The organism is Streptacidiphilus melanogenes (genome assembly GCF_000787835.1).
Lineage (GTDB): Bacteria > Actinomycetota > Actinomycetes > Streptomycetales > Streptomycetaceae > Streptacidiphilus > Streptacidiphilus melanogenes.
Window position 1 is genome coordinate 155,632 of record NZ_BBPP01000003.1, and the last position, 56,528, is coordinate 212,159.

At 71.9% G+C, this 56,528-nt stretch carries 50 protein-coding genes and 3 pseudogenes (1 of these 53 running past the window's edge); 37 read left to right on the top strand and 16 right to left on the bottom strand.

Translation table 11 applies throughout. The features are described 5' to 3' along the window. Positions 1-36: 36 nt before the first annotated feature. Complete coding sequence (locus TR49_RS04585; RefSeq protein WP_042377377.1) at positions 37-948, top strand: S41 family peptidase; 912 nt, start codon at positions 37-39, stop codon at positions 946-948. A 57-nt stretch (positions 949-1,005) separates the two neighbouring features. Here TR49_RS04585 and TR49_RS04590 read toward each other — a convergent pair whose 3' ends face one another. Further along, on the bottom strand, positions 1,006-1,905 hold the full coding sequence (locus tag TR49_RS04590) for a protein-glutamine glutaminase family protein (protein ID WP_152627061.1): 900 nt from the start codon (positions 1,903-1,905) through the stop codon (positions 1,006-1,008). A gap of 327 nt (positions 1,906-2,232) precedes the next feature. On the opposite strand from TR49_RS04590, the gene TR49_RS04595 reads away from it, so the two are divergent. The 5 genes from TR49_RS04595 (at position 2,233) to TR49_RS04610 (ending at position 9,174) form a co-directional block, all read left to right on the top strand. After that, positions 2,233-2,628, top strand: coding sequence for a DUF3099 domain-containing protein (locus TR49_RS04595; protein WP_042377794.1), 396 nt, complete (start codon positions 2,233-2,235; stop codon positions 2,626-2,628). Positions 2,629-2,750: 122 nt separating this feature from the next. Further along, positions 2,751-3,620, top strand: coding sequence for an LLM class F420-dependent oxidoreductase (locus TR49_RS04600; RefSeq protein WP_042377381.1), 870 nt, complete (start codon positions 2,751-2,753; stop codon positions 3,618-3,620). 585 nt (positions 3,621-4,205) lie between these two features. After that, positions 4,206-6,887, top strand: coding sequence for a class III lanthionine synthetase LanKC (lanKC, locus tag TR49_RS04605; protein WP_042377383.1), 2,682 nt, complete (start codon positions 4,206-4,208; stop codon positions 6,885-6,887). Between the two features lie 88 nt (positions 6,888-6,975). Further along, on the top strand, positions 6,976-7,116 hold the full coding sequence (locus TR49_RS42420) for a SapB/AmfS family lanthipeptide (RefSeq protein ID WP_152627062.1): 141 nt from the start codon (positions 6,976-6,978) through the stop codon (positions 7,114-7,116). A gap of 168 nt (positions 7,117-7,284) precedes the next feature. After that, the gene (locus TR49_RS04610; protein ID WP_236653220.1) at positions 7,285-9,174 is read left to right on the top strand and encodes an ABC transporter ATP-binding protein; all 1,890 of its coding nucleotides are present in this window, start codon (positions 7,285-7,287) and stop codon (positions 9,172-9,174) included. Between the two features lie 77 nt (positions 9,175-9,251). Here the strand turns inward: TR49_RS04610 and TR49_RS04615 are convergent, their stop codons facing one another. Continuing rightward, positions 9,252-9,728 carry a hypothetical protein gene (locus TR49_RS04615; protein ID WP_042377797.1) on the bottom strand — a complete coding sequence of 159 codons (477 nt, stop codon included), beginning with the start codon at positions 9,726-9,728 and terminating at the stop codon, positions 9,252-9,254. Positions 9,729-9,791: 63 nt separating this feature from the next. On the opposite strand from TR49_RS04615, the gene TR49_RS04620 reads away from it, so the two are divergent. Next, complete coding sequence (locus TR49_RS04620; RefSeq protein WP_042377385.1) at positions 9,792-10,766, top strand: helix-turn-helix transcriptional regulator; 975 nt, start codon at positions 9,792-9,794, stop codon at positions 10,764-10,766. Further along, the gene (locus tag TR49_RS04625; protein ID WP_236653221.1) at positions 10,763-11,383 is read left to right on the top strand and encodes a hypothetical protein; all 621 of its coding nucleotides are present in this window, start codon (positions 10,763-10,765) and stop codon (positions 11,381-11,383) included. Before TR49_RS04620 ends, TR49_RS04625 begins: the two co-directional genes overlap by 4 nt. Here TR49_RS04625 and gcvH read toward each other — a convergent pair. Next, entirely contained in the window at positions 11,340-11,720 is a 381-nt protein-coding gene (gene gcvH / locus TR49_RS04630) for a glycine cleavage system protein GcvH (protein ID WP_042377387.1), read from the bottom strand. The two genes, TR49_RS04625 and gcvH, sit on opposite strands and share 44 nt — an antisense overlap. Positions 11,721-12,142: 422 nt before the next feature. Between gcvH and TR49_RS04635 the strand changes: the two genes are divergently transcribed. From TR49_RS04635 to TR49_RS04650, 4 genes are all read left to right on the top strand, one after another. Then, positions 12,143-13,648 (top strand): LCP family protein, encoded by a 1,506-nt coding sequence (locus tag TR49_RS04635; RefSeq protein WP_042377388.1) that lies wholly within the window; start codon positions 12,143-12,145, stop codon positions 13,646-13,648. 288 nt (positions 13,649-13,936) lie between these two features. Continuing rightward, complete coding sequence (locus TR49_RS04640; RefSeq protein WP_042377801.1) at positions 13,937-15,115, top strand: 4-hydroxybenzoate 3-monooxygenase; 1,179 nt, start codon at positions 13,937-13,939, stop codon at positions 15,113-15,115. Positions 15,116-15,189: 74 nt separating this feature from the next. Continuing rightward, positions 15,190-16,911 (top strand): methyltransferase, encoded by a 1,722-nt coding sequence (locus TR49_RS04645; RefSeq protein ID WP_042377804.1) that lies wholly within the window; start codon positions 15,190-15,192, stop codon positions 16,909-16,911. Positions 16,912-16,914: 3 nt separating this feature from the next. Further along, the gene (locus TR49_RS04650) at positions 16,915-17,094 is read left to right on the top strand and encodes a hypothetical protein (protein ID WP_042377390.1); all 180 of its coding nucleotides are present in this window, start codon (positions 16,915-16,917) and stop codon (positions 17,092-17,094) included. A 78-nt stretch (positions 17,095-17,172) separates the two neighbouring features. On the opposite strand, the gene TR49_RS04655 is transcribed toward TR49_RS04650, so the two are convergent. Continuing rightward, positions 17,173-17,709, bottom strand: a complete 537-nt coding sequence (locus TR49_RS04655; RefSeq protein ID WP_042377392.1) for a GVDTG sorting domain-containing protein — start codon at positions 17,707-17,709, stop codon at positions 17,173-17,175. Between the two features lie 206 nt (positions 17,710-17,915). On the opposite strand from TR49_RS04655, the gene TR49_RS04660 reads away from it, so the two are divergent. Continuing rightward, entirely contained in the window at positions 17,916-18,668 is a 753-nt protein-coding gene (locus tag TR49_RS04660; RefSeq protein ID WP_042377393.1) for an SOS response-associated peptidase, read from the top strand. Between the two features lie 10 nt (positions 18,669-18,678). On the opposite strand, the gene TR49_RS04665 is transcribed toward TR49_RS04660, so the two are convergent. Beyond that, positions 18,679-20,589 carry a S9 family peptidase gene (locus TR49_RS04665; protein ID WP_236653222.1) on the bottom strand — a complete coding sequence of 637 codons (1,911 nt, stop codon included), beginning with the start codon at positions 20,587-20,589 and terminating at the stop codon, positions 18,679-18,681. Between the two features lie 163 nt (positions 20,590-20,752). Here TR49_RS04665 and TR49_RS04670 point away from each other — a divergent pair, with 163 nt between their 5' ends. The 10 genes from TR49_RS04670 to TR49_RS04715 all read left to right on the top strand — a co-directional run bounded on the left by TR49_RS04670 (position 20,753) and on the right by TR49_RS04715 (position 27,574). Beyond that, positions 20,753-21,295, top strand: coding sequence for a DUF4232 domain-containing protein (locus TR49_RS04670; protein ID WP_084724561.1), 543 nt, complete (start codon positions 20,753-20,755; stop codon positions 21,293-21,295). A 219-nt stretch (positions 21,296-21,514) separates the two neighbouring features. Then, positions 21,515-22,306 carry a DUF2127 domain-containing protein gene (locus TR49_RS04675; protein ID WP_042377395.1) on the top strand — a complete coding sequence of 264 codons (792 nt, stop codon included), beginning with the start codon at positions 21,515-21,517 and terminating at the stop codon, positions 22,304-22,306. Between the two features lie 104 nt (positions 22,307-22,410). Next, positions 22,411-23,322: a class A beta-lactamase gene (gene bla, locus TR49_RS04680; RefSeq protein WP_052434014.1), complete on the top strand. Its 912-nt coding sequence runs from the start codon at positions 22,411-22,413 to the stop codon at positions 23,320-23,322. Between the two features lie 226 nt (positions 23,323-23,548). Beyond that, positions 23,549-23,923 (top strand): hypothetical protein, encoded by a 375-nt coding sequence (locus TR49_RS04685; protein WP_042377396.1) that lies wholly within the window; start codon positions 23,549-23,551, stop codon positions 23,921-23,923. 17 nt (positions 23,924-23,940) lie between these two features. Next, positions 23,941-24,465, top strand: a complete 525-nt coding sequence (locus tag TR49_RS04690) for a hypothetical protein (RefSeq protein ID WP_152627063.1) — start codon at positions 23,941-23,943, stop codon at positions 24,463-24,465. A 102-nt stretch (positions 24,466-24,567) separates the two neighbouring features. After that, entirely contained in the window at positions 24,568-24,978 is a 411-nt protein-coding gene (locus tag TR49_RS04695) for an SgcJ/EcaC family oxidoreductase (RefSeq protein WP_042377401.1), read from the top strand. Between the two features lie 147 nt (positions 24,979-25,125). Then, positions 25,126-25,449, top strand: a complete 324-nt coding sequence (locus tag TR49_RS04700) for a hypothetical protein (RefSeq protein ID WP_042377404.1) — start codon at positions 25,126-25,128, stop codon at positions 25,447-25,449. A gap of 225 nt (positions 25,450-25,674) precedes the next feature. Continuing rightward, entirely contained in the window at positions 25,675-26,247 is a 573-nt protein-coding gene (locus TR49_RS42425) for a SigE family RNA polymerase sigma factor (protein WP_268874051.1), read from the top strand. After that, entirely contained in the window at positions 26,244-26,945 is a 702-nt protein-coding gene (locus TR49_RS42430) for a hypothetical protein (RefSeq protein WP_052434015.1), read from the top strand. Before TR49_RS42425 ends, TR49_RS42430 begins: the two co-directional genes overlap by 4 nt. An 83-nt stretch (positions 26,946-27,028) precedes the next feature. Then, on the top strand, positions 27,029-27,574 hold the full coding sequence (locus tag TR49_RS04715) for a hypothetical protein (RefSeq protein WP_042377407.1): 546 nt from the start codon (positions 27,029-27,031) through the stop codon (positions 27,572-27,574). A 58-nt stretch (positions 27,575-27,632) separates the two neighbouring features. Here the strand turns inward: TR49_RS04715 and TR49_RS04720 are convergent, their stop codons facing one another. Further along, the gene (locus tag TR49_RS04720; RefSeq protein ID WP_042377410.1) at positions 27,633-30,227 is read right to left on the bottom strand and encodes a collagenase; all 2,595 of its coding nucleotides are present in this window, start codon (positions 30,225-30,227) and stop codon (positions 27,633-27,635) included. A gap of 175 nt (positions 30,228-30,402) precedes the next feature. Then, complete coding sequence (locus tag TR49_RS04725; RefSeq protein WP_042377413.1) at positions 30,403-31,362, bottom strand: LysR family transcriptional regulator; 960 nt, start codon at positions 31,360-31,362, stop codon at positions 30,403-30,405. A 285-nt stretch (positions 31,363-31,647) separates the two neighbouring features. Here TR49_RS04725 and TR49_RS04730 point away from each other — a divergent pair, with 285 nt between their 5' ends. The 6 genes from TR49_RS04730 (at position 31,648) to TR49_RS04755 (ending at position 39,251) form a co-directional block, all read left to right on the top strand. Beyond that, complete coding sequence (locus TR49_RS04730; RefSeq protein ID WP_042377415.1) at positions 31,648-32,643, top strand: ABC transporter permease; 996 nt, start codon at positions 31,648-31,650, stop codon at positions 32,641-32,643. A gap of 66 nt (positions 32,644-32,709) precedes the next feature. Beyond that, positions 32,710-34,455 carry an ABC transporter substrate-binding protein gene (locus tag TR49_RS04735; protein ID WP_042377417.1) on the top strand — a complete coding sequence of 582 codons (1,746 nt, stop codon included), beginning with the start codon at positions 32,710-32,712 and terminating at the stop codon, positions 34,453-34,455. A 50-nt stretch (positions 34,456-34,505) separates the two neighbouring features. Then, the gene (locus TR49_RS04740; RefSeq protein ID WP_042377420.1) at positions 34,506-35,483 is read left to right on the top strand and encodes an ABC transporter permease; all 978 of its coding nucleotides are present in this window, start codon (positions 34,506-34,508) and stop codon (positions 35,481-35,483) included. A 14-nt stretch (positions 35,484-35,497) separates the two neighbouring features. Beyond that, positions 35,498-36,631, top strand: coding sequence for an ABC transporter ATP-binding protein (locus tag TR49_RS04745; RefSeq protein ID WP_084724593.1), 1,134 nt, complete (start codon positions 35,498-35,500; stop codon positions 36,629-36,631). Continuing rightward, entirely contained in the window at positions 36,628-37,737 is a 1,110-nt protein-coding gene (locus TR49_RS04750; RefSeq protein WP_084724562.1) for an ABC transporter ATP-binding protein, read from the top strand. The genes TR49_RS04745 and TR49_RS04750 overlap by 4 nt, the downstream gene beginning before the upstream one ends. Before the next feature lie 50 nt (positions 37,738-37,787). After that, positions 37,788-39,251, top strand: coding sequence for an aminopeptidase P family protein (locus tag TR49_RS04755; protein WP_042377423.1), 1,464 nt, complete (start codon positions 37,788-37,790; stop codon positions 39,249-39,251). Here the strand turns inward: TR49_RS04755 and TR49_RS43530 are convergent. After that, on the bottom strand, positions 39,248-39,868 hold the full coding sequence (locus TR49_RS43530) for a hypothetical protein (RefSeq protein WP_042377426.1): 621 nt from the start codon (positions 39,866-39,868) through the stop codon (positions 39,248-39,250). The genes TR49_RS04755 and TR49_RS43530 overlap by 4 nt on opposite strands. Before the next feature lie 142 nt (positions 39,869-40,010). On the opposite strand from TR49_RS43530, the gene TR49_RS43535 reads away from it, so the two are divergent. Both TR49_RS43535 and TR49_RS04775 read left to right on the top strand, forming a co-directional pair. Continuing rightward, on the top strand, positions 40,011-40,475 hold the full coding sequence (locus TR49_RS43535) for a DUF1877 family protein (RefSeq protein ID WP_160311533.1): 465 nt from the start codon (positions 40,011-40,013) through the stop codon (positions 40,473-40,475). Between the two features lie 428 nt (positions 40,476-40,903). Continuing rightward, positions 40,904-41,515 (top strand): SMI1/KNR4 family protein, encoded by a 612-nt coding sequence (locus TR49_RS04775; RefSeq protein WP_160311534.1) that lies wholly within the window; start codon positions 40,904-40,906, stop codon positions 41,513-41,515. On the opposite strand, the pseudogene TR49_RS04780 reads toward TR49_RS04775, so the two are convergent. Both TR49_RS04780 and TR49_RS04785 read right to left on the bottom strand, forming a co-directional pair. After that, positions 41,512-41,898, bottom strand: a pseudogene (locus TR49_RS04780) (transposase); the annotation flags it as partial. The gene TR49_RS04775 and the pseudogene TR49_RS04780 overlap by 4 nt on opposite strands. A gap of 347 nt (positions 41,899-42,245) precedes the next feature. Then, positions 42,246-44,348: an alpha-galactosidase gene (locus tag TR49_RS04785; RefSeq protein WP_042377434.1), complete on the bottom strand. Its 2,103-nt coding sequence runs from the start codon at positions 44,346-44,348 to the stop codon at positions 42,246-42,248. A 335-nt stretch (positions 44,349-44,683) separates the two neighbouring features. Here TR49_RS04785 and TR49_RS41085 point away from each other — a divergent pair. Then, positions 44,684-46,162: pseudogene (locus TR49_RS41085) on the top strand (NEW3 domain-containing protein); the annotation flags it as partial. Between the two features lie 708 nt (positions 46,163-46,870). Here the strand turns inward: TR49_RS41085 and TR49_RS04795 are convergent. Further along, complete coding sequence (locus TR49_RS04795; RefSeq protein WP_042377437.1) at positions 46,871-48,346, bottom strand: FAD-dependent monooxygenase; 1,476 nt, start codon at positions 48,344-48,346, stop codon at positions 46,871-46,873. Between the two features lie 254 nt (positions 48,347-48,600). Here TR49_RS04795 and TR49_RS04800 point away from each other — a divergent pair, with 254 nt between their 5' ends. From TR49_RS04800 to TR49_RS04810, 3 genes are all read left to right on the top strand, one after another. Then, positions 48,601-48,822, top strand: a complete 222-nt coding sequence (locus TR49_RS04800) for a hypothetical protein (RefSeq protein ID WP_042377828.1) — start codon at positions 48,601-48,603, stop codon at positions 48,820-48,822. 93 nt (positions 48,823-48,915) lie between these two features. After that, entirely contained in the window at positions 48,916-49,431 is a 516-nt protein-coding gene (locus tag TR49_RS04805) for a protein-tyrosine phosphatase family protein (RefSeq protein WP_042377439.1), read from the top strand. 10 nt (positions 49,432-49,441) lie between these two features. Beyond that, on the top strand, positions 49,442-50,188 hold the full coding sequence (locus tag TR49_RS04810) for a VOC family protein (protein ID WP_042377442.1): 747 nt from the start codon (positions 49,442-49,444) through the stop codon (positions 50,186-50,188). A gap of 111 nt (positions 50,189-50,299) precedes the next feature. Here TR49_RS04810 and TR49_RS04815 read toward each other — a convergent pair whose 3' ends face one another. Further along, positions 50,300-50,503, bottom strand: a complete 204-nt coding sequence (locus TR49_RS04815) for a cold-shock protein (protein ID WP_042377445.1) — start codon at positions 50,501-50,503, stop codon at positions 50,300-50,302. A 255-nt stretch (positions 50,504-50,758) separates the two neighbouring features. Between TR49_RS04815 and TR49_RS04820 the strand changes: the two genes are divergently transcribed. Further along, positions 50,759-51,544 (top strand): class I SAM-dependent methyltransferase, encoded by a 786-nt coding sequence (locus tag TR49_RS04820; protein ID WP_042377447.1) that lies wholly within the window; start codon positions 50,759-50,761, stop codon positions 51,542-51,544. Positions 51,545-51,593: 49 nt separating this feature from the next. Here the strand turns inward: TR49_RS04820 and TR49_RS04825 are convergent, their stop codons facing one another. The 4 genes and pseudogenes from TR49_RS04825 to TR49_RS04840 all read right to left on the bottom strand — a co-directional run. Next, positions 51,594-52,718: a PP2C family protein-serine/threonine phosphatase gene (locus TR49_RS04825; protein WP_042377450.1), complete on the bottom strand. Its 1,125-nt coding sequence runs from the start codon at positions 52,716-52,718 to the stop codon at positions 51,594-51,596. Positions 52,719-52,846: 128 nt separating this feature from the next. Beyond that, positions 52,847-54,082: an arylsulfotransferase family protein gene (locus TR49_RS04830; protein WP_042377453.1), complete on the bottom strand. Its 1,236-nt coding sequence runs from the start codon at positions 54,080-54,082 to the stop codon at positions 52,847-52,849. A 343-nt stretch (positions 54,083-54,425) separates the two neighbouring features. Further along, a complete protein-coding gene (locus TR49_RS04835) occupies positions 54,426-54,812 on the bottom strand; it encodes a nuclear transport factor 2 family protein (RefSeq protein ID WP_042377455.1) in 387 nt (128 codons plus the stop codon). Positions 54,813-55,054: 242 nt separating this feature from the next. Continuing rightward, a pseudogene (locus tag TR49_RS04840) lies at positions 55,055-55,573 on the bottom strand (SMI1/KNR4 family protein); the annotation flags it as partial. A gap of 65 nt (positions 55,574-55,638) precedes the next feature. Here TR49_RS04840 and TR49_RS04845 point away from each other — a divergent pair. Continuing rightward, positions 55,639-56,528 carry the 5' portion of a helix-turn-helix transcriptional regulator gene (locus TR49_RS04845; RefSeq protein WP_042377458.1) on the top strand. 1,906 nt of this gene lie beyond the right edge of the window, so 890 of the gene's 2,796 nt are visible here — the first part of the coding sequence; the start codon lies at positions 55,639-55,641; its stop codon lies beyond the right edge, outside the window.

The window sequence follows — 56,528 nt, forward strand, 5'->3', positions numbered from 1 at the left end:
TTGACGGTCTGACAAGCTGCTGGTCTACTCCCTCCCATGACCGCCACTCCTTCGTCACCTGCGCTGGACACCGTCGTCGTCATCGAGTCCATCGCCGAACTGGTCTGCGAGAACTACGTCTTCCCTGACGTCGCCCGGCAACTCGCGTCCCTGCTGCGGTGCCGGAGTGCCGAGGAGGCCTACCGGACGGAATCCGCCGAGGAGTTGGCCGAGGCAGTCACCGCCGACCTGCGGTCCGTCAACGGCGACCTGCACCTGGCGCTCAAGCACCACGCCGTGCCGGTGCCGCGTGAGCGCGGCACGGCGGTACTCGCCGCGATGCGGAGGGAGTTCGACGCCTCCCTCGGCGGCGTTCCCCGGGTGGAGCTCCTCGACCGCGGCGTCGCGGTCCTGGAGATCGCGCCCAACATGTTCCCGCTGGACTGGGCGGCGCAGCCGCTGGCCGCGGCGCTCTCGTTGGTGGCACCCGCCGACGCCCTCATCCTGGACCTGCGCCGGAACACCGGCGGCGACCCGGACACGGTCGCCTTCGTCTGCGGCTACCTGCTCGACGGCCGGAGACATCTCAACACCATGCTCTCGCGGCAGGGGGAGGTGGCCGAGCAGTCCTGGACGCCTCCGTTCGTGCCGGGTGCCCGCTTCGGCGGCAGCAAGCCGCTCTACCTGCTGACCAGCGGAAAGACCTTCTCGGCGGCCGAGGAACTCGCCTACGACCTGCAGCAGCTCGGCCGCGCCGAGATCGTCGGGGAGCCCACCCGGGGCGGCGCGCACCCGCGCGAGGGCTGGACGGTGCACCCGCACCTGGAGCTCAGCGTGCCGATCGCCCGCGCGGTCAACCCGGTCTCGGGCGCCAACTGGGAGGGCACCGGCGTCCAGCCCGACGTACCGTGCGACGCCGAGGCGGCGCTCGACCGCGCGCTGTCCCTGGCCGTGGCGCGCTTGGCCTAGCTCCGTTCACTTCGTCCCCGCCGGGCGATCACGTGCCGGGCGGGGAAACGTCGGGTGTCAGGCCTGCGGCGTGTACTCCGTGGCGCTGTTGGCGTCCGGGCGGTTGTCCGTGCCGGGCCTTCCGAGGAAGCCCCAGGCGACCTGGTGGACGTTGGTCTCCTTGTCCACCTGGACGTGGTCGGCCCACGTGTCCAGGTCGATCGGGCCGGAACGGGAGAAGACCGGATCGATGACCAGGACTCCGTCCGCGGTCGTCACCGAGGCCGCGACGTGGTGGTTCCACCGGTGGTCCGCGTGCAGTCGGGCTCCCGAGGAGGTGGCCCACTGCTTCGAGAGGTGGTGGGCGGCGATCTCCGGCGCGATCTCGGCGATGGCCAGGCAGATCGCGTGGGCCCGGTCCTCGCAGCCGTCCTGGCCGACCTGACCGCCGGCGCTGCTGAAGGCGGGTGCCAGCTGGGGCCACAGGGTTCGCAGGGTCTTCGCGGTCGGTGGACCCTGGTCCGGGAAGGTCTCCGCGAGGTAGTCGAGCTGTTCCTCCAGTTTCGCCAGGTACTTGGTCCTCGCGTTGCTCTTCGGCCGCTCGCCGACGAGCCTGATGGCCTCGCGCACCGTGGCCGCCGACCGCAGGGGAGCCAGGTTCCGCAGCAGCGAGAGAACCGCGAGCTTGTCCTCGGCCAGACCCTTGACGTGTTCGGGGGCGTCTTCCTCGTCCATCCGCTCCAGCAGCCTGTTCAACCGGACCTGCTCCCGGCCGATGTCCTCCAGGGTCTCCGGCGAGAACTGGTCCTCCGCCCAGTCCTCTTCCTCCTCCGGGGAGGGGGACTGGGCTTCCCGCGCCTGCTTCGGCGGCTCCTGGCCTTCTGGTGATCCGGAGCGCTTGCGCTTGCCGCCCGGCGCCTCCATGCGCTGGATCGCCGCGGTGACGGCCGCGTTGCCCGCGCTCCGCTGCAACGCCAACAGGCCGGAGGGGAGGGCGTCAGGCCGCCCGGAGGCACGCTTCAGCGGGCGGGCCGTTCCCTGCGCGTATGTCTCGTCACGAGCCGACCGGCGCACCTACCGCTCCCTTCGTCCGCATCTCAGCGGGGCGACATCCCATCATCGCCTTCAGCGACAGGGCTCGTCGCTGTCCCCGAGGGCAGACCTTCGGGCAGTCCTCCCCCGGGAGGCGGTGTTTCGTGCTCGGGCTCCGGGGTGCGTGCTCGCCGGGAATGCCGGGTAAAAGAAATCGGAAGAGTAGAGTCCGATTGTCACTCCGTGGGGGCCGCGACGGTGAAGGAGGAGGTCATGCACTTCCATTCCCACACCAACGGGGCGGTGCGCATCACCGCCGCCAGGCCCGGACTGTCCGAGGACATCCGCCACCGGCAGCGCCGCTACGCCCTCACCATGGGCATCCGCACGCTCTGCGTGATCCTGGCCATCGTCCTGTGGCAGGTGGACCGCGTCGCCGCCGTCATCGCCATCGTCGCGGGCGGTGTCCTGCCCTACATCGCCGTCGTGTTCGCCAATGCCGGACACGAGAACGCGGACGAGCCGTTCGACTCGCGTTACACCCCGGAGCCCCCCGTCCAGCAGGGACTCCCGCACGGGCCGGGCCCGTCCGTGCCGCCGCCGCGCGGCGAGAGCGCCGACTGGAGGCGTGGGCCACGGCGGGACGACGGCCCCGGCGACGAGACCTGACCTCCGCCACCGGCAGTCCCGTACGCCCGTTCAGGGGGCGTCCCCCGGTCCTCGGCGCGTGCGCGCCGCGTCGCAGGGGCGGGTGCGCGGGGCGGGCCTAGGGTGAGGCCGGGAGGTGGCGGATGCGGGTCGGTCTGCACGCGCTCGGCATTGGTGACGGAGCCCGTCCTGAGGTGATCCGGGCCGTGGCCACGGCCGCGGAGGCGCAGGGCTTCGCACGGCTCTGGTGCGGCGAGCACGTCGTGCTCGTGGATGCGCCCGCGTCGCGCTACCCCTACTCCGCGGACGGCCGGATCGCCGTGCCGGCCGACGCGGACTGGTTGGATCCGCTGCTCGCCCTGAGCTTCGCGGCGGCCGTCACCAGTCGGATCGAGCTCGCCACGGGTGTGCTCCTGCTGCCCGAGCACAATCCGGTCGTGGTGGCCAAGCAGGCGGCCACGCTCGACGTCCTGTCGGCCGGCCGGTTCAGCCTCGGCGTCGGGGCCGGGTGGTCGGCCGAGGAGTTCGCCGCGCTCGGTGTCCCCTTCTCCGGGCGCGGGCGGCGGACCGACGAGTACCTCGCCGCGATGCGCACCCTGTGGTCCGAGGAGCCGGCCTCGTTCGAGGGGGAGTTCACCCGCTTCGAGGCGATCCGCGTGAACCCGAAGCCGCTGCGCGGGGGCCGGCTGCCGGTCCTGGCCGGCGGCAACAGCGACACCGCTCTGCGCCGCGCGGCCACCGTCGCCGACGGCTGGTACGGGTTCAACGTCCGCGCGGCCGACGTGCCGGGGCGCGTCGCGGTGCTCGTCGAGGAGTGCGCCCGCGCCGGGCGCCGGCTCGACGAGCTCACGGTGGCCGTCGCCCTGAGCGACGGCACGCCGGAGCAACTGCCCGAGCTCGCCGCGGCCGGTGTCACCGAACTCGTCGTCGTCGACGCGCCCCCGGCAGCTCTGGGCGAGGTGGCCGCCTGGGTCGCCGGACTGGCCCGGACGTGGATCCGCGAGGCCAACTGACAAGCCTCCCAAAGGTGTTGTGTGCAGCCCGCGACCGCGTGCTCCGCGGCCGCCGTCGAGGCGTGGGGTTTCCGCCAGATCGCGCGGCGCCGGCGTGGTGACGCACGGTGGGCCTGCCGTTTGGTGGGATGAGATGCGTTGAACGGTGCTTCAGGACATCGGGGCGGGTCGATCCGAACGCCTGTCGGAGGGGGTTCGTATGCGCAGCTTATGGGCTCGACCGGAGCACAGTTCGTCATCGTCCGGCCTTTGCCTCCCGTGGCCTTGCCACCTTTGTGGACATAGGTTCGAGAACGGATGATTCCAGACAATAGACGGTGATTCGCTGGCGTATGCCAAAGGCAAGCCCCTACCGTCCTCTCATGTCCGCAACGCAGGCGGCGGGCACGCTCCCGGGTCCCGCATCCGAACAGGCGGACCCCGCGCCGGAGCGGTCGCTGAACATCCTTCGGTCCACCAGTCCGAGCTGAACCGACCCGTGCGACGACAGTCGCACGAGCCCGGCGCCCACGACGTGCGCCCGGCCGACCGTTCCCTGCGCAGGTCCGCCACCCCCGGACCGGCCCCGAACAGGAGGTACCCGCCGTGGACAACAGGTACGAGGCCTACGCCTACGCCGACCCGCTGTTCTACGACTCACCCGTGCGGTGGGGCGCCGTGGAGGAGTTCGCTGCTGCGGGCAGACCACTGCCGGACGGATGGGAGCGCGTGGACTTCGACGGGTGGACGCTGCTGCGGCCGGCCGGCGTCGCACTGCCGCCCCAGGGCTGGAAGGTGCACGTCTCCGCCTCGCTGGACGACGCCGAGCCGGTGCTCGAACGCGTCCGCGCCTACTGCCTGCAGGCCCGGATCACCTTCAAGTTCCTGCGTGGCCTGCCGATGCTCCAGCTGCAGAACTCCAAGTACGCACCCCGCGGCTCCAGCGGCAAGTTCTGCGCCCTCTACCCGTGCGACGAGGGCGAGTTGGAGCGATGTCTCACCGACCTCGACCAGGCACTGGCCGGTCGCGCCGGGCCCTACATCCTCAGCGACCTCCGGTGGCGGCAGGGCCCGCTCTACCTGCGCTACGGCGGCTTCGTCCCCCGTCACGTCACGGGAGCCGACGGAGAGCGGCGGCTCGCGCTGGAGACACCCGACGGCCGGCTCGTCCCCGATGTGCGAGGGCCGGGATTCTCCGTGCCGTCGTGGGCGCCGATACCGGACTTCGTCGCGGCGGCGATGCGCGAGCGGGCCGCCCGACGGAACGACGCCCTGCCCTACACCGTCGAGCGGGTGCTTCACTTCTCCAACGCCGGAGGCGTCTATCTCGCCCACCGCGACGACGGCACGGAACCGGCCGACCAAGTGGTGCTGAAGGAGGCCCGCCCTTTTGCCGGGCTCGACCAGCGCGGCGAGGACGCCGTCACCAGGCTGCGCCACGAACGCGACATCCTGGAGCGGCTGAGCGGCCTGCCCGGAGTGCCGGTCCTGCACGAGCTGCTGAAGGTGTGGGAACACGAGTTCCTCGTAGAGGAGTTCGTGCCCGGGCTGTCGCTCAACCAGTGGCTCGGCGCGCACTACCCGCTCGTCCGCCCGGGGGCTGACGCCGACGAGGTCGCCGACTACACGCGCCGCGCCCTGGACCTGATCGGCCGGATCGAGGGGACGCTGCAGGAGATCCACGCACGTGGCGTCGTGTTCGGGGACCTGCACCCGCGCAACGTCATCGTCGGGCCCGACGACCGGACCTGCTTCATCGACTTCGAACTCGCCAGCCCTGCAGAATCGTTCGTCCGTCCCGCGCTCGGTGCAGCAGGCTTCACCGCGCCGCTGGGCCGCACCGGAGCGGACCTCGACCACTACGCGGCGGCCGCGCTGCGCCTGTGGATGTTCCTGCCCCTGGCTCAACTCACCGCCCTGGACCCGGGAAAGGCGGCGGAGCTCGCCGACGCCATCGAGGACCGGTTCCCGGTGCCGCCCGGATTCACCGACGACATCCGCCGCCTGCTCGGCCCCGCCGACGGGGACGGCCGGCGACCGCGTCCGCAGATCGGACAGCGCCGCGTGGAGGTCCGGGCGCTGCTCACCGTCCCAGAGGCGGAGTGGCCGCGCCTGCGCGACGCGCTCGCACGCGGAATCGACGCGATGGCGACACCGGACCGCACCGACCGGCTCTTCCCAGGGGACGTCGCCCAGTTCGGTCCCGGCGGCGGGCTCGGCCTGGCGCACGGCGCCGCGGGCGTCCTGTACGCGCTGCACGTCACCGGCGCCGCGATCGACCCCGGGCACGTCGAGTGGCTGGTCCGCGCCTCCCGCACGGCCGAGGCCAGGCCAGGTCTCTACACCGGCGGCCACGGTGTGGCCTACGCGCTCGACCTGCTCGGCGAGCGGCAAGCGGCCCTCGATCTGATGGACCGTCTCAGCAAGGCGGCCGGAGACGGCGACGAGGCGCCGGGCGGCGGGCCTGCCGTCCCGGGGCTGGGCGCAGGCTCTGCCGGTGTCGCACTCACCCTGCTGCACTTCGCCGACGCGGACGGGCCGCACCGGCTCGACCTCGCCGTCCGTCTCGCCTGCCATGCCGCCGACAGCCTCACCACGCCGGACAGCACCGCCCCGGACGGCCCCGCCCCGGGCGGCCCGGGCAGCACCGGCCGACCCCGGACCGGGCTCTTCGTCGGCCGGGCGGGCGTGGCGCTGGCCCTCGTGCGCCTCTTCGAGCACACCGGTGACCCGTCCCTGCTCGACCGCGCCGAGCGGCTGCTGGGGCAGGACCTGGACCGGTGCGCCCTCATGCCGGACGGCACGTTGCAGACCCCGGACGGCACCCGCACCCTGCCGTACTTGGAGACCGGAAGCACCGGAATCGGCCTGGCCCTCGAAGCCCTGCTCACCCACCGCCCCGAGAGCCCGACGGCCGCCCTGCGCCCGCAGATCGTGCTCGCCGCCCAACCCGAGTTCGTCATCCAGTCGGGGCTGTTCAACGGCCGGGCGGGCCTGCTCGGCTACCTCGCCCTCACACAGCGGGCCGACCAGCGAGCCGAACTGCGGGCCGAACTGCGGGCCGACGGGCGGGCTGCGCCGGCCGTCGACCGCCACCGCCGGCTGCTGGCCCTGCACCAGATCTCCTACCACGGCGAACCCGCCTACCCCGGGGACCAGTTGCTGCGACTATCCGCGGATCTGGCCACCGGATCAGCCGGCGTGCTGCTCGCCCTGGGCACCGCCCTGGCCGGAACGCCGTTCCTGCCCTGGACCTCGGCTCCGGCCCGCTCGGCCACCACGGGCTGAGCCGGACACCCCCTCGGGGACGCGCGTTCCGCGCTCCCCCCACCGACTCCCGGCCATCGGGGCCGGGCGAACAGAAGGAGGAACCACCATGTCCATCCTCGACCTGCAGACGATGGAGCTGCCGACGGACGACGCGGCGCCGATCGACGACACGCTCGCCAGCGTCAACAGCACCCTCAGCGTGCTGAACTGCACGAACAGCACGGTCAGCACGATCGCCTGCCTGTGACCCGTCGTCACCCCGCCCGCGCGGCGAGGTGACCTGGGCGGCCGGACCTACCCTCACCTGGGCCGGCCGCCCCCAGGTCCGGGACGGAGACCCTCCGTCCCGGACCTGCCCCGCTGTGCCGACGCGTCCGCCGAGGCCGTGCCCGTGCCCCGTGACCGCGAGGTGTCCGTGACCGACCTGCCCGCGCCCCCCGCCGGACCCTCCCCGCAACCGCAACCGCAACCGCAACCTCAACCGCAATCCCAACCGGGACTGCACGCCCGGCCCGACCCCGACCCCGAGTCCGAGCCCGAGCCCCTCCCGGCGCCGGAACCGGAACCGTTCAGGCTGCTGCGCGAACTCGTCCGACACCCCGGCCGCCTCGGCACCGCCCTGCTCCTCGCCCTGGCCTCGACCGCGGCCTCGCTGGCGCTTCCGTTGCTGGTCCGGCAGGTCATCACCGACTTCGCCGACCACCGCTCCCTGGTCACCGTGGTGTCGCTGCTGGCGATCGCCGCCGTCGCCGGAGCCGCGACACAGGCCGCGTCCGGCTCCCTCATGGCGCGGATCGGCGAGGACCTGGTGTACCGCCTGCGCACCCGGCTCATGGCCCACTGCCTGCGGCTTCCCCTCGCGACCGTCCGGGCGCAGGGCGCAGGCGACGTCACCTCGCGGCTCACCTCCGACGCCGTCTTGCTGCGCCAGACCGTCGACACGGCCGGCCAGCTGCCGCTCTCGGTGCTGACCGTGGCGGCCACCCTGGCCGTGATGGCCTGGATCGACTGGGTGCTGACGGCCGTCACCCTGTGCGCGCTCGGGGCGCTGACCGGGTTGGTGCTGCTGATCGTGCGGCGGATGCGAGCGGGGACGAGCGGCCAGCAGAGCGCCATCGGCCGCGTCGCACAGCGCTTCACCGCCGATCTGGCCGCGCTGTCCACCATCAAGGCGTACCAGGCGGAGGACCTCGCCGCGCGCGCCCTGGCGGAGGAGGCGGACGAGCTGAGGCGGCTCTCGCTGAGGACGGGCACGCTCGGGGCGCTGCTGCCCGCCGCACTGACCCTCGGCAACCAGCTCGCGATGATCGCCGTGATCCTCACCGGCGGCGCCCGGATGGCAGCGGGGGAGCTGCAGGCGGGCTCCTTCGCGGCCTTCCTGCTCTACCTGCTGCAGGCCGTCCCTTCGGTCAACACCCTGGCCACCGCCTTCGGCAGGCTCCAGGCCGGGCTGGCCGCCCGCGACCGCTGCAACGACCTGCTGCGGCTCCCTCCCGAGGCCGACGCCGACCCGCGGTGCGACGCCCCGTCCCCGACACCCGGCTCCGCGTCCGTCGTCTTCACGGACGTCCGCTTCACTCATGCCGGAGCCGACCACCCCGCCCTGCGGGACCTCTCCTTCAGCGCCCCGCGCACCGGCCTGACCGCGGTCGTCGGGCCTTCCGGCGCGGGAAAGAGCACCACGCTGTCGCTGATCGAGGCGTTCGTCCGGCCCCGTTCGGGGACGATCACCCTCCTCGGCCACGACCTGCGCCGCTGGCCGCTGCACGCGCTCAGGTCCCGCATCGCCTACGTGGACCAGGAGTTCACGCTGCTCCAGGCAACCGTTCGGGACAACCTGCAGCTGGGACGGAGCAGCGCGGCGAGCGACGGGCAGCTCGTGGACGCGCTCGACGCCGTCGGGCTGCGCGCCGACATCGCCCGGCTGCCCGCCGGGCTCGACACCCTCCTCGGACGCGGGACCGACCTGTCGGGGGGCCAGCGCCAGCGCATGGCGCTGGCCCGCGCGCTGCTCTCCGAGGCCGACGTCGTGCTGCTGGACGAGCCCACCAGCCAGCTGGACGCCCTCAACGAACTGCGCTTCCGCACGTTGGCCGAGACCCTGGCCCGGAGCCGGGCCGTGATCGTGGTCGCCCACCGTCTCTCCACCGTCCGGCACGCGGACCACGTCGTCCTGATGCACCAGGGCGAGGTGGTCGACGCCGCCGACCACCCGACCCTGATGGCCCGCTGCGGTCTCTACCGCGAGCTCGTCGCCGCCCAGACCACGGCGGAGGCGGGGACGAACCCCGCCGCCGCGCGTTGACGGCCAGGCGGGCGCCGACCCCCGTCCGGCGCCCGCCCGCGCGCCCCCGCCCGCGCATCCCGCCTGCTCGATTCGCGTCAGGCGGCCCGGCGGGTCATGTACATGTGCCAGTTGGTGACCCAGGTCTCGCCGCCGTCCACGGAGAAGGCCTGCTCCCAATGGGCGCCGTTCTCGGTGATCTCCGACCAGACGTAGCGGACCTGCACCTTGCGGCCCTCGTACTTGTCGTCTCCGTGGAAGACGCCGGTGCCGTCCGGCTGGAACCCGCCGACCACCGGCGGAAAGAGCGTGCCGGTGCGCGAGCTCGCCCAGTACAGCGACCACGCGTCGGCCGCCGGGTCGTACAGCCGCAGGGTCATGCCCGCGGAGCCCCTGGTCGGGAACTCGATCTCGTCGAAGCTGGCCCGCCCGTCGAAGTGGGCGGAGGCGTGCGTGACGCCGGGGAACTCCTGCCAGTGGTCCTCGCCCTCGCTCGGGTCCAGGAAGTCCTTGCGCTGACGGTTGACGACGTCGTAGGTGCCGGTGAAGAAGCCGAAGCCGGTGCTGTTGTCCATGCCGAGCACGCTAGGACGGGTCCACTGACATCAACTGTCAGTGGAGTCGGATAGGTTTTCGACATGCGCGCCAGTCGACTCGTCTCCCTGCTGCTCCTGCTGCAGAACCGCGGCCGGATGACCGCCGCCGACCTGGCGGCGGAGCTCGAGGTCTCCGTCCGCACGATCTACCGCGACGTGGAGTCGCTCGCCGCGTCCGGCGTCCCGGTCTACGGCGAGCCGGGCCACGAGGGCGGCTACGCCCTCGTCGACGGGTACCGCACCCGCCTGACCGGGCTCACCGCCCACGAGGCCGAGGCGCTGTTCCTCGCCGGACTGCCCGGCCCGGCGGCCGAGCTGGGTCTCGGCTCGGTCCTGACGGCGGCCGAGCTCAAGCTGGAGGCCGCCCTGCCGCACGAGCTGCGACGCCAGGCCAGGCGCGTCCGCGAGCGCTTCCACCTCGACGCGCCCGGCTGGTACCGCGAGGCCGACGACGTCCCGCACCTGCCCGCCGTCGCGGCGGCGGTGTGGCAGCGGCATGCGGTCCACGTGCGCTACCGGCGCTGGTACGCCCCGGAGATCGTGGAACGCCGCCTCGAGCCCCGCGGCATCGTGCTCAAGGGCGGCCGCTGGTACGTGGTGGCTCACGCCGGCGGCCCGGAGCCCCGCGTCTACCGCATCAGTCAGATCCAGGAACTGCGGTCCCTCGACGAGGAGTTCACCGTCCCCGCCGACTTCGACCTGGCCGGCTACTGGCAGGCCCACGCCCGCCGGCTCCAGGACCGCCTCTGGCAGGGCCGTGCCGAGATACGGATCTCCCCGGCGGGGGTCGAGCGGCTGCGCGAGGCCGCGGCCCAGGCCGTGATCGATGCCGTCGACGCGGGGGAGGAGGAGCGGCCCGGCGGCTGGCGTCGCGCCCTCATCCCGATCGAGAGCACGACGCACGCGGAGGGCGAGCTGCTGCGCCTTGGCCCGCAGGTGGAGGTGCTGAGTCCGCCCGAGCTGCGGGCCCGGATCACCACGGCCGCACGGGCCCTGGCCGAGCTGTACGGCCGATGACGGGGATCTCCGGCTTCGAGCCGTCCTTCCTGGTCGGGGTCGCGGCGGCGCGCCAGGCGCACGGACCCCGCCTGGCGGCGCTCGCCGGCAGGCGGCTGACCGGCTTCGCCGTGGTGCGGTTCGCCGAGGACGAGGACTGGTTCGCCGAGTGCCCGGTGGTCCTGGACTTCGACGGCGTCCAGGTGGAGGTCTGTCACGCGCAGTTCGACCAACTCGCGATCGGCTGGGACGCGATCGACACGGCTGCGGACATCGCGGGCTGGGAGGGGTTCGAGCTCACCCCGCAGTGGTCGCACAGCGACGACCGCCTCGAGCCGTTCGTCGGCCAGGAGCTGCACGAGGTCGCCCTGCTGGAGTGGCGGCCGACAGGACATGACCTGGCCGCCGGAACGGTGGCCGTGGAGTTCGGTTTCCCGGGAGGCCGTCTGCGGATCGTCAACGGCCTCGACGAGAACCGCATCGAGCTCGGTCCGGCCCACCCGGGCTTCGTGCGCCACGAGCTGGGCCCGTCCCAGCGCCGGGCGGCGAGGTTGCGGGCGGCCCCAGGCGGAGGAGGGCCGCCCGGAGGTTCGCTTACTGGCCCGCGCAGTAGGCGTCGTACTTCTCGGCCGTCATGAGGTCGTCCAGCTCCTTGGCGTTGCTGACCTCGATCTTGATCATCCAGGCCGCGTACGGGTCGCTGTTGATCTCCTCCGGCTCTTCGTTGAGATCCACGTTCACGGCGGTCACCTTGCCGCCGACCGGCGCGTACACCTCGGTCACGGCCTTGACCGACTCGACGGTTCCGAACTCCTTGCCCCGGTCGAGCTGGCGGCCGACCTCGGGCAGCTCCACGAAGACGATGTCGCCGAGCTGCTTCTGTGCGAAGTCTGTGATCCCGACCGTCGCGGTCCTGCCCTCCAGCAGCACCCACTCGTGCTCGTTGGTGTACTTCAGGTTCTTGGGAGTTGTCATGCCCGGAATCTCTCAGTCGCGCCGTCGAACCGTTCGGCAATGCGGGCGTGTTGGGGCCACAACCACCCGGAAGGGGGCGTGTGACGAAGAACTGACGATGAGTTTCGATCGAGTGGGACACGAACGCGGGCGTGTTGCGTCGTTAGGGTGAGTGCACCGTAGGGAGCAGTGATGAGGAGGAGACGCGACAGGCAGAGCTCCATGCTCCATTCCACCGCGATCCTGAGTGCCCCTCAGGCGTTCCCGCACAAGGAGTACACCCTCTTATGACGATCCCCGAAGACACCTCGGCTCCCACTGTCCCGACCCCGGGCCGGGCCCCGGGTCAGGCCCCGGGCGGCCTTCCGGGACCGAGAGGGTACGGCGGGGCCCCGAGCCGGAGGCGCAAGCAGAAACCCCGGCGGCGGGGCAGGCGAATAGCCATGGGGGTCAGTGCCTTCGTCGTGCTCGTCGCGGCGGCCGGCTGCGCGTGGATCTACCAGCTCGACAGCAATATCCAGCACAGCAGCCTGGACACCGGGTCCCAGCCGCAGAAGGGCGCCGTCATCCCGGGCGCGCTGAACGTGCTGGTGATCGGCTCCGACACCCGCACCAGCGCGCTGGACACCAGCCTGGGCGGCTCGGACCAGTCCCTGCCGCACGCCGACGTCGAGATGCTGGTGCACGTCTCCGCGGACCACCAGAACGCCACGGTCATGAGCATCCCGCGCGACACCGACCTCGCGATCCCGCCGTGCACGCAGGGCGGCAAGACCCACAGCTTCCCCAGCCACGACCAGATCACCAACAGCCTGAACTACGGCCCCGGATGCACCGTGTCCGCGGTCAACGCCCTCACCGGCGTGCACATCGACCACTTCATGGTCGTGGACTTCTCCGGCGTGGTGAACATGTCCGACGCCGTCCAGGGCGTGCAGGTCTGCGTCTCGCACAACGTCTACGACCCCGGTTCGCACCTGAAGCTGTCCGCCGGCACGCACACCCTCGTCGGCCAGGGCGCCCTCGAGTTCCTCCGCAGCCGGCACGCGTTCGGCGGCGCCAGCGACGTCGACCGCACCGAGGCGCAGCACATCTACCTCAGCGCGCTGATCCACAAGATGAAGAGCGCGAGCACGCTCACCGACCCGTCCAACGTCTTCAGGCTCGCCGAGGCCGCGTCCAAGGCCTTCGCGGTCGACGACGCGCTCGCGGGGGTGACCAGCCTGGTCAGCCTCGCCGACACGCTGGGAAGCATCCCGACCAACCACATCACCTTCGCCACCATGCCGTCCGCGCAGGACCCCTACAACCCGAACGCCTGGCTGGTCCCGGGGCCCGGCGCGCAGCAGCTGTTCAACGCGATCGCCGACGACCAGTCGCTGACCCCCGGCTCCTCCGCGCCCAAGCCGTCGGCGAGCGGCTCGGCCTCCGGCGCGCCCGCGGTGGACCCGGCGAAGGTCGAGGTCCATCTGATCAACGGGACCGGGATCACCGGTCGCGCCGGGGCGGTGCAGAGCGAACTCGCCGGGGCGGGCTACTCCGACACCACGATCGGCACCGGCCCGCTGGTTGGTGCCACGAAGGTGGAGTACTCGACCGGCAAACCGCTCTACAAGGCCGAGGCCGAGCAGGTGGCGAAGGCCCTGGGCCTGCCCTCCTCGTCCCTCACCACGGCCGTCGGCCTGACCACCGTCCACGTGGTGATCGGCCCCGACCTGAAGACCACGGGCGCCTCCGCTCCGGGCGCCAAGCCCACCGCCGACATCGGCCAGGCCACCGCCCAGGCGCACACCGAGAACGCGGGCGCGGCCGTCCAGTGCGCCCAGGCCAGCCCCTTCCCCCTGGGCGGCCTCCCCGCCTCGGCCGCGGCCTTCAGCGGCCTGACCGTCGAGCAGGCGTACGCCAAGGCCACCAAGGAGGGCATCCCGGATTCCGACAGGACCAAGTGACCGGGGGAGCGGCCCGGCCCCGGATCTCCGCGGCCCGGGCCGCCTGCGGACGGTGCCCACCGGGACGGCTGTGAGCTGGGCGATCTCCTGGTAGCCGGTGCACCGGGTGAAGTGGCGCAGCATCAGTGCGACCTGCTTTCGTACATACGGGTGAATTTCGATCATTGCGCAATATTTCGGCACCTATGATCCACTTTCATGTCAGAAAGTCAGAGAGCGCAATTAGCCGGCGACGCGGTGACCGGCGACGGCACCACCAGCGGCATCACCGATGACGGCACTGCGGACGTGGTGATCCTCGGTGCCGGGCCGGCCGGGCTGGTGCTCGGCAACCTCCTGCTGGCGAGCGGGATCGACTGCGTCGTCCTCGAGCGCGCCGACCGCGCGCACGTGCAGACGCGGGCGCGCGCCGGGTACCTCGCGGCGAACACCGTGCGGATCCTGGAGGAGCACGGGCTGGCCGAAGGGCTGCGCCGCGGCGGTGTGCCGCATGCCGTCTGCGAGTTCCGCAGCGGAGACGGCCGGTTCCGGCTGGACTACGGCAGCATCGGCCCCGCGGGGGCCCACACGGTCTATCCGCAGCAGGAGCTGGTGACCGACCTGCTGACGCACTATCTGGACGCGGGCGGCCGCCTGGAGTTCGAGACGGAGGCCGTCGCCGTCCTCGACGCCGACGGCACCCGGCCCTCGGTCGTCGTGCGGACCGCCGACGGCGAAGGGCAAGGGCGGAATGGACGCTGGCGAGGACGGTATGTCGCGGGGTGCGACGGCCGGCACGGGGCTGCGCGGCGTTCGCTGCCGGCGGGCGTGGTCCGCCACCACCGCGACCACGGCGTCACCTGGCTCGGACTGCTCGCCGAAGCGCCGCCGAGCCTCGACGCCGTCGGATACGCGGTGCACCGCCGCGGCTTCGCAGGGCACATGGCCCGCACCTCCGAGGTCACCCGCTACTACCTGCAGATCGAGCGCGGCGGGCCCGCCGACGCGTGGTCCGAACAACGGATCTGGGACGAGCTGGCGCTGCGCATGCGCGCCGCGGACTACGGCCCGCTGCGCCGCGGTCCCATCGTCCAAAGGGCCGTCGTCGACCTGGAGTCCGACGTGCTGGAACCACTGCGCAGGGGTTCGCTGTTCCTGGTCGGCGATGCCGCGAGCCTGCTCAGCCCCTCCGCCGCCAAAGGCGCGAACCTCGCGGTGCTGGAGGCCGAGATCCTCGCGCGCGCCCTGGTCGACGACCTCGCGCACGGGAACCCCGAGGGACTCGACCGCTACTCCGCGCGGTGCCTTGAGCACATCTGGCGCGCCCAGGAGTTCTCCCACTGGATGATCCAGCTCCTGCACAGCCCGCCCGGGCCGGCCGACGGCGAAACGTTGTTCCACGACGCGCTGGCGCGTTCCCGCCTCGAGACGCTGCGGACCTCGCGCACCCACCAGCAGTGGTTCGCCGAAGGCTACGTCGGCGTATGACCTCCGATCGCACCACCCGTACCCGGGTCCGCACCACCACCCCAACCCACGACGAAGACAAGGCCGCCTCCGTGATGACGACGACGACCCCGACCGACACGGCCCGTCTGCGCGCGGCGGTCGACTTCGTCAGGGAGCAGGACACCGCCGCCCTGCTGGCGCTGCTGCTGCCCGGCCTCGACGCCCTGGAGCAGCGGTCGCTCGCGGACCGCTGCCGCTTCTCGCACGCCGCGGTTCTCGTCTTCCCGGCGACGGCGAACGAGCTGGCGTCCCAACTGGCCCGCTGCGGGCTGGATGCGGACACGGCGGCACGGCCGAGCGTCGTCGTGCGCGAGCGGCTCGCGGCCCGGCACGGGCGCAGCCCGGCCCAGCTCGACGTGCGCATCCTGCACCCGGCCGTGGCCGGCCCGCAGGGGGAGCGCCGCTCGGTGGAGGTGTTCGCGCTGACCGTGCCGCCCGGCTCCGAGCTCACGCCGATCGCCGCCCACGAGCGCGCCCGGCAGCACGAAGCGCACCTCGCCTTCGAGGTCGAGCGCCCCGATCCACTGGTGCTGCACGGCATGCGCGCGCTCCTCGCCCGCCACGGCGCGGCCGCCGACGGCGGGGGCTACAACCCCCACGAGGACGGCACCGTGTTCTACTTCACCGCGCCCGCCGACTCCAAGGCCGGATACGGACGCGTGGAGCTCTACGCGCCCGGCGATCACCGCGACGTCCTGGCGGCCCACCTGGACGAACACCGGCTGCTGCAGCCCGCCGAAATGCTCCTGCGCCTGATGACCGGAGCCTGGACCACCCAGGCCCTGGCCGCCTTCGCCGAACTGCGGGCGCCCGACGCCATGGACACCCGGACGGCGACCTCGCCCACCGCGCTGGCGGACGCCGTCGACGCCCAACCCGAGCACCTGGCACGGCTCCTGCGCTACCTGGCCATGCTGGACGTGGTGAGCGAGGGACGCGACGGCTTCCGGCTCACCCCGCTCGGCGCGCTGCTCCGCGCCGACAACCCGGGGTCCGTGCGCCCGCTCGCCCTGATGTACGGCGGCCCGTTCTACCGGTCCTTCGGGGCGCTGGCCCACACCGTGCGCAGCGGCGAGGTGGCCTTCGAGCACCTCCACGGCGAGAACCACTTCGACCACTTCGCCCGCGACCCCGAACTCGCGGAGCTGTTCGACCAGTCGATGGCCGCGAGCTCGCGGATGTTCGAGCCGCTCACCAGGCACCCGGTCGTCACCGCCGCAGCCGAGGCGCCCAGCGCCGCCACCGTGGTCGACGTCGCCGGGGGCAACGGCGAACTCCTCGGCCGCCTGCTGACGGCCCACCCGCGCCTGCGCGGCGTCCTGCTCGAACGGCCGCACGCGGTCGAAGCCGCCCGCCGCTCGCTCGACGCCGCCGGGTGCGGGGCCCGCTGTACCTACCGGGCCGGCGACTTCGCCGACGTGCCGTCGGGCGGCGACGTCTACGTCCTGTCGCGGATCCTCCACGACTGGGACGACGACCGCTGCCGCGAGATCCTGCGTCACTGCGCCCGCGTCATGCACGACGACGCCGATCTCCTCGTCGTCGAGCGCATCCTGCCGGCCGACGGCACACCGTCGCTGGCCACCGCCTGGGACCTCCACATGATGTGCAACGTCGGCGGCCGCGAACGCCGTGCCGACCACTACGCCCGCCTGCTCACCGACGCGGGTCTCGCCCTCGTCGACCACGTCCCGCTGCCGCTCGACGGCAGCGTGCTGCACGCCCGTAGGGCGGTCCCGCGGCCGGGCGGCACGTCGTCTGCCTCCATGCCCTGATCCATGTCCCGGTCCGGGAACAGCCGGGCCTGCGACGACTGGCCCGGCGGCGGAGCTACGCCGATTGCCGCCACGAGCCCTACCTGGCTCGTCCGGGCCGGGCTCGACGTGGTTCTCGAGGAGTTCGTCCCCGAGGGCGACACCGGCCACGTCCTGTTCTGGGCCCGCCGCCCCGAGGGTTGAGACCGCGGCAGCAACAGGGACTCCGCGGCGTACCCGCGTCAAGGCGTGCGGGTACGCCGCGGGGCGTGCGAAAAAGGCTCAGCGGCCGGAGCGGAGCTTGCGGCGGAGGGCCAGGGTGCCGCCGCCGGCCAGGGCGAGCAGGGCGGCGCCAGCGCCGGTCTCGGTGCTGTTGATGCCCTGGGACGTGGAGCCCACGCCGGTCTTGACCGGGCCCAGCGGCGTCGCGGGCGTCGTGGGGGCGGTGCCGGAGGCGACGACGAAGGTCGTGGTCGCCGAGAAGCTGCCGCAGGACGCGGTCACCGTGTAGGTGCCGGAGGGGACGTTCGCGATCGTCGGGAAGCCCTGGAGGGTCGGCCGGTCCGCGGAGGCCTGCAGCGTGGCGGTCGCGGTGAACGCCTTGGACGTCGCGGTCCCGCTGGTGACGCCGGACGCGCAGTTGGACAGTACGACGTCCGCCTGGTCACCGGGCATGAGCGGACCGGAGACCGGCCCGTTGTTGGTCTCCTTCATGACGGTGACCGAGACGTTGGTCTGCGCGTGCGCAGCGGGGGCGAGCGCCCCCAGGGCGAACGCCCCGGACGCGAGAACGCACAGACCTATCCGTGAAGTACGCACTTTCGTTCCTCTTCTGCTGGTGGCTGCGGGACGTCCCCGCGGAGAAGCCACAGTGCGACCCTGTGGCCCGCCCACACCGGGCAGCCACAGATGCTGCTCCAGCGGAGGGGTTTTCCGGCTCAACTGGAGGAATCCGGGGCCGATTCCGTTGGGACCGCGCCCTGCGTCGCGGGCGTGTCCGCCCGGGAGCGTGGCAAGCTGGCGGCATGTGCGGTCGTTATGCGTCGTCCCGGAAGCCCGAGGACCTGGTCGAGGTGTTCCAGGTCGACCGGTGGAACCCGACCGAGGCGCTCGCGCCCTCGTGGAACGTCGCGCCGACCGACGACGTGTGGGCGGTGCTCGAACGGGCGGACCGGGAGACCGGGGAGCTGGGGCGAGAGCTGCGGCCGCTGCGGTGGGGGCTGGTTCCCTCCTGGGCCAAGGACCTGTCGGTCGGGGCGCGGATGATCAACGCCCGGTTGGAGACCGTGCACGAGAAGCCCGCCTACCGGCGGGCCTTCGCCAAACGCCGCTGCCTGCTCCCCGCCGACGGCTTCTACGAGTGGACCGCGGTACCCGCGGCCGAGGGTCGCAAGGCCTACAAGCAGCCCTGGTTCATCACCCCGCAGGACGGGGCGCAGATGGCGATGGCCGGACTGTACGAGTGGTGGCGCGACAGGACCAGGGACGAGGACGACCCGCTGGCCTGGTGGGCGACCTGCACGATCATCACCACCGAGGCCACCGACGCCGCAGGCCGGGTGCACCCGCGCATGCCGCTGGCCATCGCGCCCGCCGACTTCGAGGCCTGGCTCGACCCCGCCCACCAGGACCCGGACGAGCTCCGCGCGCTGCTCACCGAACCCGCCGCCGGCCACCTCGGCGCCCGGCAGGTCTCCCTGGCCGTCAACAACGTCCGCAACAACGGCCCCCACCTGCTCGACCCGCCCGACCAGCCGGCCCCGACCCCGGGCGGGTGAGACCCCTCGGTCAGGCCGCTCCGCCGGCGGAGCGGCCTCGGACGTGGCGCGCGAGGAAGTCCGCGCTGCGGTGTGCGATGTCGAGCTGGTGGTCCCGCCGGGCGACGAGGTGGCCCTCGCCCGGGTAGACGGCCACCTCGTGCGGGACACCGTGCCGGCTGAGCGCGCGGTGAAGGTACAGGGCCTGCGAGAGCGGGACGTTGGTGTCCTGCTCTCCGTGCAGGATGAGGACGGGCGTGGTGATCCTGGAGGCGTACGAGACAGGGCTGACCGCGTCGTGGGGGTGCGGGCCCGGACCCTCCCAGCCGGTGGACCCGCACAGGGCGGCCTCCTGCGCACCGAGCTCGCCGTGCGCGACCTGCAGCCCCCAGTCCGCGATACCGGCGCCGACGATCGCGGCACGGAAGCGGTCGGTACGGGTGACGGCCCAGGCGGCCATGAAACCGCCGTGGCTCCAGCCGCTGATGGACAACCCCTCCGGATCCGCGACGCCCTCGGCGACCAGCACGTCGACCGCGGCCATGATGTCCGTGAACTCGTCCCCGCCGACCGCGGCCGCCACCGTGGCGGCGAAGGCATGGCCGCGTCCCTGGCTGCCGCGCGGGTTGGGCAGCAGGACCGCGTGGCCGTTCGCGGCGAGCCACTGGCCGGACAGGGAGAAGAAGAACTGGAGCCTGTCGGAGTACCGCTCGTAGGGGCCGCCGTGGACCAGGACATGCAGCGGGAAGGGGCCGTCGGCGCGGGTCCGACCGGGAGGGAGGACGAGGAGTCCTTCGAGGTCCAGGCCGTCGGCCGCACGCCAGGCGACGCGCTCCTGGGTGCCCCACGTCACGGCGCGGTAGTGCGGCCGGGTGTCGCTGAGCCGCCGCAGCGGCTCAGCGAGGCCGCCCGCGTACACGTCGACGGGCGCGTGAGCGGTGCTGACGCGCAGCGCGACGACCTCGCCGCTGCGGTCCGCGGTCAGCCCGTCCGCACCGCCCGGGAGGGTGGCGACGCGTTCGAAACGGCCGGAGCCGGGGTCGAGTCGGTACAGGGCGCTGTCGAGGCCCTCGGCGAACAGCGCGAGCGGCGGACCGTCGGCGGTCTGGACGAGCTGTGTCGGGCAGGCGTCCATGCCCTCGGTGAGGTTGCGGTGCAGAGCGGAAGAGCCGTCGGCGTCCGATGCGGGGACGTCCACGGGGGCGTCGAGAACCGCGAGCCCCCCGACCAGGCCGGGAGGGGTGACGGCGAGGTAGGAGACGTGCCAGACGCCGTCGGCGTCCTGCCACCAGGCGGGTGACCCGGCCTCGTACGCGGCGGGTCCGAGATCCGTCGCCGTGCGGGTGCGCAGGTCGACGACGTGCAGGCGTGCGGTCCGCGCTCCCGGCTCCTCGTCCGGCACCGCCCAGCTGACGACGGCGAGGGCCTCGCCGTCGGGGCGTGGTTCGGCGTCGACGACGTGCCGGTCGCCGAGGGCTTCCAGGCGCAGCGGAGCGCCGTCACCGGGTGCGAGCGTCCACAGCCCGTCGCCCGGTCGGGGGACACCCCAGAGGATGACGTCGCTCTCCTGTTCCTCGACGGCTTGCGCGCCGACCAGGACGAGCGTTCCGTCGGGCAGGCAGCGGTGGTCGGTGACCTCGCCGTCCCACCCGGTCTCCGTCGGGTCGCCGCCGTCGACGTCGATCCGTCGGAGCCGGGCGCCCGTCAGGAAGACGACCGCCGAGGAGTCGGCGGTCCACCGCGGGGACCTCACCCGCTCCTTCCCGTCGGTCAGCTGCCTCGGCTGCTGCCCGCCGTCGACGGGCGCCACCCACAGGGCGGTGCCGGTGGGTCCCTCGGGCGCGACCGGCCGGACGACGTACACCACCCACCGTCCGTCCGGCGACATGGCCGGCTGGGTCGGCGAGCAGCCGTCCACCATCAGTTCCGGCGTCAACTCCACTCAGAAATCCCCCTTTTGATTCAGGCGGCGCTTCGGCGCGACCGGCTGCCGAGCCTACTCCTCCGGGTGCCAACCGATTTTTCCTTTCCTTTACAACCCGGGCGCAGGCGGCGTCGTCTCTCCCGCCGATCAGAGTGATCCACTTTCCCTCGGAGAGGACCGCATGAAGCCACAGATGAAGAAGGCGGCGGCTGCCGCCGCGGCGGCGACCGCCTGCGCCACGCTGCTGGTCGGCGCCGGCTCGGGCAGCGCCTTCGCGCAGGGCGCGCACGCGCCGGCCGGATGCTCCACCGCCGACCTCAAGGTCGCCCTGCACCCCGACGACAACCAGGCGGGGGTGGGCAACTTCGGCGAGGATCTGGTCTTCACCAACGCCTCCCGCCAGACCTGCACCGTCTACGGCTACCCGGGGCTGGGGCTGCTGGGCTCGACGCACGGGGCGCTGCCGATCAAGGTCGTCTGGGGGTCCACCTACTTCGTCCACGACCCCGGCCGGCACACCGTCACGCTGCGCCCGGGCCAGTCCGCGTGGGCCGACCTCGCCTGGAACGCACCCTACGGCGTGAAGTCGGTGAAGCCCGCCTACCTGGAGGTCACCCCGCCCAACCAGTGGACGCACGTGACGCTGCGCTTCGCGCCCGGAGCCATCGACGATTCGGCGCTGCACGTCACCGCACTCGCCGCCGGTTCCGCCCCGCGGGTGTGACGACCGGCTGACCTCACCAGGAGGCTGAGGTGCAAGGGCCGTCACGAACGTCGCGCTGCGGCGGCCGTGGCGGCCCCCCGGGCGGGCGTCCTTCAGCCCCCGTCCGCGGGCGACGGTCGGTGGCGACCGGGCGATTTCCGCGCTCCGGGGGCGCCACAGCGCCGCCGACCGGGTAGACGCCCTGAACCCGGGACGCGGACGAAGGGCACGGACCAGACCATGGCGCGGCACCGTTGGAACTTCGAGCTGCTCACCTGCGCTACGAGCGGGCACGTCCTCGTCGCCCCGGCCGACGTCGACGAACGCACCGGTCCGCTGCTCGTCCGCCGGACCGAGGACGGGCTGCGCTGGCAGCGGTGCCTGCGCTGCGACGTGTGGATCCCGACCAGAGCTCCGCGGGATCACGGGGAGACCCCCGGGCCCGGACCGGCTGACATCGTCATCCCCGAACGCGGGCGGGCGCTGCGCGACCGGTACGTGCTGCGGCTGATCGCGCTGGACCGGCTGCTGCACTTCCTGCTGTTGGGCACGGCCGCCGTGGTGGTGTTCGCCTTCACCGCGGACCGGGCCCGTCTGTCCGACCCGTTCTACCGCGTCGTGGACGCGCTGCAGAACGGTGTCGGCGGAGTGGGCGCGCGGCCCGGCACGGGTCTCGCGGGCGAACTGGAGAAGGCCTTCCAGGCGTCGTCCTCGAAGCTGTGGCTCCTCGGTGCGGCCCTTGCCGCCTACGCGCTGCTGGAGGGGGTCGAGGCCGTCGGCCTGTGGCGCGCCCGCCGGTGGGCGGAGTACCTGACGTTCGTCGCCACCACGATCCTGCTGGTCCCCGAGGTGTGGGAGCTGACCGGCCGGGTCACCGTCTTCAAGGTGGTCGCCCTGGTGGTCAACATCGCCGTCGTCGTGTACCTGCTGCACTCCAAGCGCCTGTTCGGTCTTCGCGGCGGGCTGCGCGCGCACCAGCGCGAGCGGCAGCAGGACATGAGCTGGGAGGCCGTGGAGCGCGCCACCCCGTGACGCGGCCGGGCGCCACCCGGGAACCCGGGAACCGGCGCCATGCACGGCCTCGTCCTGATTCGTGGGCGAAGCGTCCTGCGACGACACGAGCGGAGGAAGACCCTGTGGCTGTGTTTCCGAGTCGGCGTGGCATTCTCGCCGGTACGGCGGCGGCTCTCGCCGGCGTCCTGCCCGTGGCGGGAGAGGCCTTCGCGCAGGGCGGCGCGGGCGTCGCCTCCGGCGTCGACGGGCGGCTGCGCGCCCTCGAGCAGGAGCATTCCGCGCGGGTCGGGGTCTTCGCGTACGACTCGGGCACGGGCAGGAGCGTGACGTACCGGGCGGGCGAGCTGTTCCCGATGTGCTCGACCTGGAAGACGCTCGGCGTGGCCGCGGTGCTGCGCGACCTCGACCGCGACGGGGAGTTCCTCGCCAAGGTGATCCACTACACCCGGCAGGACGTGACGGCGTCGGGCTACGCCCCGATCACGGGCCTGCCGCGCAACGTCGCCGACGGCATGACGGTCGGCGACCTGTGCGCGGCCGCGCTGGAGTACAGCGACAACGGGGCGGCGAACCTGCTGCTGCGTCAGCTCGGCGGTCCGCAGGCGGTGACCCGTTTCTGCCGGTCCGTCGGGGACCGGATCACGAGGCTGGACCGCTGGGAGCCGGAGTTGAACTCGGCCGAGCCGGGCAGGGTGACCGACACCTCGACCCCGCGTGCGCTCGGCCTGACCTGTGCGCGTCTCACGCTCGGCGGTGCTCTCGACGCGACCGACCGGAAGCGGCTGACCGGCTGGCTGCTGGCGAACACGACCGGCGCCCACCGCCTGCGCGCGGGGCTGCCCGCGGACTGGGTCGTCGCGGACAAGACCGGCACTGGGGAGTACGGCACGGCCAACGACGTGGGCATCGTCCGACCGCCCGGACGCGGGCCCATCGTGATGGCGGTCCTGTCCACCAAGCACGACTCCGCCGCGGCCGCCGACGAGCCGTTGGTCGCCGGGGTCGCCGCGCTGCTGGCGGCGGCATTCGCGTGACTTGCCTGCACGCGGCTCCGGTTGGCGGCACACTGACCTAGGGCGACGTAGCCGCACAGCCGGCCTGACGACCGCTCAAACATGGTGCGCCGCATGTACGTACGCACATGGCTCGTCTTTTGGCAAGTTCTTCCTGGCATATGCGCCTGGCAAGTAGACTGCTGATCAGGTGATCACCTTGATGCACCGTCACTTGTCCATGATCTGACAGAAATGGGTCGCAAGCATGGCTAGCCTGGACATCGCCCTGAAGAACGCCATGACCATCGAGGGCGCACTCGGCGTCGCGCTCGTCGACTACAACAGCGGCATGGCCCTCGGCACGCTCGGCAGCAGCGCCGAACTGGACCTGAACGTCGCGGCCGCAGGCAACACGGAGGTGGTCCGCGCCAAGCTGCGGACCATGGAGATGCTCAACCTGCACCACGAAGCGATCGAGGACATCCTGATCACCCTGTCGGGGCAGTACCACCTGATCCGCCCGCTCACCCAGAAGGGCAGCGAGGGCCACTTCCTCTACCTCGCGCTCGACCGCCGCCGCGCCAACCTGGCACTCGCCCGGCTGCGGTTGCGCCAGATCGAGGACGAGCTCGCCCTCTGAGCGAAGACCACAGGCTCGTGGGAACCTCCGTAGTGCTGTGGCGGCCCAACACGACGGCGGCCGCCATCCTCTCGATGAGCGACGCCCTGGAGTGCGCCCTGGGCATACCCGGCGCGGTGGGGGCGGTCCTGGGCGACCTGGCCGACGCCGCACCCCTTTTCGGGCAGACCCCTGCCATGCCGGCGGGCTTCGCCCTCGCCTCGGCCGGCTCCGCCCTCGCGTACGCCCGGCGCAGCGTGGGGGACGGGGAGGCGCCGGAAGAGATCATGATCACCGGAGCCGGCTTCTCCATCCTCCAGCAGGTGAGTCTGCTGCCCGACGGGCGGCACGGGTTCGCGCAGGTGACCCTGCTTCGCAAGCACGCCAACCCCGCCCTGGCCCACATGGAGCTGCGCCGCATCCTGGACCACCTGCCCGGGGTGCTGCCGCCGGGCGACCTCCCCCGCCGCTCCCGCCGACCGCAGGGGCTCGCGGCCGGTCCCTCCGACAGTGTCCCGGTCTCCCTCCTGGAACGGGTTCTCGAACGCCTGCGCGCGCTGTGAATCCGGGCGGTGCGGGCGCGATGAGTTTCGACCTCCCCGCCGGTATGTACCTCCGAGTTCGCCGGACGACCCGTGCGAACCGCACCCAAGGGAGAACGTGCGATGTCAGAGAAGCGTGCGGCAGACGAGGCCGCCATCGCGGCCGTCCTGGTCGACTCCTACACGGCATGGGAGGCCGGTGACGCCGGGGCCATGGTCGCCGACTACACCGAGGACGCGACCGCCATCATGACCGGCTCGCTGCGCAACGGCCGCGAGGTGATCCGCCAGAGCATGGCCGCGGCCTTCGCGGGTCCGCTCAAGGGCAGCTCCACCGACAACAAGCGGCTCAGCCTCCGCTTCGTGGGCGCGGACGCCGCGATCGTCGTCAGCGAGTCGGGCATCCTCTTCGCGGGCGAGACCGAGGTCCCGGACGCCAGGAAGGTGAACGCGACCTGGGTTCTCGAGAAGCGTGACGGCCGGTGGCTGATCGCCGCCTACCACAACAGCCCGGTGCTGGCCCCCGGTCACTGATCCCGCCCGACGACGAGCACGCCGCGGCGGTGCTCGTCGTCGGACCGACGTCACCCGGTTGGGCGTCCGAGCTGTTTCGCCGTGCCGAGCGGCGGCTACACCTTCGGGGCGTCGGCTGTACGAGCCCACGAGCAACGAGGAGCAGCTATGTCCGTGTTCATGACGATGGAGGCCGCCGGCGATCCGAAGGCCATGGAGCAGTACGCCGCGGACAACAAGGAGAAGATGCAGACCGTCCTCGCGGCGGCGAAGCGTCACGGCCTCATCGCGCACCGCTTCCACGGCTCCGACGACGGCACCAAGCTGCTGGTGGTGGACGAGTGGCCCGATCGGCAGAGCTTCGAGGCCTTCTTCCAGGAGATGCAGTCCGAGCTCGGGCCGATGTTCGCAGCCGCGCGGGTGACGGCACAGATCGCTCCGACGTTCTGGCGGGAGCTCTCCACCCACGACGCCTACGGTTGGGGCGTCTGATCTCCACCTGAAGGCCCCGGTCCCCGTGCTCGCGCGGGCGGCCGGGGCTTTCGGCTGTGCTGTGCCGGCCGCGACCGCACGGCTTCGCCGGGCGCCCGACCGGATCGGGCGCGTCCTGCGGCGCCCGGAACTCCGACCTCGTTCCCGTGCAACCTCGGCGGCTCCCGCGTGGTGAAGGGAGCGAGAGCCGTCCGCGGTGCGGCTCCGTGGTGATGGGGGCGGCACGTGACGGCTTCGACGGTGACGGTGAGGAACCGGGAGGCGTGGCCGGAGCCGGCGGCGGTCGACTTCGACACCTTCGTCGCGGCGCGGTGGCAGCGGATGACGCGTACCGCGTTCCTGCTCACGGGTGACCACCACGAGGCGGAGGACCTGGTGCAGGACACCCTCGCCAAGGTCTGCCCGCACTGGGCGAGGATCCGGCGGCTGGACGCCCCGGACGCCTACCTGCACCGCGCCATGGTGAACAACAGCTTCAGCCGGCACCGGCGTCGGCGCGCCCGCCAACTGTTGATGCCCTGGGTGCCCGAACCCGCCCAGCCCGCCGGGCCGTCCGCGACGGCGCAGGTGGAGCAGCGCTCGGCGCTGCTCCAGGCGTTGGACGAACTGCCGCCGCGGCAGCGGGCGGTGGTCGTGCTGCGGTACTGGGAGGACCTCAGCGAGCAGCAGGTCGCCGACGTTCTCGGCTGCTCCGTCGGAAACGTCAAGAGCCAGGCCAGCCGAGGCATCGCCAAGCTCCGGGGCCACCGGGCCCTGGCCGGGTACGCGGCGACCGGATCGACGGAGGCACAGCGATGAACCACGAGGACGAGAACCTGCTGCGGCACGCGCTGGAGCGCGAAGCGCTGCGCCACCAGCCGTCCGCCTGGGCGGCCAACGCCACGGCGGTCCGCGACCGGAGTGTCAGGCGGCGTCGCCGCGTCAGGGCCACGGTCGCGGTGGCGCTGGCCGCCTGCGCGAGCGCCGCCGTCGCGGCGGGGGCGGCGCTGGCCGGATCTCCCGGCAGCGCGCTGACGCGGGGCGAGGTCGCCGCGCCGGGGCCTGCGCCGGTGTCGTCGGCTCCCGAGCGGCCGGCGGTGCGGATCGTCCCCGCCGACCAGGACCTGGCTCTCGGACACGATATCTGGATGAAGCTGTCGGACCGTCAGTCATGTGTGGCTCTGGGCCCGTTCGCGACCCGTGCCTACGACTGCAGCAGCGTCACCAACGCGAACCAGCCGCAGGGCACGCTGAGCCTGCGGGTGAACGCCGACCCTTCCGGGACCCTGTACACGCCGCTGTACGTCGGGCCGGGGAACGCGTCCACGATGACGGTCCAGGTCGACGCCACCCTCTATCGCGCCACCGTCGTGAAGCTCGCCGGCCGACCCGGGTACGCGACCGGGTACCTCTGGCTGCCTGCCCGGTCGCAGGCGATGGGGGCCTCGGAACTCACGATCACGGTCCGTGACGCCCAGGGCGACCTCCTGGCCAGCACCACGCCGACGGGTTCGTAGGCCGCGCCCGTCCTTCCCCTTCACCGCTTCACCGCCTGAAGCAGCAGCCGCTGTTCCGCAGTTCCCACCGAAAGGATCCGACCATGGACGCCGCCGCGCGCCGCGCAGCCTCCGTGTCCCTCGCCGTCTGCGCCGCCCTGGCGCTGAGCGCCTGCCACTCGGGCAGCCCCGGCGGTGGCGCGGCTCCCTCCACCGTCGCCACGACCGCCGCCCCGACCGCTTCGACGGCGGAGGGGGCCGCGTCCTCGACGCCCGCCGGGTCCGCGGAGGCCGCGTCCGGCTCCCCGTGCAAGGACCTCGTGGCGACCACCGCCGTCAAGGCCGAGGTCACCCGGGCCTACACGGCCCAGAGCAGGCTGGTCCACATCGAGCCCGTCCCCGGTGGCTTCCTCTACGGCGCGTGCGGGGGCGTCACCTACGCGGCGAGCAGCTTCGAGCCGACGGCCGGTGCGAGCCTGGAGGAGAAGGTCGCCTCGCAGGACGAGGGCAGCGTGCCGAAGTACTTCAGCCTGAACCCCTCCGGGACGTGGAGCTACCTCGGCAGCTCCGGGTTCCCCGCCACGGGCGGCTGCATCGGCGCGATCCCGCGGGCGCTGGCCGCGATCTGGGCCGACTGCCAAGCGCGTTGAGCGCGCGCAGGCCCCCAGCGCGCCAGGGTGGGCGCCGGGGGCCTGCGGTCGGGGAGGATCAGAACTGGGTGCTGACGGTGGCTCCGGAGAAGCCGGTCACCGCGTAGAGGCTGACGTAGCGGTACCCGGCCGTGGTGTTGGTGACGGTCAGGGTCTGGGAGGTGGTGCCGGCGTTGGTGGACGAGGCCGTGTAGGTGCTCGGCGAGGCCCAGTTGTCCGGGTCGTAGTAGAGCGCGGCGGTGCCGGTGCCGCCGGAGCTGGTGACGGTCAGAGTGGAGGTGCCGGCCGGCAGCCAGAGGTAGAAGTAGGCCGTGTTGCCGGCGGTCTCCGACACGTTGGAGCGCGAGCAGTTCTGGCCGAGCGCGTCGGTGCGCGGGTCGGTGCAGGTCGGCAGGGTCGCGGGTGCGGTCACGGTGACCGAGGCCGGGGTGCTGGCGGTCCGGCCGCTGGTGTCGGTGACCGTCAGGTCGACGGTGTAGGTGCCGGACGCCGCGTAGGTGTGCGTCGGGTTCTGCTGGTCGGAGCTGCTGCCGTCGCCGAAGGTCCAGTGCCAGGCGGTGATGCTGCCGCCGCCGGTCTGCACGGAGGTGTCGTGGAGGCTGACCGTGGCGCCGTTGACGGACGAGTCGAACAGCGCCGTCGGGCCCTGGGCGTAGCAGGCGCCGGCCGCGCAGGCGGTGAGCCAGCTGTCGAAGTCGGCGTCGTAGCCGGTGCCGATGCTGTTGTAGACCTGGTACGCGCCCTGGAAGTCACCGGTGCGGAAGTGGCCGAGCATGGCCGCGACCACGTCCGGGTGCTTCTCGAACATGTAGCGGACGGCGAGGTAGCCCCACGGGTAGGTGCGGACCGTGTCCGAGTTGTCGTACGTGTTCTGGAAGATGGTGCTGAGCTTGTAGGTGTGGTTGGCGGCCTCGGCCATCGCCTCGGTGTCGGTGGTGCCGCGGTAGGTGTACGACTCGTACTCCGCGACGCCCTCGATCCACCAGATGTCCGGGACGACCAGCTCGTCGGAGAAGGTGCCCTTCATGTCGTAGATGCCGTCGAGGTAGTGCGTGTACTCGTGGTTGAGGTTCCACACGTTGGCCGGGAAGCCGTCGTTCCACGACTTGCGGTACATCACCGAGACCGGCTGGTCGGTCGGGTCCGTCGCGTCCATCAGGGTCTCGCCACCGTTGTCGGTGTCGTTGCCGAAGATGGCCCAGGAGTAGGTGACGTAGTCCGCCTGGTTGGCGAAGACCGCCAGGTCGATGGTCTTTCCGTACGGGTTGACCGGGCCGCTGTCCTTGACCAGGTTGTGGAAGAAGGTGTCCTCGCCGCGCAGGCTGGTGCAGACGGTGTTCAGCTCCGCCGCGGTGAGGTCCTCGGTCTCGAAGGTGCGGTTGTCGCAGACGAGTTGGTGGGTCAGCACCGCCGAGGTCAGCTTGGCGGGCAGGTTGCAGGTGCCGTAGACCGAGCAGTCGGCGGCGTCGTAGGTGTCGGCGTCGTACGCGGTGTGCACCCAGAGCGGGGCGGTCGTACCGGTGATCGCCGAGGCGCCCAGCACCGCCTGCACCTGCCGTCCCGCCGCCGTCCCGACGGTACCGCCGTCACCCGCGGCGCGGCCCAGGTCGTTGCCCGCGTTCACCACCAGGAAGCCGGCGGTGCCGGAGGCGGCGGCCTTGTACGTGAGCGCGAAGTTGCCCAGGGTGCTGATGATGCTGGGATCGGCCGCGACGGCGTTCACGAAGGCCGGGTTCCAGTTGCCGCGCCACAGCGGCGCGAACAGCACCGCGTTGACGGCGTTGTCCATCCCGGTGACCGAGTCGTCGGCGCTGGTGTAGCCGTTCAGCACCTGCTTGTAGACGTTCAGGTAGTTCGCCTGAAGGTTGGCGCTGTCGGTGAGCACCAGGGCGTCGTAGAGAACCTGCGCGTTGGCCGCGGTCACGTCCTGCCAGTGCGCGCTGCCGAAGAAGGCGTTGAGCGCCGCCTGGTTGGCCGAGGTCAGGGTCGCGTCGTAACTGCCGACGTCGGCAGGGTCGTTGGACTGCACGTACCAGCCGGCCCGCAGGAAGAGCTCCAGCTGCCAGATGCCGGTCGAGTCGTCCCCGGTGTAGTGGGACGCCAGCGCCTGGTAGGCGTTCGCGACGGTGAGCATCTGGGATTCCTTCAGGACCGCGCCGGCGTCGCCGCCGGTGAGGTTGAAGAGCGTGTTGACGCAGTCGGTGGTGGAGCCCTCGACGAACGAGACCAGCGCGCCGCCGGTGCGCGTGGAGAAGTCCGCGGGGGTGCAGCTCGCCGTGTCCGCAGGCGTGTTGTGGCTTCCCTTCGGTCTCACGGCCAGGCTTGCGGCCGGGACCGGGGTCTTCGGCGAGAGCTGGACGGAGGTGCCGGGCGGCAGGGGTCGCTGGGCCTGGGCCAGCTGCGCCGGGGTCAGCGGCTTCGCGGTGGGGGAGAGGGTGTCGGCGGAGGACGGGGCGGCCTTCGCCGGGAGGGTGGCGCCGAGCGGCTTGGGGATGGTCGGGGCCGCGTGCCCGGAGGCGGGCGCCTCGGCAGGTGCCTTCGCGGTCGCCGCCGGGTTGGCGACGGCCGCCGAGGCGGGCAGGAGGAACGTGGCGGTCACGCAGCTCGCGGCGACGCCGGTCGCGAGGGTGCGGAGGGGTATGCGCAGTCGCACAGCCGGCCCTTCTGAGAGAGGGTCAAGTTGCCTGGGGAAGTGGACTTACGGCGCGTTCGGTCCAAGGCTCGGGGGAACGCGAGGTGAAGCGTGCCACCGGAGAAGGGTGAATACAATGTTACAGGTCATATGACATCGACCCTCGGGCCATAACACGGAGCGCGGTCGGTTCCGGTTACGGGCGCGAGCCCCAGTAGGTCCGGGCGGCCCAGGTCTCGAAGTGCGGCGAACCCGTCGTCAACTCCCGGTAGGCCGCGGCCGCGGCCGCGTGCAGGATCTCGACCAGCTCGTCGCCCACCGCCGCGGGTCGCCAGGCGAGCAGGTACCTGGCCCACAGGGGGGTGCCGGTCAGCGCCTTGATGGCGACGGCGGGGTGCGGCCGGGTGGTCGCCTGCACCGTGGAGACGCCCAGGCCGGCCGCGATCATGTCCCGCAGCTCCGCGCGGTCGCCGAAGAACTCGTGGACCGACGCGGGCGCGAACCCCGCGGTCGCGCAGGCGTCGTAGAAGACCCCCGGCCAGCCCGCCCCGTCATCCGGGGTGACGAACCAGGGCTCGTCGGCGAGATCGGCGAGCGCCACCTCGGCGCGGTTCCGCAGCCGGTGGGCGGCGGAGAGGGCGACGAAGGTCGGCTCGGTGACGATGCCCCGGTGCGCGACGGCGTCCGAGTGCCGCAGCTCCATGCCGGGGTAGTCCACTGCGATCGCCGCGTCCAGGCTGCCCTGCTCCAGCTGTTCGACGATGTCCGACGAGCGGTAGACGCTGCTGACGGTGATCCGCAGCTCCGGTAGCCGGCTGCGCATCCGGGTGAGCAGGCCGGGCAGCATCGGGGAGTTGGTCGCGGCGAGCCGCAGCTCCTTGCCGGAGCGGGAGGCGTCCGCCGACGCCATGCGTCCCAGGCAGTCGGCCCTGGCCAGCAGGTCGCGTGCGGCGGCCAGCACCTCCAGGCCGAAGCCGGTGGGCTCCACTCCCGAGGCGGTGCGCTCGAACAGCGGTGCGCCGAGGTGGGCCTCGATCCGGCGCAGCTGGGTGCTGGTGGCGGGCTGCGAGGCGCCGAGCACGATGGCGGCCCGACCCACGCTGCCCGTGTCGGCGATCGTGCACAGCACCCTCAGGTGCCGGAGCTCCAGCTCCACGCGGGCGCCCTCCCCTGTGCGGCGGGCCGGGCCGCCGTCCGAAGCACGTGCCATGGCACACGTTACATGTCAGGTGCTTGCCACCTACGATCGCGCCCGACTGATCCAGCGTCAAGCCTTGGGTTTCTAGATCAAACAGATGCAGTGTCACATCGCATCTTGACGGCTTCGCCCTGGGGGCGACACAGTCTTGCCAAGGCAGAGCAACGTGACATTGCACTGATACTCCTGCTTGCGCCTTCTCCTCCTCGTCTTCCTCTCGTCTTCGTCCCTTGGGGACCCACCATGACCTCGCTCCTCGCGGACCCCCCTGCGCCGGAGGCCGTCGAACCGGCGGCGCTCCAGCCGGGCCGCTCGCCCGCCAGGCTCGCCTGGCGCCGGTTCCGCCGCGACCGCGTCGGCGTCGCCTCCGCCGCGGTGGTCGGCCTGTTCTTCCTGGTCGGCCTCGGCGCACCCGTCATCTCCTGGCTCTACGGCAAGGACCCGTACACCACCTACGGCCAGAACCAGCCGGGGCTGCTCGACGACTTCGGCTACCCGACCGGGCCGATGGGCGGCATCAGCGGCCGGTTCTGGCTCGGCGTCGAACCAGGCCTCGGCCGCGACGTCTTCATGCAGCTGGTCTACGGGATCCGTACCTCGCTGCTGATCTCGCTGGCCGTCGTCCTGCTCGTCACCCTGATCGGCACCCTCGTCGGCATCGTCGCCGGCTATGCGGGCGGAGCGGTCGACTACGCGGTGGGCCGGGTGATCGACGTGATCCTCTGCTTCCCCGCCACGCTGTTCTTCGTCGCGTTCATCCCCGTCGCCCAGGCCGCCTTCGTCAAACCGACCCAGGAGGTGCCCACCTGGCTCCGCGCGGCCACGGTCGTGCTGGTGCTCACGGCCTTCGGCTGGGCCGCCACCGCCCGGCTGGTGCGCGGTCAGGTCCTCTCGCTGCGCGAGCGGGAGTTCGTCCAGTCCGCCCGCGTGATCGGCGTCTCGCCGGCCCGGATCGTCTTTCGGGAACTGCTGCCGAACCTGTGGACGCCGATCCTCATCTCCGCCTCGCTCGCCGTGCCCAGCTACGTCACCACCGAGGCGGCCCTGTCCTTCCTCGGCGCAGGCATGGTCGAGCCCACCCCCGACTGGGGTCGCATGATCCAGCGGGGCGCCCAGGTCTACTCCGCCGACTTCAGCTACATGCTCTTCCCCGGCCTGGCGATGCTGATCTTCGTCCTGGCCTTCAACCTGCTCGGCGACTCCGTGCGCGACGCGCTGGACCCCAAGTCGAACCGCTGAGCCAGCCTTCCAGACCCATAGCTCCCCCGAAGCGCCCACTCCGACTCCGACTCCGAGGACGACCCGATGAACAGACACGCCCTGCGCCTGCTCGCTACGGCCATGGCGGCCGGGACGCTCACCGCCGCCACCGCCTGCTCCGGCAGCAAGACCGACGCGACCAAGCTCGCCGCGACCCCGGTCGTCAAGCAGGCCGTCGCCCTGGGCACCGCCGCCGACTCCACCGGCCCCGACCCCGCCGTCCCCGGCGCCAAGACCGGCGGGACCGTCACCGTGCTCCAGACCACCGACTTCAGCCACATGGACCCGGCCCGGGTCTACTCCGCCCCCAACCAGACCGTGGACCTGCTGCTCACCCGCCAACTGACCAGCTACCAGTACGTCGGTGGCACCACCAAGCTCGTCGGCGACCTCGCGACGAACACCGGCGTCGGCTCGGACGGCGGCCGGACCTGGACCTACACGCTCAAGCAGGGCGTCAAGTACCAGGACGGCTCGCCGATCACCGCCCAGGACGTCAAGTACGGCATCGAGCGCACCTTCGAGGCCTCGCTCAGCGGCGGCCCGAACTACCTCCAGACCTGGCTCACCGGCTCGGCGAACTACTCCAGCGTCTACCCCGGCCCCTGGAACGGCCAGGACCTGCCCGCCATCGAGACCCCCGACGCGCGGACCATCGTCTTCCACCTCAAGAGCCCGCACGCGGACTTCCCCTACGCCGCTGCCATGCAGTCGTACAGCCCCGTCCCCAAGGCGCACGACACCAAGCAGGCCTTCGACATGGAGCCGTTCTCCTCCGGGCCCTACCGGATCGTCAGCCACGACGCCGACAAGTCGCTGGTGCTGGCCCGCAGCGCCGGCTGGGACCCGGCCACCGACCCCGTCCGCCACGCCTACCCCGACCAGTGGAAGTTCGAGTTCGGCGGCCAGAGCCTCGACATCGACCAGCGGCTGATCGCAGCCAACGGCACCGACAGCACCGCGATGACGTTCAACGCGCAGGTCACCGGCGACGTCGCCGAACAGGTGCTGAACACCCCCGCGCTGCGGGCCAGGACCGTCGACCAGGTCTCGCCCTTCAGCACCTACTTCGACATCAACAACCGCCGGATCAAGGACGTCAAGATCCGCCAGGCGCTGCTGATGGCCTTCCCCCGGCAGCAGGTCCGCCAGATCTTCGGAGGCCCGCTCTACGGGGACTACTCCAACACCATCCTCTCCCCGGTCACCAACGGTTTCCAGGCCTACGACCTCTACCACGCGCCCGTCACCGGGGACCCGGCCGCGGCGCGCAAGCTGCTCGCCCAGAGCAGCAACCCCCACCCGACCATCGTCTTCGCCTACGGGAACACCGCGCAGTGGCAGCAGGCCGCGGTCGCCGTCTCCGCGGCACTGGGCCAGGCCGGCTTCCACGTCGTCACCCACGGAATGGACAACAAGGACTACTACGACGAGATCGGCAACGTCGACAACACCTTCGACCTGTACGTCGCCGGGTGGGGACCGGACTGGCCGAGCGCCGACACCGTCATCGCGCCTCTCTTCGACGGCCGCCTCATCGCCCCGGACAGCTCCGACAGCATGCTGTTCGACGACCCGTCGGTGAACGCCGAGATCGACCGGATCAACGCCGAGACCGACCTCGCCCAGCAGAACAAGGACTGGGCCGCCCTCGACAAGAAGATCATGGGAGAGGCTCCGATCATCCCCTGGGTCGACCTGCGCCAGGTCTCGCTCTACGGCCCCGGGCTCGGCGGCGTGCACCTCGGCTTCATCGGCACCGTCTACCCGCTGGACGTCTTCGTCAAGTAACCGGCTCCCACACCACCCGCCTGAACCCCCGCCCAGCCAACGGAGCACACGTGCTGCGCTTCCTGATCCGCCGAACGCTGAGTGCGGCCCTGATCCTCCTCGTCGTCAGCGCCGTCACCTACCTGCTGTTCTTCGCCCTGCCGTCCGACCCCGCACTGCTGGCCTGCGGCAAGCAGTGCACCCCGCAACTGCTGGCCACGATCCGGCACAACATGGGCATCGACGCCCCCGTCCCCGTGCAGTACTGGCACTTCCTCGTCGGCGTCTTCGCCGGCCGGAACTTCGGCGCGGCGTCCTGCCCCGCGCCCTGCCTCGGCTACTCGTTCGTCAACGGCCGGCCCGTGCTGCAGACCCTGCTCAACCGCTTCCCGGCGACCGCATCGGTGGCACTCGGTGCGGCGGTCCTGGTGCTGACCTTCGGCGTCGGCGCCGGGATGATCGCCGCGCTGCGGCGCGGCCGGGCCGCCGACAAGGTGGCCATGGGCCTCGCCCTGGTCGGCGCGTCGATGCAGATCTACTTCTTCGGCATCGTCGTCCGCTACGTCTTCGTCGACCAGCTCGCCTGGCTCCCGCTGCCCGGCTACACCTCCCCGGGTGCTTCGCTGACGGGCTGGGCCGGTGGGATGCTGCTGCCCTGGATCACCCTGGCCGTGGTCAACGTCGCCACCTACGCGCGCTTCACCCGCTCCTCGATGCTGGAGAGCCTGAGCGAGGAGTACGTGCGCGCCGTCCGGGCCAAGGGGCTCGGCCCCTGGGGGGTGTACGTGAAACACGCCTGGCGCGGCGCGATGACCCCGATCGTCACCATGTTCGGCATCGACCTCGGCCTCTTCCTCGGCGGCGCGCTGATCACCGAGACGACCTTCAACATCCCCGGCATCGGCAAGCTCGCGGTGGACTCGGTGGCCGACTCCGACCTGCCCATGATGATGGGCACGGTGCTGGCCGCCTCCACGGCCATGGTGCTCGTCAACATCGCGGTGGACGCCTGCTACGCCGTCATCGACCCACGGGTGCGTGCCCTGTGAACCCGCTGACCCCGGTGAACCCAGCGACCGTCAGCAGCCCCCGCACGGACGACCACGCAGCCGGCGGCGAACCGTTCCTCCAGGTCCGCGACCTCTCCGTGCGCTTCGCCACCGAGGACGGCCCGGTCCAGGCCGTCGACGGGCTCTCCTTCTCTCTGGAGCGCGGCCGGACCCTCGGCATCGTCGGCGAGTCCGGCTCGGGCAAGTCCGTGACCTCCCTGGCCGTGCTCGGCCTGCACGACCGCGCCCGCACGAGCGTCGACGGCAGCATCCGCCTGGAAGGCGCCGAGCTGGTCGGCGCCGACGAGGCGCGGCTGCGCGGCCTGCGGGGGAGCCGGATGGCCATGGTCTTCCAGGACGCGCTGACCGCGCTGTCCCCCTACTACAGCGTCGGCGACCAGATCGCCGAGACCTACCGGCGGCACACCCGGTGCAGCCGCCGGGCGGCGGGGGAGCGGGCGGTGCAGATGCTCTCCCTGGTCGGGATCCCGTCCCCGCAGCGACGGGCGAAGGACTACCCGCACCAGTTCTCCGGCGGCATGCGCCAGCGCGTGATGATCGCCATGGCGCTGTGCTGCGACCCCGACCTGCTGATCGCCGACGAGCCCACCACGGCGCTGGACGTCACCGTCCAGGCGCAGATCCTGGAGCTGCTCGCCGAGGTCCAGCAGGAGTTCCGCACCTCGATCGTGCTGATCACCCACGACCTCGGGGTGATCGCCGGCATCGCCGACGACGTGCTGGTGATGTACGCAGGGCGCAGCGTGGAGCACGGTTCCGTCGCCGAGGTGCTGACCGCGCCGCGGCATCCGTACACCATGGGCCTGCTCGCGTCGGTGCCCCGGCTGAGCAGCGCGGTGGACGTGCCGCTGAAGCCGGTTCCGGGCAGCCCGCCGAGCCTGCTCGCCGTCCCCGGCGGCTGCGCGTTCCACCCGCGCTGCCAGGCACGGGACCTGCTGCCGGACGACCTGTGCAGCAGTCGGCGCCCCGCGCTCGTCGCCGAGGACGCCCGGGACGGCCGGGACGGCGGGGACGGCCATGCTGCCGCCTGTCACCTGGGCACCGCGGAGCGGGTCGCCTTCGCACGCCGCACCGTCGAACCGTCGGAATCGAACGACACCCGTCGGATCCAAGGGACGAACCGATGACCCAGCCCTCCTCCGCTCCGAGCCCGACCGCTTCCAGCGCGACCGCTGCGCACGCGACCGCTGCGCAGGCGCCCGACGCGAGCGAACCTGCGTCAGCAGAACCCCTGTTGCAGGCAGTCGGCCTCACCAAGCACTTCCCGGTGCCCGGCACCGGTCTGTGGCCGGCCCGCCGCGACGCCCGTCCGGTCCTGCGCGCGGTCGACGGCATCGACCTGACCCTGCACACGGGCGAGAGCCTGGGCGTGGTCGGCGAGTCCGGCTGCGGCAAGTCCACCGCCGGGCGGCTGCTCACGCGGCTGCTGGAACCCACCTCCGGCGTGCTCCGCTACCAGGGCGTCGACATCACGCACGCCTCACGCCGGGAGCTGGCGCCGGTCCGGTCGCAGATCCAGATGGTCTTCCAGGACCCGTACGCCTCGCTCAACCCCCGCCAGACCGTGGGCGAGATCGTCTCGACCCCACTTGAGGTCCACCGGATCAACCCGCACGGCGGCCGACGGGCGCGGGTGCTGGAACTGCTGGAGACGGTGGGACTGAGCCCGGAGCACTACAACCGGTTCCCGCACGAGTTCTCCGGCGGCCAGCGCCAGCGCGTCGGCATCGCCCGCGCCCTCGCCCTGGAACCGAAGGTGATCGTGGCCGACGAACCGGTCTCGGCGCTGGACGTCTCCATCCAGGCGCAGGTGGTCAACCTGCTGCAGCGGCTGCGCCGGGACCTGGGCATCGCCTTCGTCTTCATCGCCCACGACCTCGCGGTGGTCCGGCACTTCTCGCAGCGGGTGGCGGTGATGTACCTGGGCAAGGTGGTGGAGACGGCCCCGCGCGACGCGCTGTACCGCGCTCCCCAACACCCGTACACCCAGGCACTGCTGTCGGCGGTCCCGGAACCGGACCCGCCGTCCGGCGAGCGGCTCGACGTCGGCGCCGGGCGGATCCGGCTCACCGGCGATGTGCCCAGCCCGCTCGACCCGCCGTCCGGCTGCCGGTTCCGCACCCGCTGCCCGCGGGCGCAGGACCTGTGCGCACGCGAGGAGCCCCTCCCGCGCACACCGGACGGCGCCGAGCCCGGGCACCTGGCCGCCTGCCACTTCCCCGGCGTGAACTGACGATGCATCAACCAAAGGAGTCAGCGATGGAGCCCGCCAAGGGGCCTGCTATGGAACAAGGAGACGACGCGTCAGGCGGTCGAGGCAGTCACGACCGGGCGATACCGGCCGCGGTGGCCGCGTCCTTCCAGGGCGGATGGGCGGACACGGACCTGAAGCTGCCGCGGGCCTCCGGGGCCGAACACGCCGCCGCGCGGCGTGTCGCGGTGTCCGACCGGTTCCACGGTGAGCGGATCGTCGTCCCGGCCGGCGGGCTCAGAGTCCGCAGCAACGACTTCGACCATCCCTTCCGGCCCCACTCCGCGTTCCTGCACCTCACCGCCGAGCAGGCGGCGGACGCGGTCCCCGACAGCGTCCTGGTCTTCGAGCCCACCGGGCACGGGCACACCGTCGTCCTGTTCACCCGCGACCGCTCGCCGCGCGACGGCGGACCGAACGGCGCGGAGTTCTACAGCGACCGACGCCACGGCGAGTTCTGGATCGGCCGACGACGGACCCTCGCCGAGACCGCCGACGCCCTCGGCCTCGACGTCGCCCCGCGCGACCGCCTGGAGCGGGCCCTTGCCGTCGACACCCCGACGCGGGTGCTGCGCGGCGAGGACGCCGTCGTCGACGCCCTCGTGCCGGCGAACCCGTCGGACGAGGCAGAACTGCGCACCTTCCTCTCGGAGTTGCGGCTCGTCAAGGACGAGTGGGAGATCGCCCAACTGCGCGCGGCCGTGGGCTTCACCGTCGACGGCTTCCACGACGTCGCCCGCGGACTGGGCCGCGCCACCGAGCTCGCCCGCGGCGAGCGCTGGATCGAGGGCACCTTCAACCGGCGCGCCCGGCTGGAGGGTTACGGACTCGGCTTCGAGACGATCGCCGCGGCCGGCGCGCACGCCTGCGTCCTCCACTGGATGCGCAACGACGGACCGGTCCGGGCGGGGGACCTGCTGCTGCTGGACGCAGGCGTCGAGACGGACTCCTGCTACACCGGCGACGTCACCCGGACCATCCCCGTCAGCGGGCGCTTCACCGACGTCCAACGCCGCGTCTACGACCTGGTCTTTGCCGCCCAGTCGGCGGGCATCGCCGCGCTGAGGCCCGGCGCGCGCTTCGGCGCCTTCCACGAGGCCGCGATGCGGGTCATCGCCGAGGGCCTCGACGCCTGGGGTCTGCGACCCAGCAGCGACCCGGCGACCACGCCCGAACCCGACCTGTACCGCCGGTACACCCTCTGCGGCTCGGGTCACATGCTCGGCCTGGACTGCCACGACTGCGCGAACGCCCGGACCGAGAACTACCTGGGCGGCGTGCTCGAACCCGGCCACGTCCTCACCGTCGAACCCGGCCTGTACTTCCAGCCCGACGACCTCACCATCCCGGAGGAGTTGCGCGGCATCGGCGTCCGCATCGAGGACGACTTCGTGATCACCCCCGACGGCGCGGAATGCCTCTCCTCTGGCCTGCCACGCCACGCGGACGAACTCGAGACCTGGACGGCCTCGATGCGCCGGACAGGGCCGGTCTAGGGGCAGATGACCGTGCCGTCGTCCATGTCGAGGAGCACACGGTCCACGTGTCCGGGCCTGGGGGTCACCGTCCAGCGCTGGTAGTCGTGGCCGTTCTCCTCGACGACGGCGTCGTCGAGGTGGAGGGCCTGCACGACCGAGTTCGTGCAGTGCTCCTCGATCCACGGCTTCGGGGCGGTCGGGTGGCGCAGGTCGGTGATGTCCACCTGGGCGGGGTCGCCGACGCTGTCGTGCAGGAGCCTCGGCGCCCCGAGACCGATGCCGACGGCCGCCAGGACGACGAGCATGACGCGGAACAGCCGGGCGGGCCAGGTCACCGCCGCGTCGAAGACCGAGGACCTCCTCGCGTCGAAGTACGGATTGACGCTGCCTGGGCAGGCCTCGTCCAGCCGACGCCGCGCCCGCAGCCGCCACAACGGGATCACCGCCAGGCCCATGGGCAGCATCACGAGTCCTGCGGCGGCCGCGGCGACCCACCGCCGCCGGCTCAACCCCGCCGCGGCCCAGGCCGGCCGGGCGACGGCGAGCACGTCGGCCAGCGCCAGGGCGTTGACCAGCAAGAGGATCGGTGCGGCGGGGACGAGGAGGACCGCGAGGAGGATCAGATGGTCGCTCAAGGGAATCCAGTCGTTGGAAGCTTCGCGGGATCATGCGCAGACGGAGGCCGTTTCCTCAAGACCCCGGGCGCATCGAGTTGATCACGCAGCCCTCCGCCCTCCTGCGTCCGCGGGGCCCGCTCATCGGGCATGCTGGGCGCCCATGGGGATCTCCATGGAATTGATGCGGGTGAGTCCGGAAGCCGCCCAGGCGGCCCTCGCCGGTCAGGCCTGGCCACGCCCGAAGATGCGCGACGACGAGGAGTTCAGGGCCGTCCTGTCGCTGGACAAGGCGTGGAACGCGCTCCAGTGGCTGCTCACCGCCTCTGGCTGCCCGGTCGATCCGGTGATGGGCACGCCGTTCCTGGAAGAGCAGCCCTTCGACTACGCCCCGCCGGGGCTGCTGACCGCCGAAGAGGTCCTCCGCGCTGCGGACTTCCTCGCCGGGCTGGACTTCGACGCTTTGGCGGACTTCGCCGACGAGGACGCGATGGACGAGGACGACGTCTACCCTTCCGGCTACGACCGGCAGCGGGCCGAGGAGCTGCGCAGCCACTACGTCGATCTCCAGCGGTTCTACGAGACCGCGGCAGCTGCCGAGCAGTGCGTGCTCACCACGTTGACCTGACAGCGGACGACGCCCACGGGGCGACCGGGCGCGTGCCGATGCTCCTGGAGCAGGTCGAGCGAGCGGAAGCACCGGAAGCCTGGGACGAGCTGCGGGATCGCCTCTGCCTGCACGGAGAGACCGTCTCCCCGGCCAGCTTGAGGAACGCGTTCCGGTACACGCTCGCGCGGATGCCCGCTCTCCGGGAACCGCGGCTGCGGGCCGTCTACGACCGGGCATGCTGACCCGTCTCAGGGAAGGGAGGCACCCCTTGTCAGCCGGCACGTGGCCGGAGCTCCTGGCCGGCCCCGAGACAGTTGACCGTTACTGACCTTGAAGCCGTGATGTCTGGCCGTGGGATCACCAGCCTGCGCTGGCGATCTCGCCCTTCCAGGGCCTTGTACGCTGTCGCCTCATCCTTGACCGAGAGCGACATCACGGAGGGCAGCATGCCGGACGCCCTGAGCCGGCTCGCGAAGCTGTTTCCGCCTCCTGCTGTGCCGGTGGCTTCTCCTCCGTGGGAGCGGTCCCGGGCAGAGATCGGCTTGGACTTTCCGTCGGACTACCGGGCCTTCGTCGACCTCTACGGTGCAGGTGAGTTCGGCACGCCTGATTCATTGGCCTGTCACGTGCACGCGCCTACCTCGTGTCTTCTCCCCGGAGGGCGCGAGACCGGCTTCAAGGGCTACATCGAGTGGCACGCCTCGGAAATGGACGATCTCTTCGGCTCCGAGCTCGACGAGGAAGACGACACGAAGCCCGCGTACCGAATCTTCCCGGAGCCCGGAGGGCTGCTGATCTGGGGCGAGAACGAGCAGGGCGACCTGTACTTCTGGCTCACCTCGGATGGCCCTCCCGACCAGTGGCCGGTGGTGATGTGGGCGCGCGGGCCCGTGACGACCTACCGGTTCGATATGGGCATGGTCGACGTACTGCTCGGGAGCGCACGAGGCGAGATCCCCAACGTTCGGGCGATGTGCTCCTCACAGCGCCGTTGGACGATGAAGTCCGACTGGAGTCACGACCGACTGAGCATCTCCGCAGGTCCGATGCCCGGCTAGGCGATTGCGGAGCTTGGGGGCGTAGGCGGGGCCAGGCGGAGTCCGGTGCCTGCCAGGCATCCGTCGAGGAGGTCAGGTCGGTACTGCACCTGGCGCAGGCCACCCCGCAGGGCGCGCACCAGGTGGGCGGGATCCGTGAAGGCGATGTTGGCCTGGCAGCGGCGCCGGAGCAGGGACCAGATCCCTTCGACCGGGTTGAGTTGGGGTGCGTAGGGCGGGAGGTAGTGGACGCTGATCCAGTCCTGGGCGTCGATGAACTCGCGCAGGCGGCGGTCGCGGTGGACGTTGAGGTTGTCCCAGACCAGGACGATGGGCTTGCCGAGTTGCTGGTGGGCTGCGATGAGCAGGTCGCGGTAGTCGGTCCAGGCGAAGCTGCGGCGGCCGCCGGCCAGCTGGTGCTCAGATCGGTCCACCTGAGCCCCTACGGCCGAGGCGTGACGTTGCGGGTGGAGCTGCCGGGCTTCCCGGAGCGCGCTCCGACGGAGTGGACCGAGGCGGGCTGCAAGACCGATTCGAGGCCCAGATCGAGTTCTTGGCGGTCGGTGAGGCCCTGCGGATGCGGGGAGTTCCCCACCGCACCGTGGTCGACGTCGAGTTCAGCCCGCTCGTCGGAACCACGAGCGCCGGATCACGGTCACGGTGCGCGGCCCCGGGTTCTCGTCCGCGGCTCGGTTGACCGGGGTCGGCGAGATCCCGCCCCCGCAGGGGGCGGGATCCGGAGTCGGCGGGGTCAGGAGAGCAGGGTCCAGGACTGGGCGGGTGCGGTGGGGTTGGGGGAGGCGGTGACGACGGTGCTGCCCGGGGTGGTGCCGGTGGTGGCGAGGGCGAGGCCGGTGGCGACGTTGGTGACGGTCAGGGCCCCGGTGGCGGTGTTCTGGACGACGCGCCACTCCTGCCAGGGGTTGCCTGCGGAGTAGTTGAGGAGGTAGGCGGAGTCGCCGGGGCTGCTGCCCGCCGCCAGGACGGTGTGGACCTGGGTCGGGGTGTCGCAGTTGTCGCTGATGCGCACGGTCCCGTCCGGGTTGGTGGTGAAGGTCCACTGCTCCGACGTGTGGGTGGGCCACCAGGTGTTGACGTCCGCCACGGACGTCACCGGCGCGCTGCACGTGCCGGACGCCTCCAGGGCCAGGGCGCCGGAGCCGGCGGCGGAGCCGAGGGAGTGGTAGCGGCCGTCGTCGACCACCGTCGCCGGGACGGTGGTGGGCAGCGGGGTCAGCCGGTAGAGCACCGCGCCGTGCGGGGGCACCGAGGCGCTGATCGCGCCGCCGTTCGCGGCGGTGAACTGGCCGGTGGCGCCGGTCCACAGCTCCTTGGCGGAGTAGCCGGGCCCGGTCAGGCCGAGAGCGCCGAGGCCGGTGGTGACGGTCTGGGTGTTGTTCGGGTCCTGGTTGACCAGCAGGACGGCGGTGTCGCCGTTCGCGAGTCGGCGCTGGAGCACGACGGGTGCGGTGCTGGAGTTCGGCGCGCTGCCGACGAGGGTGGCGGGCCTGGCGAGGCTGTCCTGGTCGACGGCGATGACGTCGCGGTTCTCGTAGAGGGCGAGGGCCGAGGCGGACACGCCGGTGGACCAGGAGTAGCCGTCGTAGCTGTGCACCGAGTCCGCGGCGGTGCGGAAGTCCGCACCGGAGATCAGCGGGGCGGCCATCATGGAGAGGATCGAGATCTCGGTCTGCGACTCGGTGTCGGTGAACGGCTTGTGGCAGGAGCAGGTGTCGGTGGTGCCCCAGAGCCCGTACGGGTCCTGCCAGCCGGCGAACATCATGTCCATGTCGTTCCAGCTGCCGGGGCGGACGTTGCCGCGGTACTCCAGCGCGGTCTGCAACTGGCCCTGGTAGAGGACGCCGTCGAGTTCGCTGTCGCGATCGCCGCCGATCCGGCAGAGGTTGGCGACCTGGCCGCACCACACGCCGGTCGGCGCGTAGCCCGGCGACTGGTACGGCGGCGTGCCGGCCGCGACGACGACGGGGTCGGTGCGGGCCGGGTCGTTCGGGTCCTGGAGGTACGGGACGCCGGTGTGGACCGGCTGGGCCGAGACGCTGACGGTGACCCGTGGGCGGCCCTGGGCGGCGGAGGCGGCGTCGAGGGCCTGACGGAAGGTCTGGACGCGCTCGTAGATGGACTGCGTCAGCTCCTTGCCCTCGCCCTGGGTGTAGTAGTCGTGTCCGTCGGGGCCGGTGATGGGCGGGCCGTAGGGGCAGTCGTCGTACTTGACGAAGTCGACGCCCCAGGAGACGAAGTCGCTCGCGTCGGTGGCCTCGTGGCCGAGGCTTCCCGGGTGGCCCTGGCAGGTGGTGTAGGTGTCGGTGGCGTACAGGCCGAACTTCATGCCCTTGCTGTGCGCGTACCAGGCCAGGTACTGGATCCCGTTGACGGTCTGTCCGTCGACCTGCTGCGAGGGGAAGTTGTTCGGGTCCGGGATCAGGTGACCGGAGGTCGGGTCGTTGCCGGTGCCGTCGGTGCCGCTGACCGGGTTGCCCGCGGCGTCGTAGAGCTGGAGGGAGCCGTAGGCGTCCTTGACGATGTCGGTGGTCTGGCCGCTGCGGTGCATCAGCGACCAGCCGTCGTCGATGGTGACGGTGTCGTACCCGGCGGCGGCCAGACCGTTCGCGGACATGAAGTCGATGGTCTGCTTCACCTCCTGCTCGTTGATCGCCGGCCCGAAGCTGTTCCAGGAGTTCCAGCCCATGGGCGGGGTGAGGGCGGTGCCGTTGTCGAGCGCGACGGCCGGGCCGGCGGGGGTCAGCCCGGTGGCGCCGAGGCCGAAGGCCAGGGCCGGCGCGGTGAGGGCGAGGACCAGCACGGTGCGGACGGTTCTGGGCAGGGGTGCTCGCATGCTTGCGGCTCCGAGGGGCGCGAGGGCGGTCGGGTGGGTGGTGCGCCTTGCGCGGTGCAAAACAACACAATCAAACGCCATCCCACTGGGGGCGGCGGGCCGTGACGTGCGCATCAGCGGCGAGGGCGGCCCCCTCGGTCGGCTGATCGTGCTGATGAAAGGTCATCTGTGGTGCAGTGACTTCTGATTGGCAGCGTGGGGAGTGTAATGGCACATGACATACCGCACCAGCCTCTCTGCAAGATTGTGTGTGATATTGACGGATGCTGTTGGTTTTGCTTCTCTGGGCAGGCCGTGAACCACCCCTGACGGACCCTTCGGATCCTGGAGTAGGCATGCGCAAAACATGGGCCGCACTCGTTGCGGCCTCCCTCGCGGCGAGCGCGCTCGCCACGGTCCCGTTGACCGCCGCACCGGCCGCCGCCCTCGGCAACGGCCTGGCGCTCACCCCTCCCATGGGCTGGAACGACTGGAACGCGTTCGGCTGCGACGTCAGCGAGAAGCTCGTCGAGCAGACCGCCGACAAGATCGTTGCCAGCGGCCTGCAAGCCGCGGGATACCAGTACGTCAACATCGACGACTGCTGGATGACCCACGACCGGGACGCCGACGGTGACCTCGTCCCCGACCCCGCCAAGTTCCCCGACGGCATCAAGGGCGTCGCGGACTACGTCCACGCCAAGGGACTCAAGCTCGGCATCTACGAGAGCGCCGGCACCCTCACCTGCGCCGGCTATCCCGGCAGCCTGGGCCACGAGAAGCAGGACGCCGCCACCTTCGCCTCCTGGGGCGTCGACTACCTCAAGTACGACAACTGCTACAACCAGGGCATCCCCTCGCTCCAGCGCTACACCGCCATGCGCGACGCCCTCGCCGCCACCGGCCGCCCGATCGTCTACAGCCTCTGCAACTGGGGCAACGAGTCCGTCCCGTCCTGGGGCGCGGGCGTCGGCAACCTGTGGCGCACCACCGGCGACATCAACGCCTCCTTCGGCTCGATGCTGTCCAACTTCCACCAGAACGTGCAGCTCGCCGCCGACGCCGGGCCCGGCGCCTGGAACGACCCCGACATGCTCGAGGTCGGCAACGGCATGACCCCCACAGAGGACCGCAGCGAGTTCTCCCTGTGGTCGGAGATGGCCGCGCCGCTCGTCTCCGGAACCGACCTGCGCACCGCGAGTGCGGACACCCTCGCCATCTACGGCAACCGCGAGGTGATCACCGTCGACCAGGACCCGCTCGGCCGCCAGGGCCGACCGGTCACCCTCGCCGACGGGCTCGACGTGCTCGCCAAGCCCCTCGCCGACGGCAGCGTCGCGGTGACCCTGTTCAACGAGAACCCCGGCCGCGCCACCGTCTCCACCACGGCCGCGGCCGTCGGTCTGCCCGCCGCCAAGGGCTACGTGCTGCGCGACCTGTGGGCACACCGGAGCACCGCCACCGGCTCCGCCGGCGTCATCGCGGCCTCCGTGCCCGGCCACGGCACCGTGATGTACCGCGTCACCCCGACCGGTCGACCGGGGACCCTCGCCCCCGCGCTCGTCCTGGACACCACCGCGCCGCAGTTCACCGCGGGCGCCTCGGCCACCGTCGAATCGACCTTCACCGACAACGGCGCCAAGGCCGTCACGGACACCCGCCTCGCGCTCTCCGCACCCAGCGGATGGACCGTCAAGCCGCTCACCGCGACCCGGTTCGCCCGCGTCGGCCCCGGCAAGATGGCCATCGCCGCCTTCCGGGTCACCGCACCGGCCACGCCGACCGCGCCGATCGCCCACGTCCAGCTCACCGGAACGGCCACCGCGCGCTGGTCCGGCGGCACGGCCGAGATCGACTCCGCGAACTCCGCCGAAGTGCCCTCGGCCGTCCAGTCGCCGCTGCGCACCTTCACCGACAACACCGCCGTCTTCGGCCAGGCGGGCGACCGCCTCGCGATCGACGGAGCCGGTGCGGACCTGTGGGGCGGCACCGACCAGTACAGCGCCGTCTACCAGCAGGGCGCCGAGCACGACGGCTCCACCACCGTCGTCGAGCTCACCGGCCAGGCCGCGACCAGCGACTGGGCCAAGGCCGGTCTGATCGTCCGCAACGACATGACCGCGCCCGCCAGTTCGCCCGGCTACGTGATCCTGGCCGAGGCCCCCGGCAAGGGCTACGTCCTGCAGTGGGACAGCGACGGCGACGGGCAGTTGGACTCCAACAGCGCCCCGTCCAACCAGGGCAGCGGCACCGCCGTCTATCCGTCCTGGCTCAAGCTGGTCCGCGACGGATCCGTCTTCACCGGCTACTGGTCCACCGACGGAACCAACTGGACCCAGGTCGGCCAGGCCACCGTGCCCGGCGTCGCGGGCACCCAGGACGTCGGCGTGTTCACCAGCTCGCACAGCGACGGCACGAGCGGCGAGGCGGACTTCACCGGCCTCACCCAGAGCTGACGGGCCACCGGCCCGGCGGTTTCCGTGCCGATGGCGGTGGGGCGGCTGCGCTCCACCGCCATCGGACGCGGGGCGGCCCGCAGGGCTTCATCCCCGCCGGGCGGGATCAGGCCCGAACCAGCGGGTCAGTGCCTCGTCGAGCCCCGCACGTGTCCCGTCGCCGACCCACGCGACATGCCCGTCGGGGCGGATCAGGACCGCGGCGGGTGCCTCGACGGCGCCGACCACCGGCAGCTCCCACGCGCCCGCGTACCGCGCGTCGACCGAGCGCACGCGGTTCCGCCAGGAACCGGGCGTCAGGCTGCCTGGCTCACCCAGGTTCAGCAGCACGGCGCGCGCGTCGTGCAGGAGCGGGTAGACCCGCGAGGGGCCGTCCGCGCCCGTCAGGTCGAGGTCCGGCATCCGGCGTCCTACGAGTGGGTGCGCGTCGTCCCCGCCCTCGTCCGCGTGGCGGACGTCGAGGCCGAGATGCAGGCAGGCCAGCCTGACCCGGGCCGCGTCGACCGACATCAGGTCGGCCACGATGTCGGCCAGGGCGCCGACGCGGGCGTCCGCCCGCTGGGTCGCCGACATCGCCATCGTGTACTTCAGCACGCGGGCCGTGGCCGGGTGACGCTCCGCCTGATACGTGTCCAGGAGGCTGTCCGGTGCGACGCCCCTGACCACCTGCGCGAGCTTCCACCCCAGGTTCACCGCGTCCTCGACGCCGAGCCCGATCCCCTGCCCGCCCGTGGGACCGTGGACGTGCGCGGCGTCGCCCGCCAGCAGCACGCGCCCGGCGCGGTACGCGGCGGCCTGCCTGGTCGCGTCGCCGAACCGCGAGAGCGACGTGGGGTCGTGCACCCCGAAGTCGGTGCCGTACACCGCGACGAGGGCGCCGCGGAGGTCGGCCAGGGTGGGCTCGGCCCCCTGCCCCACCTGCTGCTCGGTGACCAGCACCTGCGTCGTCCGGCCGTCGCCCAGGGGCGTCAGCCCGTGAATCCCCGTCTCGTCGACGCGCATGCCCGTCGGCGTCTCCTCGGTGACCTCCACCTCGGCGATCAGCATGGTCCTGGTCGCCTCCCATCCGGGGAACGCGATACCCGCCGCCTTCCGGATCGTGCTCCGTCCGCCGTCGGCCGCCACGAGGTACCGGGCGCGCAGCGGAGCGCCGTCCGCCAGGCGCAGGTCGACGCCGTCGGCGTCCTGCGTGAACCCGACCACCTCCCGACCCCGGTGCACCGGCACGCCCAGCTCGGCGATCCAGTCCGCCAGGATGCTCTCGATGCGGCTCTGCACCAGCCCCAGCGTGTACGGATGCCGGGTCGGAATGTCGCTGACGTCCACCCGCGCTCCCGCGAAGGACGCCGCCGAGACCGTCTGTCCCGCGGCGAGGAAGCGCTCGGCGACGCCCCGCTGGTCGAGGATCTCGATCGTGCGCGCGTGAAAGCCGCGGGCGCGCATGCCGACGAGGCCGGAGGTGGCGCGTCTCTCCACGACCTGCACGTCCACACCTGCCAGCGCGAGCTCGCCCGCCAGCATCATCCCGGTGGGACCCGCTCCGGCCACGACCACATCGATCATCTGAACCACTTTCACCCTGGCCCGAGCACCGGGCACGACCGCAGGAGTCTGGACCACGCAGGGGGCCTTGCCGCAAGGCCCCCCACGGGCTGTACTTTTGAAGTGGCAGGGAGCGTCTGCTGCCACAAGTTCACCGGCTGGGTCTGCTCCAGTCACGCAGCCGCGCTGGCGGGACCCGAGCGAGAGGCCTGCGGCCCTCCGCCGTGGGCCGATCCGATGGCCACCTCGCCGACGCCGCCCGCAGGGTCCGCAGCATGAAACCCAACCTTGTGGATCCGGCGACGATCACGACGGAGATGGCCGCGCAGATTCGCGCGTGGCGAGTCGACGGGGACTACACCTGTCGCGCCGTGGCCCAGGCCGCGACCGACCTGTGGGGCTCGGAGCACGGCAGCAACCAGCTCTACGGCCAGGACCTCTGCGCAGCCGCCGCAACCGCGCTGGGCGAGGACTCCTCCAAGGAGCCATGGAACTGACGCCTGACCGGTCCCTTCCTTGGCATCATTCGGATGGGCGGGCGACCCGGACGAAGCCCGGCCGCGCCGTCGGCCGGCCTGTGGAGGAGCACGGTGAAGACGCGTCAGAAGGACAACGGTGCCCCTGAACCCCAGACGCCGTGGAACGAGATCAGGCCTCGGCTGTGGATGGGCGGCCACTTCTGGGTCGGCCCCGAAGGGCAGGTGCGGGCCGCCGTCGTCGACGCGGAGTTCGACCTGGTCGTCAGTCTGTTCACCCGGGAGGGTCACGGGCCGCACCCGCGTGTCGACCACCTGGTCACCGAGATCCCTGACGGACCGCTCACCGCGGCGCAGATCGACTCTGTCAGGAAGCTGGCGACGACGGTCGCAGCAGCGGTGCGCAGCGACCGCAGCGTCCTCGTGCGGTGCAGGTCCGGATACAACCGCTCCGGGCTGGTGGTCGCGCAGGCCCTGGTCGAGCTCGGGCAGGACGCCGCCACGGCCGTCGAGCTCATCCGGGAGCGGCGGTCGCCCTGGGCCCTGCACAACCGCGCCTTCGAGCAGTACCTCAAGACAGGGCTCGACGTCGCCCAGCTCCTGGCCGGTCTTGACCCGGCTTCCTCGTAGGATCGCCTGCATGGCACTGCGACCTGTTCTGCTGAACATCAAGGCTCGTGACCACGAGGCCGTCGGGCGGTTCTGGGCGGAGGCGCTCGGGTGGAGTGTCCGTGGCGGCACGCCCGGTGTGACGACGTGTGTCGCACCCGTCGGCGACCCCGCCTGGCCCGACCCCGTCGCACTCTGGATCGTCGTCGTCGCTGTTCCGGAACCCAAGACGACGACGAAGAACCGGGTGCATCTCGACCTCGCCACCACCTCCGCGGCTCACCAGGAGGAGCTGGTCGCGCGCCTGCGGGCGCTCGGCGCGACGCCGGCTCAGGTGGGGCAGGGGGAGGTGCCGTGGACGGTGCTCGCCGACCCGGAGGGGAACGAGTTCTGCGTGCTGGAGCCCCGGGAGGTCTACCGGGACACCGGGCCGGTCGCCGCCGTGGTGGTCGACTGCGCGGATCCGCGGGCCATGGCGCGGTTCTGGGGCGAGGCGGTGGACTGGACCCTGCACGAGGTCGACGACGACTTCGCGGCGTTTCGCTCGGCCGAGGGCGTCGGCCCGTATCTGGAGTTCATCCGCACGCCCGACGCGAAGACCGTGCCGGACCGCGTGCATGTCGACCTGCTGCCGTACCCCGGGGACGACAAGGCGGCGGAGGCGGCCCGACTGCGGGCCCTCGGCGCTGCCGACCTCGACCTCGGCCAGGGTGACGTCCCGTGGACGTGCCTGACCGATCCGGAAGGTCACGAGTTCTGCGTCCTCGCCCCTTCCTGACCTCCTGACGGCCCGAGGTCCCGAGATCCGAGATCCCGACCGGGAGCCGCGCAGGCGACGGCCCCGCCGCCCAGGACGGGCGGCGGGGCCGAGTGCACTGCTGGTGTGGCGTCAGCCGCGGACGATGTTCGCCGCCTGCGGGCCCTTGGCGCCCTGCTCGACGTCGAACGTGACGGTCTCACCCTCGACGAGCTCGCGGTAGCCGTTGCCGGTGATCGCGGAGTAGTGGGCGAAGACGTCCGGGCCGCCGCCGGCCTGCTCGATGAAGCCGAAGCCCTTCTCGGAGTTGAACCACTTCACGGTGCCCTGAGCCATACTGATCTCCCATTCGGGACGGAGCGGCACCCGGTCATGGGTACCGCTGGGTTTGGTCGCGTCCTCGAACAGCAGGTGAAGCGGTACGGCGGACAGCGAGTATCGGTGATCACGTTACGCTGTGCCACCCTCCCATGTCTCTGGGCTGCGGGTCACATCTTCGCAGCGTCGCGCGAAGTGTCCTGATCTGTCCCGACCTGGGAAGCGGCAGGAATTGGCTTGCATGCAGAGGCCGCTCCTGCTGGGATCGAGATCATGGTCGATACCACGCGTTCCGCGCTCTACGACTCGATCGGAATCGGCTACGCCGCCATGCGCCGGGAGGACCCCCGGTGGCGCGCGAGGATCCTCGACGCCGTCGGCGACGCGGCGCCCGTGCTCAACGTCGGTGCGGGGGCCGGTTCCTACGAGCCGCACGACCGGCTGGTCGTGGCGCTGGACCCCTCGGCCGAGATGCTGGCCCAGCGGGCGCCGGGTGCGGCGCCGTGCGTGCTGGGCGTGGCCGAGCAGTTGCCCGCGGCCGACGGAGCCTACGGCGTGGCCATGGGCGTGCTGACCGTGCACCACTGGCCCGACTGGCGACGCGGTCTCGCCGAGCTGCGGCGGGTGGCCGCGCGGCAGGTGATCGTGGCCACGGACACCGACCGGCTGGCGCAGTTCTGGCTCACCCGCGACTACGTCCCCGAACTCGCCCCCTACGAACGGCGGCAGGTCACGGCCCACCAGGTCGCGGCCGAGCTCGGCACCGCGGACGTACGCGTCCTGCCGCTGCCGCGCGACTTCTCCGACGCCGTCTATCCGGCCTTCTGGCGCCGCCCCGAAGCCTTCCTGAACGAGGAGCTGTGGCGTCACTCCTCCGCCCTCGCCAGGCTCGACCCGTCGGTCCGCCGACGCGCCCTCACCCGGCTGGCCGCCGACCTCGCCGACGGGACCTGGCACGAGCGCAACGCCGATCTCATGGAGCTCGACGAGTTCGACGCGGGGTTCCGCCTCGTCGTGCGCGACGGCGACGCCCTGGACCGAGCTGCACCGCCCGCCTGAGCAGAGCGCCTGCTACGCCGTCCCGCCAGTTACGCCGTCCCGCCATGGCTCAAGGCGGCGCCTGCTGCGCGTCGACGCGTCGGACGGCGAGCAGCGCCGCGTCATCGCCGAGGCGGCCTCTGCAGTAGGCGAGGAGGTCTCGACGCAGGTGGTCGACGAGCGCCTCCGGAGTCGAGGACGCCCAGCGTGCCGCGCGCTCGTCGAGCGGATAGAAGGTCCCGTCGCCGTTCCGCGCCTCGGTTACGCCGTCCGTGTGGAGCAGCAGCGTGTCGTCACCCGGAAAGTCGATGGTCCAGACCGTGCGTGCGCCCGCAGCGGTCGCCTGGACGCCGAGGGGCGGCGCCGTCTCGGCCTCGTCCAGCGTCGTCACCCGGCCGTCCCGCAGCACGAGCGGCGGCGGGTGACCACAGTTCGTCAGCCGCGCCAGCGGCTCGTCGTCGGGGATCTCCAGCAGCAGCGCGGTGATGAAGTGCTCGCCGGTCTCGTCGCCGCTGTCCGCGAAGTCGACCAGGTACCGGTCCACGTGCTGGTCGAGGATCTCCGCGAGCTCGGCCAGGTTGCCACAGCGTGCGGCGACCAGCCGGAACGCGCTGAGCAGCAGGGCCGCCTCACCGACCGCGGCGAGGCCCTTCCCGCGCACGTCGCCGATCATGATGCGGGTCCCGCCCATGGTGCGGGTGGCGGTGAACAGGTCGCCGCCGATGTGCGTCTCGTCCTCCGCGGCGAGATACACGGTGGCGATCCGCAGCGGGCCGATCCGGTCCGGCAGCGGCCGCAGCAGGGCCTGCTGGGCGGCCTCGGCCACCGACTGCGCCCGCGCCAGCTGCCGACTGTGCCGTTCCCGCACCACGGCGAAGAGCACGATCAGGGCCGAGAGCACGGCGAGCCCGCCGATCTGCGCCAGGTGGTTGCTCGTGGTGAGCCCGCCGTGGAAGACGGCGATGATCACGTGTGCCGCCACCGCGAGCGCCCCGATTGCGGCCGTGGTCCTGGGCCCGGCGAACGAGAGGGTCACCGCGGGCGCGATCACCAGGAGCGGACCGAGATGGACGTCCGCGGGGGAGCGGATGCCGACCACGGTGATCAGCACGATCAACGTGAGCGGGACGAGCAGCAGCGGCCAGTTCCTCCGCCCGAGTCCCTGCTCCCTGGGCCACCGAAACCGGACATCCATGCCCCCACTCTGCCCCGACCCGAACCGGCCCGCACGCGCTCCCACCTGCACGGTCGCGGGTGCGTCGCGGCCCTTGGCCGACCTTGGCCGATGTCGGTCCCGACCGGGCGTCACGGCACCGGTTGGCGTCACCTCCAGTCGAAGCGGTACGCGCGGTAGGTGTTCACCCCCGCCGGGAACTCGGCGCTGAAGAGCAGCGCGCCGGAGGCGCCGAACTCCGAGACGTAGGGCAGCGAGCCCCAGCCGACGACCAGCGCGCCGTCGCGCAGCGTCTGCGCGTTGCCCTGGGACGAGGCGCTGAGCCCCGAGGGCTGCGCGACCGAGCGAACCAGGGTGGCGGTGTGCGTGCGCGGGTCCAGGCGGACCGTGTCGACGCGGCTGTAGGGGAGCTCCGAGAGCGCGCCGGTGCCGGTGTTGGCGATGCCCGCCGACTCGTTGTCGAAGAAGCTGTACAGGTTGTGGCCGAGCGGCTCGGGGTCGTGCTGCCAGGCGAAGAGCGTCCGGGCCGTGTTCAGGCGCTGGCCTGGTGCGGCGGCCGGCTCGAACGAGCTCGCCCTGCCGCCGAGCTGCCAGCGGATCGCGCCGGTGCGGCGGGAGACGTCGTAGGTGGTCCAGGTGTTGCGCGCGTCGACCAGCAGGCTGCCGTCGGTGTCCTGCTTGACCGCGTTGACGTGGAACCAGTCCCACGGGGTGGCGGAGGAGGCCGGCAGCGGCTGCTCGCTCTGCGCGTACGGGACGTGGTCGGCGGCGCTCCACTCGAAGAGGACCCTGCCGGTGCGGATGTCGACCTCCTGGACCACGCCGTCGATCACCTTCTGGTCCGCCGGGCCGCCGATGGACCGCAGGTCGGCGGTCGTCTGCTGGTAGGCGAGGATCAGCGCGGTGCCCTGCGGGGTGATCAGGAACTCGTGCCCGTCGGCGGCGTAGCCGTTCCCGGCCCGCACCTCGGCGACCTTCTGGTAGCGGTCGTTGTAGACGTAGTCGACGCCCTGACTCACCCCGCCGAGACCGCTGCCCTGCCACCAGGTGAGGACGGGCCGTCCGCGGTAGGTCTGCTTGCGGAAGTCCGCGGCCTCCTGCCCGGCGGGCACGGCGTGCGACCAGACGACCCTGCGGCCGTCGGCACTGAGGATCTCCACGCCGCTGGCGTACGCCGGTTTGGCGGACGAGGGCGCGACGAAGAGGTCGCCGCCCCGGGCGGCGCCGGGCTTGTCCGTCAGCACGGTGAGGGAGGGGAGCGGGAGTGTCGTCGTCTCCGGTCCGTGCGCCGTCCTGGCGGAGGCGGTCACCGGCAGGGCGGTGGCGAGGGCGGCGGCCGTGGCGGCGACCGCGAGGACGCGGGTGGTCCAACGGTTCTTGGGCATGCGAGATCCTTGATTCGGGCGGCCCGCGGCAAGGCGCGGGCAGGCAGGGGTGCGCGCCGCGCGGATGGGCGCGGGGCACGGTGCGCGCGGTGCGCAAGGGGGCAGCTGGGAAGTGACGTGATGTGACGTCAGAAAGCGCGAAGGACGTTCACGCGGGTGCTCAGCAGCCGCGACAGGCAGCGGAACAGACCCGCAGGAGGTCGATGTGACCCCGCGTGGTCAAGGCGATTCGGCGCTGCTCCATGGCCGGGAGGCTAGCAGGCACAACAGACGGCGGGTCAACGTCCGTCCGGATCTTGAGAGCAGTGTTGCGACGACATGTCGGCCGCGTCGCGTCCCGCTGTCAGACGGGGGTCACGTGGGCGGCGACGACGCGCCACCCGCCCTCGTCCGAATGGACCCAGGTACGGGTGTACCGCACGCGCGCGCTGAACTCCTGCCCGTCCAACGTCCCGCCGACCAGGCCGAGGAACCACGTGACACCCGTCGTCCCCACGACCAGGACCGCCAACTCCTCCTCGTCGACCCGACCGAGCCGCTGCCGACCGCTCCTCTGGATCTCCAGGTCGTCCTTCTTGCTGTACAGACGACCGTCGGGTCCGGTGAAGACCAAACGGTCGTCCAGCAGCAGCTCCAGCGCATCTGCGTCAGCAGCGAGCTGCGCCGCCTGAAGTCGACGCTCGGCCGAGCGCAGATCCGCTGTCAGTCCACCGGTCTCATCGCTGCCCACACACCTCACGCTACCTGCGCCGTCCCACCGGCGCTATCGGCTCTCTGGCCAGCTCAGGAAACACCTCGCGGACGAGGGGATGCTCAGACTCCACGAGAGGAGACGGTATCCGGGCAGGCGGGCACGGTGTGTCAGATCGGGAAGGCGAGGGTCGCCTGTTCACCCTCGTTCGGCGAGCGAGCAGGCTCCGCCGGGTGTTCACGCGGCAGGTCGGTTGCCGGCTGCGTGGGTTCGTGCAGCTCGCAGAGGCCCAGGATGAGGTCGTCGAAGTCGGGGAACTCCCGTTCGGCTGCCTCGATGAGGGCCAGGCCGGGCCTGCGGCGGTCTGGAGCGAAGCGTTCGGCGATCGCCGTCAGGGTCGGGTGCGGGTGGGAGGGGCGCTCGCGTTCGCGTAGGTCGGCGGCGTCGTAGGGGCCCAGGCCGTCCGCGAGGACCCACAGGAAGTCGTCGAGGTTGCGGGCGACCACGCCCGTCTCGCCCTCGGAGCCGAGGAAGACCACCGGTTGTTCGACGAGCGGCTGGTCCTGGCGCGTCAGCCAGAAGGCGGCGTAGCCGCCCGTGCCGTCCTGGCCGAAGACACGGAAGGCGTCGCCGTGCAGAGCCGGGTTACGAGCCCAGGCACGGAGCCAGCCGGTGGTCTCGGCCGCCGAGAGGAAGGCCTCGAAGGGTTCGAAGTCCAGCCCGTCCTCGTCGTAGGTGAGCGTGACCGCCATCGCGGCGGCGAGTGCGGCAGGGAACTGTCGGTCATCATCGGACGTCACGTGGACACGCTAGCGCCGGGAACCGACAGCGACGCTTTCTCCAAAAGGTCAGTAATGTGCCGTACATGACGGACAAGCTGCAGGACATCGGTCGGTTTCGGCCTCGCGGGGCGGCCGGTGGTGCGGCTTCACTGATCGGGCGCGACACGGAGGTTCAGGCGCTGGTGGCTGCGGTGACCGGCCTGGAGGGTGGGGCCGGAGGGCGCGCGGTCGGCGTGGTCGGGGAGCCGGGGATCGGCAAGAGCGCGTTGTTGTCGGAGGTCGTCGGCCGTGCCCGGGCCGCCGGTATGGCGGTGTGCGCGGTCCGGGGGCGGGGGGCGGGCCGGAGTTCGACGGCGGGCGTGCGGCGGCTGCCGGGCGTGGCGGAGCTCGCGGCACGGGCGGCTGAAGGGACGCCGCTGCTGGCCGCGCTGGACGACCTGCATCGGGTCCCCGACGACGAACTCCCCGCCGTCGACCACCTCCTCGAGGTCGCAGGCACGGGTCCGGTGCTCTGTCTCCTGGCCTACCGGCAGCGCCAGGTTTCCCCCGCGCTGGCCGAGGTCCTCGCGCACGCGGCGTCGGCCGGGGTGCTGGACGTGTGGACCCTGCCGCCGCTCGCTGCGGAGCGGGCCAAGGAGCTGCTGGGCGAGCACCCGCGCGCCGACGAGGTCGTGCGCGAGGCGATGGGCAATCCGCTGTACCTGAAGGCGCTCAGCGGAGCCGAGGAGGTCCGCGCCCAGGCGGGCACGGCCGTGCTCGGGGAGTTGGCGGGCCTCGACGCGGACGCGCTCGTCGTGCTGCAGGCCGCGGCGGTCCTCGGCGAGCCGTTCCGGCCGGAGCTGGTGGCCGAGGTCGCGGAACTGGACGGCACCGCGACCGGCCGGGCGCTCGACCGCCTCGCCGCCCTCGACCTGCTGCGCCCCTGCGAACCCGCCGCGCTACTGGAGCTGCGCCACCCGGCGCTCGGGGAGAT

What these genes read in the sequence shown, in the direction of transcription:
- TR49_RS04730 (WP_042377415.1), top strand. Translation starts at nt 31,648, where the DNA reads ATGACCTCGCTCCTCGCGGACCCCCCTGCGCCGGAGGCCGTCGAACCG.
- TR49_RS04625 (WP_236653221.1), top strand. Translation starts at nt 10,763, where the DNA reads ATGACGGGGATCTCCGGCTTCGAGCCGTCCTTCCTGGTCGGGGTCGCG.
- TR49_RS42430 (WP_052434015.1), top strand. Translation starts at nt 26,244, where the DNA reads ATGAACCACGAGGACGAGAACCTGCTGCGGCACGCGCTGGAGCGCGAA.
- gcvH (WP_042377387.1), bottom strand. Translation starts at nt 11,720, where the DNA reads ATGACAACTCCCAAGAACCTGAAGTACACCAACGAGCACGAGTGGGTG.
- TR49_RS04645 (WP_042377804.1), top strand. Translation starts at nt 15,190, where the DNA reads ATGACGACGACGACCCCGACCGACACGGCCCGTCTGCGCGCGGCGGTC.
- TR49_RS04700 (WP_042377404.1), top strand. Translation starts at nt 25,126, where the DNA reads ATGTCCGTGTTCATGACGATGGAGGCCGCCGGCGATCCGAAGGCCATG.
- TR49_RS04830 (WP_042377453.1), bottom strand. Translation starts at nt 54,082, where the DNA reads ATGCCCAAGAACCGTTGGACCACCCGCGTCCTCGCGGTCGCCGCCACG.
- TR49_RS04615 (WP_042377797.1), bottom strand. Translation starts at nt 9,728, where the DNA reads ATGGACAACAGCACCGGCTTCGGCTTCTTCACCGGCACCTACGACGTC.
- TR49_RS04750 (WP_084724562.1), top strand. Translation starts at nt 36,628, where the DNA reads ATGACCCAGCCCTCCTCCGCTCCGAGCCCGACCGCTTCCAGCGCGACC.
- TR49_RS04715 (WP_042377407.1), top strand. Translation starts at nt 27,029, where the DNA reads ATGGACGCCGCCGCGCGCCGCGCAGCCTCCGTGTCCCTCGCCGTCTGC.
- TR49_RS42420 (WP_152627062.1), top strand. Translation starts at nt 6,976, where the DNA reads ATGTCCATCCTCGACCTGCAGACGATGGAGCTGCCGACGGACGACGCG.
- TR49_RS04815 (WP_042377445.1), bottom strand. Translation starts at nt 50,503, where the DNA reads ATGGCTCAGGGCACCGTGAAGTGGTTCAACTCCGAGAAGGGCTTCGGC.
- TR49_RS04595 (WP_042377794.1), top strand. Translation starts at nt 2,233, where the DNA reads ATGCACTTCCATTCCCACACCAACGGGGCGGTGCGCATCACCGCCGCC.
- TR49_RS04620 (WP_042377385.1), top strand. Translation starts at nt 9,792, where the DNA reads ATGCGCGCCAGTCGACTCGTCTCCCTGCTGCTCCTGCTGCAGAACCGC.
- TR49_RS43535 (WP_160311533.1), top strand. Translation starts at nt 40,011, where the DNA reads ATGGGGATCTCCATGGAATTGATGCGGGTGAGTCCGGAAGCCGCCCAG.
- TR49_RS04795 (WP_042377437.1), bottom strand. Translation starts at nt 48,346, where the DNA reads ATGATCGATGTGGTCGTGGCCGGAGCGGGTCCCACCGGGATGATGCTG.
- TR49_RS04660 (WP_042377393.1), top strand. Translation starts at nt 17,916, where the DNA reads ATGTGCGGTCGTTATGCGTCGTCCCGGAAGCCCGAGGACCTGGTCGAG.
- TR49_RS04585 (WP_042377377.1), top strand. Translation starts at nt 37, where the DNA reads ATGACCGCCACTCCTTCGTCACCTGCGCTGGACACCGTCGTCGTCATC.
- TR49_RS04600 (WP_042377381.1), top strand. Translation starts at nt 2,751, where the DNA reads ATGCGGGTCGGTCTGCACGCGCTCGGCATTGGTGACGGAGCCCGTCCT.
- TR49_RS04820 (WP_042377447.1), top strand. Translation starts at nt 50,759, where the DNA reads ATGGTCGATACCACGCGTTCCGCGCTCTACGACTCGATCGGAATCGGC.
- TR49_RS04670 (WP_084724561.1), top strand. Translation starts at nt 20,753, where the DNA reads ATGAAGCCACAGATGAAGAAGGCGGCGGCTGCCGCCGCGGCGGCGACC.
- TR49_RS04695 (WP_042377401.1), top strand. Translation starts at nt 24,568, where the DNA reads ATGTCAGAGAAGCGTGCGGCAGACGAGGCCGCCATCGCGGCCGTCCTG.
- TR49_RS04635 (WP_042377388.1), top strand. Translation starts at nt 12,143, where the DNA reads ATGGGGGTCAGTGCCTTCGTCGTGCTCGTCGCGGCGGCCGGCTGCGCG.
- TR49_RS04800 (WP_042377828.1), top strand. Translation starts at nt 48,601, where the DNA reads ATGAAACCCAACCTTGTGGATCCGGCGACGATCACGACGGAGATGGCC.
- TR49_RS04650 (WP_042377390.1), top strand. Translation starts at nt 16,915, where the DNA reads ATGTCCCGGTCCGGGAACAGCCGGGCCTGCGACGACTGGCCCGGCGGC.
- TR49_RS04735 (WP_042377417.1), top strand. Translation starts at nt 32,710, where the DNA reads ATGAACAGACACGCCCTGCGCCTGCTCGCTACGGCCATGGCGGCCGGG.
- TR49_RS04755 (WP_042377423.1), top strand. Translation starts at nt 37,788, where the DNA reads ATGGAACAAGGAGACGACGCGTCAGGCGGTCGAGGCAGTCACGACCGG.
- TR49_RS04810 (WP_042377442.1), top strand. Translation starts at nt 49,442, where the DNA reads ATGGCACTGCGACCTGTTCTGCTGAACATCAAGGCTCGTGACCACGAG.
- TR49_RS04825 (WP_042377450.1), bottom strand. Translation starts at nt 52,718, where the DNA reads ATGGATGTCCGGTTTCGGTGGCCCAGGGAGCAGGGACTCGGGCGGAGG.
- TR49_RS04785 (WP_042377434.1), bottom strand. Translation starts at nt 44,348, where the DNA reads ATGCGAGCACCCCTGCCCAGAACCGTCCGCACCGTGCTGGTCCTCGCC.
- TR49_RS04775 (WP_160311534.1), top strand. Translation starts at nt 40,904, where the DNA reads ATGCCGGACGCCCTGAGCCGGCTCGCGAAGCTGTTTCCGCCTCCTGCT.
- TR49_RS04675 (WP_042377395.1), top strand. Translation starts at nt 21,515, where the DNA reads ATGGCGCGGCACCGTTGGAACTTCGAGCTGCTCACCTGCGCTACGAGC.
- TR49_RS04685 (WP_042377396.1), top strand. Translation starts at nt 23,549, where the DNA reads ATGGCTAGCCTGGACATCGCCCTGAAGAACGCCATGACCATCGAGGGC.